This is a genomic window from Acidisoma sp. S159 (genome assembly GCF_009766125.1).
In the GTDB taxonomy this organism is placed as follows: Bacteria; Pseudomonadota; Alphaproteobacteria; order Acetobacterales; family Acetobacteraceae; genus Acidisoma.
Genome location: NZ_LMUG01000068.1, coordinates 14365 through 68796 on the forward strand (window position 1 = coordinate 14365; position 54432 = coordinate 68796).

Here is a 54432-nt window from a genome sequence, read left to right on the forward strand (position 1 = left end):
GTTGACGGGCCCGGCGATGCTGAGGGCCTTCTCGGCGCGGGTGTAGTAATCCCACATCTCGCGCCAATCGAGCGGCCAATCCGCGCCGTAGCCGAGCGCGCTGCGGGATTTGAACCATTCGGGCCGAAACCGCAGCGAGACCATGGCAAAATGGACCGTGCTGCCGCCGACGGCTTTGCCGCTGTTCTTGCCTCCCATGCGAATGGGATTGTCGCCATCGATGATGCGCTGGTCGAGCCAGTAAAGCTTCTGTTGCTCGGCCTCGTCCGAAGCGAAGTCTTCCAGCGGCCGAAAATAGGGGCCGGCGTCGAAGCCAATGACGGAGAAGCCTTGTTCAGCGAGCCGGGCGATGAGCGGCCCGCCACCGGCGCCGGTGCCGATGACGACGAAATCAACCACGTCGTCTTCCGCATAGCTCCGCATCTCCACCCAGCCGCCCGGCTTGAAAACGTCCGGCGCGCGGCCGCCGATGGCGCGAGGTGCGGCAAGAGGATCAGCGGACACGCGCATTCTCGTGGCGTGCGGTCTCTTCCTCGCCGGGCTTGGCCTCCACGGCTTCCCAGGGGTCGCGACGATCCAGCCCCATGCGGACATAGCCGCGAGGACTGGCCGGTCCGCCAAAGCCAATTTCACTCCAGGCCGTCGGATGCGCGTAATAGGCGGAGACAATATCGAGCAGGACACGGTGTGCGAAGAACATTTGGGCGGGCATATCGCCAAGGGCTCCGCCCGAGAGTTCCCCGCGTTCCATGCGCCGCAAAATGTCATCCTGCTGTTCGCCGCTGATTTGCGGGAAGCGCTTCTCGTAATGCGCCAGCGCCGCCTCATCGAGAGCCGCTAGTCCGCGCCGCCATGCTTCGCCTTGCTCGGGCATCTCGGCGTAGCGAAAGCCGTCCTGCATGTTCGTATAGAGTTTCGTGTCGACAAGGGCGGCGAGCGGCACTGGCGGGCGGTCACCAGGCTGCGGTACAATACGGGCGCAGACGGCGTCGAGAATATTGAAAAGCTCGGGCGACAAATATCGCGGCTCACGTGTGATCGCCAAACGATGATCGATGACCTGGCGTGTCTGCTCATTCCATGATGGCGTGCGACGCTTCGCCAGCACGTCGTAGCCGGGATATCGCTCAGTCATCTGGATGATCTTCCAGCAGTCCCAAAGCCGCGAGGCCAGCGAGCGCCAGGCCGGTGAAGCTCGGCGGCGCGGGAATGGGCGGACCGTCGATAAGGTTCTGACTCCAGTTGCGCCAGCCGCCCATGTTGCGGGACACACCGATGGCGTGAAAGCCGCTTCCGGCAAAGCCCAATAACGCCGTGAAGCGAAGCCACCAGCGGGTCATCGTCCGCCGCTTGCCTGTGGCGCCAACGGCGCTCGCACCTAAGAGCAGCGCGGCGACCGGCGGCATGGTGACGGGAAGATACATTGCGGGATTATGGTAGGCGCCGCGGAAATGCAGCAGCCCCACTTCTCCAATCGTGCCGATCAGGCCGAGACTTGTCATAGCGCCGATGACGCGGCCGGCGGCGAAGCCGAGGATGGTGGGTGTCGCGCCCGGCGGATTGTCGCGAAGCCGCTCGGACAGAAAGCCGAGCATCCCGGACAACGAGATAGCGGCCGGAGCGCCGAGAGGTGCCGAATAGAAAAGGTTCTGCCATCCGAACCCGCCGGGCTTTCTGCTGATATTGTAGAGATGAAATCCCGTCCCGATCACGCCGGTCAACGCGGCGCCCGCATAGATGATGTCCCGCACCACATGGGCGCCGTAGCGGCGATCGCCAGTACCGTGAAGGCTCGCCAGTAAGGACAGGGATGCCGTAACAAGCGGTGTCACCATCGCCTTGTTGTGGAAGGAACCGCGATAGTGCTCGATGGCGCTATCGACGACCACCGAAGCCGCGAGCGCGCCGGCGGCCCGGTTGAGGCGGCGCGCGGCGCGCAGCGTGGTCTCACGCGGGTCGGTCGGCGCCTTCGGCGAACGCAACGCCAAGGCGACGCCACCCAATAGCGTTGCCCCGCTCAGCAGAGCGATGGCCGTTGCCACATCGCCTGTCGGCCTCGTTGTATTCATACTTGGTATCTCTCGGCGTCAGAATGTTTGAAGGTCAGGCCGAGGCCAGGGCGCGAGAGGTCAGGACGGATGGCGCCATCTTTCGGAACCGGGGCGCCATCGAACAGCATGTGCTCGATCCGCACATGATCGTGGAACCATTCGAGATGGCGAAAACGCGGTGCGGCGCAGGCCGCATGGAGATGGAGAGCGGGGGCGCAATGCCCGGAGAGATCGATGTGGTGCGCCTCGCACTGTGCTGCGATGGCGAGGAAGCCCGTTATCCCTCCACAACGCGTGGCATCCGCCTGCTGCACATCAACCGCCCCGCTGCCTAGCATAAGCCGGGCATCGTCCTGGGTGTAGACATATTCGCCGGCGGCGATATCCACCCCGGCTGGCGCCGCCTCTCTAACGAGCCGTAGGCCCTCAAGATCATCTGAGGACACAGGTTCCTCAAACCAACGGCTCCCCGCGCTGTCAGCAAAGACATGCGCGAAGCGGAGAGCTTCCCGCACTCCGAAAGCCCCGTTTGCGTCGACAAACAGAGCCGCGTCTCCAATGGCCTTCTTGGCAATGGCGACGCGACGGGGATCCTGATCGGTATGCGTGCCGATCTTCATCTTGACGGCCCGGCAGCCATCCCTCTCCACCCAGCCTGCAAGCTGATCGCGTAGCTGCGCGTCATCGTAAGTGGTGAAGCCGCCACTGCCATAGATCGACACAGATTGGCGCACCTGTCCGAGCAGCGCCGTCACGGGAACGCCGAGCAATTTAGCCTTGAGGTCCCAGAGCGCGACATCGATCGCCGAGATAGCACAAGCCGCAAGGCCGGATCGTCCTAGATTCCGCACCGTGCGCTGCATGGTCATCCAGGCTGCCTGCACGTCCATTGCGTTGGCCCCCCCGATAACGGGGCCAAGTGTCTTCTCGATGAGGCGCACAAGGCAGGCATCGGCATAGGTGTAGCCGAGTCCCGTTTCGCCACCGGCCGCGACCTCGACAACGACAAGTGTCGTCCTGTCCCAGGCGAATGTGCCGTCCGCTTCCGGGGCATCAGTCGGCACCGTGTAGGCGCGCGCGGTCACCCGGCCAATCGCCGCATCAGGGCACATCGATCAACCCTTTCCGGGGAGGACGCTCGCGAGCATCTCCTTGGCGCTATTGACGATGACGCTGCCGCGCTCAGGTTCGTCAAGCAAAGACATCATGAAATTACGCGCATCCTTCAGCGTAATATGTGGCGGCAGCGGCGGAACATTGGGATCAGTGTAAGCCTCAAGTATCACGGGCCGATCAGCCGACAGGGCTTCATCCCAGGCAGCGCCGACCTTGTCGGGATGATCAACGAAGATCCCCTTCAGGCCGAGCAACTCGGCGTATTTGTGATACGGAAAATCCGGAATGCTCTGCGTGCTTTCAGTCTTCCCGGCGCCTAGCGTTACTCGCTCCTCCCAGGTGACCTGATTGAGGTCCCGGTTGTTGAGAACGAGCACGATCAGTCTTGGGTTCGACCACTGCCTCCAATATTTACTGATGGTGATCATCACGTTCAGGCCGTTCATCTGCATGGCGCCGTCTCCCATGCAAGCGATCACCGTGCGTTCGGGATAGGCCATCTTCGCGGCCATCGCATAGGGCGTGCCGGCACCCAGCGAGGCGAGACCACCGGATAGAGAAGCCTTCATACCCCGCCGCATCTTCAGGTCTCGGGCATACCAATTGGCTACGGATCCACTATCGGCGGTGATGATGGCGTTCTCGGGCAGCCTGGGCGACAGCTCCCAGAAGACGCGTTGCGGGTTGAGCGGTTCGGCGCTTTGCATCGCCCGCTCCTCCAGCTGCTTCCACCAGGATTGCAGACCCTTCTCGATCCCCCCGCGCCAGGACGTGTCCGTCTTTTGCTCCAACAGCGGCAGCAGCGCGCGCAGCGCCGTCGCGCTATCACCGACCATGCTCAACTCCATCGGGTAGCGGAGACTAAGGCTGGCGGCGTCGATGTCGATCTGCACGCCGCGAGCGCTGCCGGGCTTGGGCAAGAACTCGCTGTACGGGAAAGACGAGCCGACCATAAGGAAGGTGTCGCAGCCTTGCATCAGATCCCAGGATGGCTTGGTGCCGAGCAGGCCGAGGGAGCCCGTCACCCAAGGCAGGTCGTCCGGCAAAGCCGCCTTGCCGAGAAGTGCCTTCGCGCAGCCCGCCTGAAGCTTGTCCGCGACGGCGATGACTTCGTCGGTCGCACCCAAGGCGCCCGCACCGACCAGCATGGCGACCTTCTTGCCGCTGTTCAGAATAGAAGCTGCTTCCCGCAGCGTGCCCTCATCCGGCAGCTTCGCCGGCAAAGCGTAGCCAACCCCGGTATGGGTCGCGCCATGGGCCATTGGGGGGTCCTGATACGACATCAACTGCAGGTCATTGGGAAGGATCAAACAGGTGACAACGCGCCGGGCGCTGGCGATCCGGACGGCTCGGTCAATCATATGCCTGATCTGTGCGGGCACGCTCGCCTGCATCACGTAGTCGCTTGCGACGTCCTTAAAGAGGTTCTGGAGGTCAACCTCCTGTTGGTAGCTGGCCCCGAGACCGCTTCGGGCCTGCTGGCCTACGATGGCGACGACCGGCACATGGTCCATCTTCGCGTCATAGAGTCCGTTGAGGAGATGAATTGCCCCAGGGCCGGAGGTCGCGTAGCAAAGCCCGACCTGACCGGTGAATTTCGCATGTGCGGAAGCCATGAAGGCCGCCATCTCTTCGTGTCGGACTTGGATGTATTCCATGTCCTCCTTAGCCTTCTCCAGTGCGACATCGAGGCCACCCACACCGTCGCCGGGGTAGCCATAGACGCGTTTCAGGCCCCACTCGCCCAGGCGCTTCCATACGAATTCGCTTACATTGATGGCCATAGGGCCCTCCGAGTCACAAGGATGCCCCCGTAGCGCAAGGGCGCGAAACAGAGATCGCTGCAGACGGTCGTTTTTCTATTCACGAGGCCGCGCGGCCCCTCGCATCCGGTAGCACCCGGGGCGGGTCGACAAGCCGACAGGCGCTACCCGTAAGCATTCACCACATCGACGCTGTTTCGTATCATCCAGATCCTCGTCCGTCGTAGAACGAGCGCTTTGGATGTAAATGGGTGACCGCTGACTGTAACGGCATCCGTCGTTGAACTGCTACGAATCGTAACGCCACCGCTGACTTGTTAGCTCAGGCGCGAGTAACTCTGATGTACTTTGGGGATCATCGCGCTGCTGGTAGGAACAGTTGGCTGTCCTGTCTTCATCGTCTGGATGATCTCGGCAGTCGTCATCAAACGAACGACTTCCAGAACCACGTTCTTGCTGCCGAACAGAGGATCAAAATCGCGGAGTATTTGGAGGCTAGGTGGTAGAGTGCGCCTCCCGCAGGGTCCCGAATCAAAATTTTCTCGTGGTCTGCTCGCGCGGCTGCGAGTTGGTCCCCGATCGGCCGCGCTACCTCTCGAACGCGGCCTCTCAAGGTCACGCGATATGCTGCTGGAACGCTATCGCACCAAATATCGAGGATCGCGCCCCGCCAGCGCGGTTCCACGCTGTCCAGCATGCCGCCCATCCGCGTAAATCCTCTACCTTCCGATATCGGCTGCGCAACGTCACTCGGTGCACGACAACCTTCCATACTGGTGTGGTCGGCACCCGTTCCTCACTCCCTTGTCAAAAGCGCCTGGCGAGAGTCTGAATTACTTCGGGCTCGAAACGGCTAACGTGGACCATGTCCGTCGTGCTCATTGTTTATGCGGAGGCGTGCCTTTACATGTTGGCGAGGCTCTTCGCCACGTCACGCAGCACCGGCACGCCGGCGGGAACCTCGCCCAGGATGGCCTTGCTCGCCCATCCCAGCCAGGAGTCCTGCTTGCGCTGGTCGGAGCCGATCGATGAATCCAGCGCCGTCGTCACCCGCTTGTCGCGCAGGAGCTCGTCGGCGTTCATGATCGCCTCGCGATAGGCCAAGTCGTGCACGCTTTGGCCGAGCTTCCACGCGATGATGTCCGGGTTGAGCGATAACGGCTCCTTCATCTGGCTGACGCGGCTGATCGTATGGCTTTTCGCCGTTGTGGCCCTGATAGTCGGCTTCGAAGCTGCTCGCCACTCGCCCTAATACGATCACCGAGCACTGACAGGTTGGGATCATAGACGACGGGATAGTAGCCGCCCTTGAACTTGCCGAAGGCGGTCTCGACCTCGCGCGGCAATTACCCTGATTGCTGGTGAGAAGCTAGATCGTTCCGCTGGATCCGGCCCGAGCTGGTGGTCGAAGTCAGCTTCACCGCATGGTCTGGGGAGGGCAGGGTGCGCCATCCCGTTTATTACGGGTTCGCGCCAGGACAAGGCGCCGGCCGGGGTTGTACTCGACCAACCGGATTCTGCTGCCTTACGGGTTGGCGGTGAAGCCAAGGAAGCCTCTTGCATCCGACGCGCCTGTTGCGGGCCGTCGCGCTAGAAAGGCGCCGTGCCTCCGCGGGCTAGGGTGACGACATAGCCTTTTCGACCCTATCCGGCGTTTCAAGGGCGCGCCCCTGCCGCCGTTGACACATCTTCGTTCATCGGATGGCGCTTGGCCACCACGGCACCCAACTGCTGGGCATGAAGACTGCACCCAAAGTCGTTATTGTCGCCGAAGACGAAGAATTGATTCGGATGATGGCGGCCGAGGCGCTGACCGACGCCGGGTTTGTCGTCCTGGAGGCCGAGCATGCCGCGGACGCCATCTCGATACTGGAGGCGCAAGCCAGAGGCATCCATATCCTGTTTACGGATGTGCATATGCCTGGCGACATGAACGGACTTCAGCTCGCGCACCACGCCTACGGCAACTGGCCGTGGGTCGGTTTGATCGTCACCTCCGGACAGGCTGTCATCAGCATATCGGACCTGCCGAATGGCGGTCGGTTCCTCTCGAAACCCTACAAGCTTAACCACCTGTTAGATCACGTGCAGGACATGACGGGCCTCCTTTAGGGCTACGCACGGCAACGTGACGGGTCTCCGCTTTTCAGCTAAAGCTGGAGAATGACGCCGGCCGAGCCAGCCTCCGACCTTCAGGCAGACGTTGAGGCTGTTCGACGGCTATCGGTCGTGCCGACCATCCTCGATGTTGTATGCCAGATGACCGGCATGGGGTTTGCGGCCGTTGCCCGTGTCACTGATGAGCGCTGGATCGCGTGCAGCGTTCGCGACGATATTAGTTTCGGGCTCGAGCCGGGGATGGAGCTGGCGATCGAGACGACCATCTGCAACGAGATACGGGAACATCGCGGGCCAGTTGTCATCGATAGCGTGGCCGACGACGAATTGTACGCCAATCATCCGACGCCCGCGAGATACGGCTTTCAGAGCTATATCTCGATGCCGATCAGCATGCCCGACGGGACCTTCTTTGGAACCCTGTGCGCGATCGATCCAAAGCCCAGGAACGTCAAGACGCCCGAGGTGATGGGATCAATCAAGCTGTTCGCGGAGCTGATCGCCTTTCACCTTCATGCTGATCAGCGATTGAGCGCCGTCGAAGCGGAGCTGACGGACGAGAGAGCGGTTGCTCATTTGCGGGAGCAGTTTATTGCCGTTCTGGGCCACGATCTTCGAAACCCCCTGGCCTCGGTGAGGGCTGGAGTAGACTTGATTCGCCGCCGCCCTAAACGCGTACTTGAACTGGTGGAGCACATCGATCAGAGCGCGGCCCGTATGACGGCCTTGATCGACAACATCCTGGACTTCGCCCGCGGCAGGCTTGGAGGCGGGCTGATGTTGACGATCAACCGCGCTGATCCTGTCGAGCCGATGCTGTCGCAGGTCATCCAGGAATTACAGGTGGGTCACCCTGAGCGTGAAGTCAGCGTCGAGCTGAGCCTGAGTCAACCGGTCGAATGCGACCATGTACGCATTTCTCAGCTTTTATCGAACCTGCTTGCAAACGCCCTCACCCACGGCGCCGCCGATAAGCCGACCCGCGTACAGGCGATAGCGGGAGGCGGGGTTTTCGAATTGTCTGTAGCGAACGCTGGCCGGCCAATTCCACCAGAAGCCATCTCCTTGAGCTTAGCCCTCTTCAACGCGCACCGGGAGCATTTCGTCTTCGACGCCATTTATCTTCCCGATCGGCCTCGTGCGGTCACGCCGTTGTGAGCCGAGGAGCATCAGCTGAAAGAGAGCTGATCATGTCAGAAACAATCGCTGCCATCTACAAGACGCAGGCGCAGGCTGAGAGCGCGGTGCAGGAACTCCTGAGCGCTGGCGTATCTGCGTCCTCCATCGATCGTCATATGCAAGGCGGAAGCTACCTCGGGGAATCTTCATCCCTCGAAACCCGTCCCGCCGAGAGCAAGGGTTTCTGGGCGAGCCTGTTCGGTGGTGAGACGTATGATGACACACGCGTTTACGATGAGAACCTGACGTCCGGCGGGTCTGTGGTGACTGTCCGCGCGGTGTCAGATGCGGACTACGATCGGGTCGCAGCGATACTCGACCGCCACGATCCCGTCGATGTCGACGATCATTTGGTCCGCAAGAGCGTCGTTGAGACCACGACGGCCGATACCTATGGGACAGCACCGGCGGCCACTAAACCGACGGCGGCTGGATTAGCGGCTGATGACGCCACGCTCTCCTTGTCCGAGGAAAGCCTTACGGTCGGTAAGCGGATGGTTAACCGGGGCAACACTCGCATTCGCCGCTACGTTGTCGAGAAGGCCGTTGAAGAGAACGTCACACTGCGTGATGAGAAGGTCACGATTGAGCGGCGACCGGTGACGGCGGGTAGCGTCGTTTCTGACGCCGCCTTCACCGACAAGGTCATCGAGATGACCGAAACCGGTGAAGAAGCCGTCGTCGGCAAGACGGCACGGGTGGTCGAGGAGGTCGCGCTTCGCAAAGAAGCGGTCGACCACGTCGAGACGGTTCGCGACACTGTTCGTAAGGAAGAGGTCGAAATCGAGAACGTTCCAGGCGATGGGCTCTCAACCGACCGGCTGAACAAGCCGATTGCGAGAAGCTGATCATCAGCCAAATCAATGTTGGGGCGCTCAAGGGCGCCTCAACATCTGGAGGACGCCATGCCTGCTAGGAGCTATACGCCGCCCGGGGCGCACTTCCTCGGCGAGACGACGACAGTGGCGGGCAGTGGGTCCCACACTCACCGCCGGATCTCTTGGTCGGCAATATTCGGCGGCGTCATCTTGACGGTTACGGTTCAGCTCCTTTTGAGCTTCCTGGGCAGCGGTGTCGGCCTGAGCCAGGTTGACGTCAACGGCGGCACGACTCCGTCGGCTGGCAGCCTTGGTATGGGCGCCGGCATCTGGTGGATCGTCAGCAGCTGTATCGCCCTTGCATTCGGAGGTTACGTTGCCGCCTGGTTGGCAGGGATAGAACACCGCTTCGACGGCGTTCTCCACGGCCTCATCGCTTGGGGCATCTCAATGCTGTTGGTGCTCTACCTCTTGAGTTCGGCGATCGGCGGTATGCATGGAGGCGGTTTTTCAGCGCTTGGCAGCCTGACGAAGGCCGCAGGCTCTGGAACTAGCGACGCCGCGAAGCCGATGGCTGAGGCCGCCGGCATTTCGCCTGATATGCTTCAGCAGCAGGCACAGGTATATCTGCAGCCAGCCAGTCCTGATCCCACGACGATGAGTGCGCAGGATGCTCAGAAAGACGTGGCCGCCAACCTGGTAACCGTTACCAAGGGCGGTAGCGACGCCTCGGCGGCGAAGGAGCGGATCATCACTGTAATGGCCGCGCAGATGCACGTCAGCCACGACCAAGCCGCTAAAAAGTTCGATGACGCTCAGGCCAAGTTGCAAAAGGCGCGTGATCAGGCCGTTCAAGATGCCAAAAACGCAGCGGATGCTAGCGCCGCAGCGGCTTCCAAGGGGGCCTTCGCTGCCTTCGGCATGCTGCTCCTCGGCGCAATCTGCGCTGCAATCGGAGGTGCGATCGCCGTGCAGCGCCGCGTACATGTGACGACCCGTAGCCTTCGATAAGCCGTGACGACCTCATGCCCGCCATCAATGGCGGCATGAGGCGTAGTGAAATCGATAATCAGAAAGAATCTTCGTCATGGGACTTCTCGATACAGTCATCGGCAACCTGATGGGCGGCGCCGGTGGCGGCGCATCGCCCATGGCGGGTGTGCTGACCAGCCTGTTGGGCGGCGGTATGGGCCAAAATCAAGGCCAGGGCATGGGGCAGGGCATGAGTGGTGGCCTCAGCGGCATCGTATCGAGCTTTGAGCAGGCCGGCCTTGGGCATATTGCCCAGTCCTGGGTCGGCAATGGCCCCAACCAGCCGGTCTCGCCACAGCAGCTTCAAAACGTCATGGGTGACGATCAGGTACAGAGCATGGCGAGCCAAGCCGGCATGCAGCCGAATGACTTTCTGTCGCAGCTCAGCCAGCACTTGCCCAACGCGGTGCATGCCATGACGCCCGAGGGTCAGCTGCCCGAGGGCACGATCTCCGTCTGACACGTTTCGAACGCAGAAAGTGACCATGGCAGAAGCCATGCCGGCGGCCAGCGCGCGCGGAGCTCGGGGGTGAGGCGTCGCTTACGGCTGGGATCTAGCCTTGGCATGGGTTTAACGACCGCACTTGCTGCACTTGCTGGCTGCGCCGTCTTGACGCAGAGCCCGCCGCAAGTGGCCGTGGCAAACGTGGCGCTTACAGGTATTGGGCTCTTCAACCAAAGCCTCTCAGTCACCCTCTGCGTTACGAATCTGAACCGGGCCCCGATTGCTTTCGACCGGGTCACGTTCAGGATCGCCGTCGCCGACGCCCCCTTGGCTGACGGTGTCACAGATTCCGCCGTCGCCATCCCGGCCTTAACGTCGGTCCCAGTGCCCATCGCTGTAGAAACAACCATCCGCAACTTGGCGGCTCAGCTCGGGTCGACCTTGGAGACTGGATCCATCGTTTATCGCTTGAGCGGCGTTGTGCAGTTAACGAACCTGCCCTTTGGGGTGCCGTTCAGCCGCGAGGGCCGTCTCACCTTGCTTCAGGCCGGAGAACAATATGCGGACATGACTGCTGTATCGGGCGAGACGCGCTGCCAAGTCTCCCCGCCCACCATGGAACCTGTCCAATGACGAATGTAAGGCGTCGACAGTTTCTCCTGCCGCATCTCAACGGGCGACGGTGGCTGAGAGCACACCCGGGTCGGCTGAGACGGCATCCGAAAACCTTCTGCTCGCCTGCGCTGCCGAGTGCGTAGGAAACCTCCTCCTGGTGCTCGTTGGAACCGCCGTCGCGACGGCCGCAATCTTATCGAAGGCGACCGCGGGACCCGCCTATGATTCCTTGGCGGTCGCGCTCTCATTCGGTCTGATCCTGATCCCTATAGCAGGATCACTTGGTCAAATCAGTGGGGCCCATGTGAATCCTGCCGTGACCTAGGGCTTGCTGTGGCCGGCAAGTTTTCCTGGAAGAATGTCATTCCTTATTGGGGGGCCCAGATGGTCGGTGCCGTTGGGGCTTCCCTGCTCGTCTGGGCCGCCTATGGCCATGGCGCCTATGCCCATGCCCATCTTGGACTTCCCTCTCCAGCCAATGGTGCGAGCCGGCTGCAGGTGCTCCTGGTTGAGGCCTTGATCGCCTTCATCCTGGTCTTCACCGTCATCTCGACGACGACGGACAAGCGCGTTCCGCCCGGCATCGCCGCCATCTGCATTGGCTTCGCGCTATCGGCTGGCGTGCTGCTCGGGGGCCCAGTGAGCGGTGGCGCAGGCAATCCAGCGCGCGCCTTGGGCCCAATGTTGGTCACTGGAATTTTCCCCGTCTGGCTTTTCTATACCGTTGGGCCACTTCTCGGAGGCGTCGTCGCGGCGCTCGTCTTTCGGCTGATCAGCCGCGCAAGCGCGAAGAAAGCTACAGCAGAATGAGCCAGCACAAGAAGGTATCCTCATGAGAAAAATTATTGCGCGCGGCCTTCGCTGCGTATCAGCCTCTCTTGTTGCCGGAAGCCTGTGTCTTCCAGCCCTTGCCGACAATCAAATGGGCTATCGTCTTCTGTCGCAGCAAGACGCGCAAGACCTGCCTCACAGTCATGGTGGCCTCGGAATGGATATTGAAGCCGCCCAGCGAATTACCGACGGTGGCATGACCTTCGATCTCATTCGAGTAAAGCAGGTTCGTTCAGGCTCCCCTGGGGAACAGGCAGGTTTTCATGGGGGCGACGAGATCATCGCGGTCAATGGCGACGTCTTCTCAAGTCTCGCGACCTTCGCGGAGTATATCGGTTCGGTCCAGCCGGGAAACCAGATCAATGTAGACTACATCCCAGCGGGCGGTGGCCCGCAGCAGGCCCAGCGAATTGCTGTCACCGTTGGAACGGCGGGGCAAGTGGCTCAACCAGCGCCGCAGGCAGAGCTTTCTGGCCAGCCGCACACGGGCTTGTCGACAGGGTCGAAGGTCGCAATCGGCGTTGGGGCCGTGGCTCTTTTTGGATGTTACGAGCTTGGTTGTTTCTCCGACACCATCGCGCCGCCACAACACCACCTGGGCAGCCACAAGTTCAGGCGCCTCCACGAACCGGCACGCCGCAAAATTGACTGATATGCGTACGCCGAGCGATCGCAAAAAACGAGGGACTAATTTTAGCTTCCAACAGACGTAACCAACAATCATCCCCGCGTCCCAATCGGAGACAACGCTCTTCAAGCCTTGAAGCCCATCAAAGGCCTTTAGGCCGCTAGGGAGGCGGCAATGTACACTCCAAGCGCGATCACGGCGGTATTGAACAGATAGGTGACCATTGAGTGAGCAAAGACGAGTTTGCGCATGCCGCCGGATTTCGTCGACACGTCGCTCACCTGTTTCGCTACAGCGGTACTAAAGGAGAAATAGGGAAACTCGGAGTAATTCGGCTCGCCCTCCCCGGGGAACGTGAACCCACTCTTTGCCCGCCAAAATTCGTGCGCGTAATGAGTTGCAAAACTCGTGTGGATGAAGAACCAAGACAGCAGGACGGTGCCACCAGCAAGCTCCTCGATCCATCCGCTATGGGCGCGACCATGCGCCTGCGCGAGCTCGGCCACGATAGCGCCGAAGAAATCAAGTGACGCAATGATCGTTACTACTAAAAATCTCGGGCGCTGCCTGTATGATGTTCACCATCATGGAGTTTGATCCCCCGAATAGGTCTTGGGGAAGCGCTGAGGCTCACCCGCGGAAAGTCTCAAGCGGATTCGGTCTCTCTACGATGAAGCGCCTGTGCCTCAGAAATTGCGGTTTTTATACACCCGCAGAGGGGCTTTGATACCCGGTAACTAGAGGGTGATCTTCTTCGTGCAACCCGCGCGTTGTAGGAACCTGAAAGATTATTACTTGTCACGCAGATAAAATCTTCAGGAATCGGTCAATGAAATCCACTGCAGTCATTAAGAATCTCGCATCCGCTGCCATCCTCCTCGGCCTTGCGGCATGCGACATGGGAACAAACGCCAGAGAGCCCAATGTCACGACGCCGACGCCAGGCATCTCTCCAGCGTCATCTACGGCGGTGAACCCCGTAACCGGCACGCTGCCTAGCACCAACTCAAGCGGAGCGTCCCCGGTTGCGCCAGGCGGCGGTAATGGCGCAGGGGGCTCAGGTGCTGGCGGTTCCGGTGCGGGTGGCGCAGGCTCAGGCGCAGGTGGCGGCGCGTAGTGGAGACACGTTCCCGCTAGGCGTGCCATTCACGCCCTCGTGCCACCGTTATCCACCGCACGATGTTAGACGTCATCAGCCTTGGACGAGTTGATTCCTCCCCAAGGTTAGGCCGGACGTGGTCGCCCACGACCGGCCGCTGTCGGTGCCGCCGAAGGCTACTCATGTCACCGCAGTTGCCGGGCGTGGTGACTTCGCGCGAGTGCACTATCATTTCAAATGGACGAGGCAATGAGTAGCGGACAAAGGTGCAAAATGTCGAACCTCAGAAAACACCTCAAACCCCTCGCGGCAGTTCTAGTTCTAGTGGGCCTGGGCGCGTCGCTCTCGGGATGCATTGTTGTGATGCCGGAACATCCCGGCTACTGCTACTACCATCCATACAATTTCGGATGTTAGTGGGCGAGGAGGCGGGTTTCCTGTATCGTCGAGCGCAAGCGTAGCAGAGACACCCCTTCCGCGCTTGAACCAGTACGTTCACCCGCCTGAAACCTGCCTTCCACACCACCTCTCAGATTGGCCCTAGTGCTTCATCGAGCTTCGTTGCCCGACCTTCCGGCAAAACTCGGTAGCGCCAACCAAGCTCCCCATGCACCGCCATGGCAGCCAGAAGGCCGCTGCGCCGCGATCAGATCCAGTAGCGTGTCAACATAACGCCCGGCAATGTGCTCGCCGCCGTAGTGCGCCGATACGCCGCGGGTTTCCTGTTGCATTCCCTAGTGACCGCCCGATAGGCTCCTGCGATCGATCTCCCGGCCGTCGCGTATAGCGTCCCACCCCGATCGGAGCGGCCGGAGCTGAACCGGTCCTTGCTGGAGCCCCAAAAATGCTCGATCCAGATCACACCGCTGAACAGGCCATTCGCGAGACCGCCTATTTCATGTGGGAGCGCGAGGGGCGGCCGGACGGCCGAGCTGAGAGCCATTGGCAACGCGCCGCGGCCCACTTTGCCAGTCCGCTCACGCGGAATGATGAGCCCCTTGATGACCAAGAGAAAATCCTCGCCGGCCAGGCTGACGTGAACATGACGGCGCTCCTGACCAAGGATGTGTTTGGTGGATGATGCCGGAAAACTCGGTCGCAAATGGAAGTTCCTGATCCGACCGATCAACGGCGAGTATTGACGCTTGTTCAAGCGTTTAGCGAACGGCCTGCGGCTGCATCCCGTTGGGATATTTGCGGTTCCTCCACAACGCAAAAGAGCGAGCCTGGGATAAGCAACATGGTCGGGCCTCGGTCTGGAGACATGGATGACGCAACTTGAGCAACGAATCTCGTCTGGACGACCTGCGCCTATTATTCCACGTCTACGACGGTGAAGTGGTTCGGATCGCGTTCAACGTCGCGCCTGTCTGCGGTCTTGACTGTGGGCTTCTGGCGACCGGGATGTCATCGCTGCATTCACAACTTGCCTCACAAGGGCTGAATCGCAACGAAAGATGAGGCATCTTTGGGCGTATCAGGAGCCGTTCCTTCGAACTGGAAAGTATCCTAAAGATGGCACTAGATGACCTCACCCGCCATCGTCATCGTAGCCGTCGTCTCTATGCTGGAGAAGCCGCACGCCAGATCTCGCGGCGCTCTGCATCGGTTCGCGCTCCACGGCGTCCACATCAAGTGAATGTTAGGAACGTGATAATCCCTTGCACTTGGTGCGGGACACTGTGCGATTTCCCACGATCGTAGGGCGAAACCACTTCGCGGAATGTCATTCTGACGTTAGGCGAGACTCGCCGCCAGTCGCGTCGGGTCTCGCTCTTTCACTTTTCGATCACAATTCGAGCTGTGCGAGCGTTCTCCCATTGGACTAGATGATGCGAAAGCCATGTGCCGGCAGCGTGGGGCTGCCAAGCGGCTGCCGATGAGGTAAACATTGGAGGGGAATATGACCAGCCTCGACAACCCGGCCGACACTCATGGACAAATGATCGCTGCTAGCAAAGTAAATGGCACGGCTGTCTACAACACCGCGGGCGAGAACCTCGGAAGCATCTACGACGTGATGCTCGACAAAGCATCGGGCAAGGTTGATTACGCAATCCTCAGCTTCGGGGGGTTTCTCGGTATCGGCGAGCGCTACCATCCGCTTCCCTGGAACCAGTTGACCTATGATCCCCAGGCAAATGGCTATGTGGTCAACCTGGACCGCCGTAGACTGGAAGGAGCGCCAACCTACGAGGCTGACGATCTGAGCCTGTGGGATGAGCGGCGTAGTGCCGACATCGACACCTACTATGGCACCGGTCCGGGATTTGGTCCTGCTCCAGGTCTGGGAGACGCTGGGCCGGGGATACCGGGAGCTGTTCGTTAGGTCGTTCACCGGCCGGCGCACCGGTAGATAGGAGCTTGAGCAACCAGCTGCTTACGCTTGCCTATCCTACCAGCGCATCGATGGCTGCTCGTAAGTGAGGTTTAAGATGACGACACCCGAAGACGGCTCCGGACGTATCCCGATGCGGGCTGTCAACGAGATGAGCAAGGCGGAATTCATCGCCAGACTCAGTGGCCCTTGCGGCTGCAGCTGGGCTGCTCAGCGGCTCGCCGCGGAGCGACCGCTGGGCTCGCTCCGTTCTATGTTGAGCACATTGATGAAGGCCTTCCACAACGCGCCGGAAGAGGATCAAAAGGAACTCCTGCGGTCATTTCCGGAGCACGGCGACCAGCCTGAGGGTGAGCAGTTCGATCGTCAGCGGGCGGCTTACCAGGAGCGCTTCGGCTACCCATTCATCATCGCGGTCAAGGGGCGGTGCGAAAAATCCTCGGTTGAAGCGGCCCTATTACATCGACTTCAGTCCTATGAGGATGCGGAGCTTGAGACGGCGTCGGGCGAGGTGGCCAAGCTTATCGGCCGAAGGCTCGCTCGGGTGATTGGCGATGGGCCGGGCGGAGAAAATGCCGAGTGATCCGGCCGTAGAGCCCAGAGCATTTGGTCCGCCGCCCGCTTTGCGTTCTGTTCGAGCACCAAGATGCCGCTGGTTCTGCTTCTTACACCCTGACAACGGAGCTGACACCATGGCAGCCGAGACGCCGATACTTCCAGCGCATATCGAAGATACGATCCGCGCTATCGCCAAGCTCCACGCAGATCACCGTGAGGAGGCAGGCACACTGCAGCGCGTCGTTGAACGCCTGACGGCGTGGATCGGCAGGCCAAGATTTATTGCGGCAATGACGACAATCATCGCGCTCTGGATCGGCTGCAATCTCATTGCTTTATCTTCCGGCTCAAAACCGTGGGACGCGCCGCCATTCAACTGGCTCCAGGGCGGTCTCGGATTGCTTGCACTTTACGTTACGGTGTTGATACTGACAACGCAGCGGCGCGATGATCAGCTCGCAAGCCATCGCGAGCAGCTGACCCTCGAGCTGGCTATCTTGGGCGAGCAGAAGTCGGCGAAGATCATCTCGTTGCTGGAGGAGTTGCGCCGAGACCACCCCCATCTCACAAACCGCGTTGACGACGAGGCGGCTGCAATGGCAGTGGCAGCTGATCCGCAGGCGGTGCTTGACGCGATAAAAGAAAGTGCCGCGACGCCCTTGGCCGGCGGCGAAATCGATCTGGTGGTAGCATGAGCCGGGCATCAGGTCTCAACGATCCTGGTCAATCTCTGCTCGCCATCTGCGGCGCCCCTGATCCATGTAAGCACTTTGCGAGCGTGACCATTGTCCCGGAGATCCGCCGCTCGAATTGCTAAACTGCCTCCAGATCGCCAAACTCACTTCGAGATAGGAACTTCATTCTCGTGAAGAGCTCGATCGATATCGGTGCGTCAATTCTACTCTATCCGGCGGCTGGGATTGCCGCGAGCCCGGCAATTCTGCCGCAGAACAAAGTCTTCGTGCAGCAGGGATGAACTACGACCTGGAAGGCGGCTCGTCGAGCAAGGCGAAAACGGAGCGCAGCGGGATTCCGACCCACTCTGGCCGATTGGCGAGTTCGTAGAGCACTTCGTAAAGGGCCTTCTCCAAAGTGAAGAACGTTACGAGCCGTAAGGCGTCCGCCCTATCGGCAGGACATCCGGCGCTTCCTTTCGCGGTCGAAAGGTACTGCTCCAGGTAGACATTGGCCGCTTCAGTTGTCCGTTTTCAAGACGCAATCTATCCAAGTCAGAAGCGTTACCAACCCTGCCTAGAGCTGTGGAAGCGGCGTAGTCCAGAGATCGCAGCATCCCCGCGACGTCGCGGAGGGGCGAGTGTTTAGCGCGCCGCTCCGCGAGTTGCCGAAGAGGCTCGCCCTCAAAATCGACGATGACGGCGTCCTCGTTCTGAACAAGGACCTGCCCGAGATGATAGTCGCCGTGGTGGCGCGTTTTGTCGGCTATAACGTCCGACGGCAGTAGGTGTTCGATGCGGAGCATGAGGTCGCCCTGTCGATCCAATAGAGCCCGCGCCGCTCGTCTTGTCGGTGCATCGACGCGCGAACTAAGGTTCTCCAGGCCACTAAGCACGCGATCCGCGAGGGCCTGGACACTCGTGCGCCAGCCGATGATGTCTTCTTTCGTGACGCGCTCGGCCCGGAAAGCCTCGTCATTCGTCGGGGAAGCCAACGCCCGGTGCAGGCCAGCGGTCCGCTCGGCCAACCTCCTTATCCACGCCAATGTCGCCGCAGCGTCAGCGGGGGAGGCGCTACGGAGGCGCTCACATATCCACGCAAAGCCGTCGCCTTCGTTCTCGGTGAAGGCCTGCAGAACGGAAAGTGTCGTGCCGTCAAGCTCGATCCAGCCAAGAAGGGCAGGGGTAGCTTCAAAGGGTGCCGCTTCGGTCAGGAAGCGGCCCATCTCCACCTCGGGATGAACGCCGCTTTGTAACTTGCGAATTGCCTTAAGTATAGCCGCGTCGCCTATACGTATCGATGTATTAGATTGCTCGACTTCACTGCGCCGAATTGTCCATGTCTTGTCTTCTATCAGCGCCCCCTCTCTTCCCTGGACTGTGGAACCTGCAAATAGATGGCGCGGAGTGTCAGCACGGCCCAAGATTGCGCGGACCCACGCCTGCACGAAGGCGTCTTCTTGGAAGCCGTCGACAATGACTTGGCCTGATGGCAAGCGACCGATACTTGAGCCCTTGTCAGGCTGAGACGCCAGAACGGCGATTGGAAGGAACAAACGCACCTTTTCCTGCCCCGGGGGTTCCGCTGTCCAGATGGCGATGCACGCATCGAGCCGATCAAGCGGGAAGGGCACCAGGCGCTCGAGTGACACAACGGGCCGCCCGGCATCCTTTGCCGGGTACCAGCGTTGCTCGACGAGGTAGGATGGCAGGCAGTCGCACACAAAATCGATAATGTCCTGGTCCCAGTAGACTTGAGCCTGAAGGTCTTCCGGCTCAAGAGGTGCTTCTAGCAGGCCGCTGAAGAATGCCCGTGACGGCGGACTTTCCCCTGTCGTAGTGCCGGTTTTGAATGTCTACGGCGGATTTCATCGTTTTTGCCGGAGCCCCAAAACCTCTGAGTCGGCCGTGAGGCATAGTGCGCACAGACTCATCCCATTGGCAGCAGCTTTGGTAGCCGGACCAAATTGTAAGCCAGTGCCTTCAATGTGAACATCCAACCCACCCGGGCCAGCCCGCGGTGCTTGGTTTGCGCCAAGCCCGCCACCTCCTTGATCCAGCCATTCGCCTCCTCGATCTGTTTGCGGATGGTTTGGCTTAGGCGATAGCCATCATGCCGCGTGGTGCGTCCGTCGATAGTCGACCCGCGATGCGCCGTGATGTTCTGCGCCACGTGCGGTGTCACTCTGAGATCGCGCGCCGCGCTCACGAACCTTGCCGTGTCGTAGGCCTTATCTGCGCCCACGGTCGCGCGCGCGGCGGCTGGCAAATCGCCCAGCATGTCAAGCGCCGCCTCACATTCCGCTGTGCCGGTGGAGTGCGTCAGCCGCGCATCGACCAGCAGGCCGTTTCGGTTCTCCATCAGCAAATGACCGGTAAAGGCTAGTTTCGCCTCGCTGCCCTTGGACTTCTTGGCCAGCCGCGCATCTGGATCAGTGGTTGAGGCATGCGTCTCGTTGGAGAGTCTGTCGTTGTGAAAATCCCGCTCGCCGTTGCGTCCGGGTCCGGCGTCCTGGTCGTTGCCATCCTTACGACGGAAGCTCTTCATGGAGGCCCATGCCTGGATCAGTGTGCCATCCACTGAGAAATGTTCCGCCGACAGAAGCCCCCGCACCTCGGGCAGGTTCAGTACAGCGTCGAGAAACTCAGCGGCAACGTCGCCGGCGAGCAGCCGATCGCGGTTATGGCTGAACACCGTGGGCACCCATACCGGCTCGTCTACAGACAGCCCAACGAACCAGCGGAAGAGCAGATTGTAGTTCAACTGCTCCATCAACTGCCGCTCCGAACGTATGGTGTAGAAGGCTTGCAGCAGCAGGGCGCGCAGCAGCTTCTCGGGCGGGATCGAAGGCCGCCCAATGGCGGAATAGAGTGACGCGAACTTGGGGGACAGCGCAGTCAGCGCGGTGTCCGTCACGCGGCGGATGGTCCGCAGCGGATGATCAGCCGGCACCCGGCTGTCCGGGCGGACGTAGCTAAAAAGCTTGTCGTTCTGGTAATCCGTTCCACGCATCTTGACCCACGTCTTGCCCGCTGAAGTACGCCAGAGAATCCGATACGCTCGCCTCGCCGCAAGGGTTTTTCAGCAGCCTGCTAGATTTGCTGCCACCTTGCCGCGTTCTTCTACGAACGAGTTTGCAACTTCCTTCAGCCGCGGATGGACAGCGAGCTTTTCGAGGCTGAGCGACAGACGTCGGCGCCAGTTTGGATGTTCGTCCGACGTGGTCGGCACGTTTACGGGGTCTGCTTCGTCGGTGAGGTCGTCGATCTGCGCCATGGCGATAAGCGCCTGCGTTCGGGCGAGGAAGGTGTGAGCCTTGCGGATGAGGCTCTCGACGTCGATTTCCTCGCCCTCCGCCAGGAGGCCTTCCCGCTGCAGCGCGACGGCCATTTGCTTATGGTCGCTTTCGCGCTCCTCCCGGATTCGCGAGGCGTCCTCAGGCGTCGGAAACAGGTTCAGCCGTGCCTTCAGAGCGAGGTCCCTCGCTTCCCACCACCCGTGGAGCGTTGGAAGATCGTGGTTTCCCGCAACCGCCAGCGAGAGCGCCGGATAGCTCGCTGGCGGAATGAAACCTTCGTCGTCCTTCTCAAACATGAGAACGCGGTAAGAAAGGATATTCGCCGCCGCCATGCGTTCCCGAAAACCCTCTGGAACCGTGCCCAGATCTTCGCCGACGACGAGGCACTGGTTGCGCTGGCTCTCGAGCGCCAGGATTCCAACGAGGTCCTCGAGCGGATAGCGAAGATAGGCACCTTCTGCAGGCGACCGTCCCTTCGGGACGCAGTAGGCGTGTTGAAGGGCCATCACGTGGTCAATGCGAAGGCCGCCAGCATGCCGCATGTTCGCACGTACGAGGTCGATGAAGCTGCGGTAAGCCTCTTCGCGCAACGCTGCCGGATTGAACGGCGGCAGCCCCCAATCCTGACCACTGGGGTTATAGATGTCTGGGGGAGCGCCAATCTGCGCATCGGCGATAATTGCTTTCTGGCTGGCCCAGGTCTCCGCGCCGGTCGGGTCGGCGCCGACAGCGAGGTCGCGGTAGAGCCCAACGGCCATGTGGCTACCCCCCGCGGCCGCCGCCCCGAGCTGCTCGTCGGCTAACCACTGCAGCCAGACCCGAAAGTTCACCAGGTCCTGCTCGTCCATCGCGAAACGGGCGACGGCCTCCGATGCAGGGTCCTGGTACTCGACGGGCCAGCTGTGCCAGTCCGCTCGGCTGTGCCCCTGGTCCGAAAAATGTTGGCGTAAGGCTTGGAACAGGCAGCTACGCTCCAGCACGTCACCGGAAGCGCAGCGGAACGCTTCGAACGAATGCTGCCGCCCGGCGTCATATCCCGCCTGGAAGGTCCTGAAGAGCAACCGTAGGACTTGTTGCTTGAGGTCGGCAACGGTCGTGTAGTCGACGAGCACTGCGGAACGGCACGCTTGAAGCTTTTGCTGGAAATCCTCGGATCCGACGAGCTGTTGCGCCTTATCGCTGTAGCGCAATTCGGGGAGGCTCGCGACGTCGATGTTGAGGTCATTGAGAAGCAGGCGGCTCGCTGGTGAATAAGGGCTGGCGTGCTCCGGATCGTCGAGGAACATGGCGTGAAGGGGGTTGAGGCCGATCACGTCCGCGCCTCTCTCGCCCATCATTTGCACCAGGCGCCGCAGATCGCCATAGTCGCCGATGCCCCAATTGCCGGCCGAGCGAAGCAGATAGAGTTGCGCCGTGACGCCCCAGATCCGTTGTCCGCCGGCCAACTCTGGCGGGAGCCAGCACCGACCGGGACTTACAATTAGAGTGGTCGCAGCGCCACTCGGCTGAACCTCGAGACTGTGATAACCCGTGGGTAAACGCTCCCCCAGGACGAACTCACGCCGCTCGAAGGACTGTGTGCCAATCTCCTTCCGCTCGAGAAGCTTCAACTTGGAGAAGACTGCGCAACCTTTTATTTCGCCGCCTTCTTCAAGCGTTACGCGCCAGTCGAGCTGACCTTGTTCCTGAGGCAGCGTTAGCTCGACTTTGACCGGTCCATTATTGGCGTGAGAAACAACGACAGGCTCAAGCGCGCGTCGCCAAGCGTCGTGGTCGAGGCTTTGGAGCAGGGCAGTAGCCTCGGCGTCGTCCTCCGCTTTCAAACCGATTGCTTTTAGGAGAGCATGTTGAGCCTCTCGCGTCGCCCTTTGCGTCTCGCCGCGAGCGTCAACGAAGTCGAGCTCAATGCCTGCCCGCTCGGCAAGCGCTTCTAGAGGTTTCATTTTTCGCCTCGCGATCTTGAACGGTCCCCTGGATAGGCGAGTCGTCGATGCTACAACTGGTGGCGCTTGCCGACGACGAAAAGGCTTGCAACCAAGATGTTTATGCAGAGCGCTCGCAACCTAGGCGTGTCGCTCGGAGACAAAAGTCTCGATGTCTCGGATCATGTCTTGAACGTCGGCGGGTTCAAACTAATCGTAGTGCCCGTGCGCGGCGTTGTTGCGGACGTCCGCCCACTTGCACTTTCTTCTGAACCAACTTGTTGTATACCCCCGCCTTCGCAAGGTCTTCGTTCATCTTGCCCAGCTTGCCCAAAGGTATCCCGTTTTCTCCACACAGCCCCTTGATAGTGGTTTCCAACACCCCACCAGCCACTACCGCGGCGGGGCTTGCATAACCGGAAGCGAGCAATTCGCGAGCTTGATCAAGCTGGGTGTCAAAAGCTTCTGATCGGACGAGATGACTCAGGCTGTTGAAGAGACCGCCGAGATACAGCCTCGGCAGCCGCAAAAACAGCCGCAATACGCTTCAAAATCTTTAGGTTTTTATCGACGTTCAGTGGTTTTTCGTTCTTTTCGAACTCGAGAAATTGCTGCGATTCTCTTCCACACGATGTGACGAGCAAGTGTTTTGCAGTGACTTTCCAAGCGATGAACTTCTCGTGGTCAACATATTCCCCAGCGCCGCGTATAGCGTTTGGGTCAGTATGCTTCGTCGCCAACACCTGGGCTAGCTGATCTTTCAATTCCACAGCGGTTCGCCAAGGTTTCAGATCTCACACACTCTCCATTACGACGCCGAAATACGCATATCGTAGCGGGCGCGGCGAAGGTGCCGAGGCGTCGCTCCGTCGGAGCGGCGCCCCAGACCCGCCGCCATTCCGCTCGCGAATCGACGCGCCGGTACGGCATTGAAGGCGCGTCTGTGGGCTAAGCGCGAGGTGGAGAAGGACGCCGCGGACTGATGCCTGGGCTTCGCGCCCGCAAGAGCCCATCAGCCACTTTGCCCGCCCCACCGACGCCGCGGCACGCGCACCGCGTTTCCCGTGCGCCGAACCTGAACCTCGACCAGGCCCCGGTCCGCCATCTCCTGCACGATCGTGTGGATTCGCCAGATGCCTGTGACATCCCGAAGGTCGTCGATCCGGACCCACTCGCCGCCCGAGATGGCGGATAGGAGCTTGGACTCGTCTTGAGAAAGGTCAGTCATGGGTGTCGTCCTGAGCCGCGGGACCATCCCGCCCAACGCGATCTGCTGAGGATCTAGTGCGCGCCCTTTCGCCGAGACCCGCGACTTCCGCAGAACACCAATCCTCCGGCACAGGATGAGATCGTCACTGGACGTGCAGCATCTCAGCTATTCCGCAGCGGAACCGTGATAGGCAGGCGCCGAGATCACGTCTCCGTAGCCGGCCGTCAGCCACCTGAAATCAGCGAATTCCGAGCCTATTTTCCGGGAGTTCCGCGCAAGCTGAGATGGCGCCGAAGCATCGAAACGGAGGGGGCTATAGCCAGCGTTGAAAACCCGAGTAACACCGGCGGAAGGCTGATCGCTGCCAGTAAGGTTAATGGGACGTCGGTCTACAACGCGGCCGGCGAAAGCCGCGGCAGCGTCCACGACGTGATGCTCGACAAGGCTTCGGGCAAAGCCGACTACGCGATCCTCAGCTTCGGAGGATTTCTGGGGATCGGCGAGCGCTACCATCCACTGCCCCGTAACCAGTTGACCTATGATCCGCAGGCCGGCGGGTTCGTGGTCAATCTGGATCGCAGCCACTGGAAGGAGCGCGAACTTACGCGGCTGACGATCTCAGGCTGTGGGATGAGCGACGTGGCGCTGACATCGACACCTACTATGGCACCAGTCCGGGGATCGGTCCCGCGCCAGGCCTGGGTGACGCTGGATTGGGAGTGGGTGGGGCTGTCCGCTAAAACGGCCCGAGTGGCGGTGGCATTCGGCAGCGACCTCGGGCGCCACTGCATCGACCCATCACCGTAATAGACGCTGCCCATGAGCCGCCGCCCACTCGTTTGGAAGCCATGGCACACCGCCCCGACCCCAGCCGACAATGCCGTCGTCCGAACGCCTGAAGAACTCGCGGAGATCGCGGCCGCGCGTGCGGAGCGTGACAAGGTAACGCAGAAACGAGGCAACGCCGCCTTCAAGGCGCGACGCAGCGCCATGCGCAAGGCGAAAGATGACCTAGACGAATGATGCGGCGACTGCCGTCCAACCTCGCTCCAGCGGCCCCGATAGTCGGCCCACCTGCCTGCTGCACCGGAGGCGCATCTGGCACCGTTTGTATGCCGATCGTGATTCAGTCCGCGTTTGCCTTCTAGCAGCAGCTCCCGAAGCAGCCTCGCTGCAACAACCTCTGCAGACCGGTTTCCCACTGGGCCACTCTTGCTCTTGTTCTCGATCCAGACAGTAACCACCCCCTCGCACTCAGACGCGGAGGCGGTGAGGGCCTCCCCATCTCTCTCAATACGCTCGGTGAATCCACGCACCCGCAACATCGCTTCCCCGACTCTAGATGCCCTAGCCTGAGTTCCGTCAGCGTGATCAACCGCGCGAAGCCTAAGATGTGATCGGGAAGCTCCCTGGTTCCAATTGCTACACCGACTGTTGCACTTCAACTCAACCGGTCGGGACGGCGGCATTCAACCGCGAAAAGTGAAGAACCGCACCAGCCAGCCAACCCCATAGGTCGCCGCTGCAACCAGCGCCCATCCGCCGAAGATGGTCCAGGTCTGAGTGATCTGACCACCTATGGTCGCGAAGGTCATGATGCCAACGATCACCAGCACGACGGCCGCGACCAGGCAAAGCCAGTAGATGACGTTGCCGAGCCGCTCAAGCATGTCGCTCAAGTTCAAAGGCTAGCGAGAAGAACGGGGTCAATCGGTGTAGGTCAGCAGTCCAACCAGTCGTGGCTCGTTGCCATTGGCCGAGCTGCCATCGAAGTCGACTACGGTGAGGGCGCTGCTCTTCAGCTGGTAGTCGCGCTCAGTGCTGGAGGGCGAGACGATACGGAACGTTCTGCCATGATCCAGCGTCCCCAGCATCTCGCTGTTTTCCTGGAGAGTTATGATGAACCTCTCGCCAGGAGCCGGCCTCTCCCCGACAGCAACATCAATCTGCGCAGCGTTTTGCATGTGTGAGCCTCCAGGGTGGCAACAGCGCGTCTGGATTTAGCTATCCCGCGCCGAGCAGCAAGTCATCTCCGCGCCCCATCACCGAACTCGTCTCAAACTGTGATGAGGCTGCGGGACTATCGTCCCCAATTGTCCGATGCGGACGATTATCAACGGCGATGAAAGTTTCGGGGGACATCTTGATGGTTGAACGTGAGGGTTCTGGGTCCGACACCGATGCGGCTTTGAAAATTCGGTCTGCCGGCAGACAGGCCCGAGACGAGGGTAAGCCTATGACGGCTTGTCCCCACCCTGCTGACACTCAGGCTAGATACCAGTGGGTCAGCGGTTGGATGCAGCCTTCGGCTACTGCCCCGGAGGACGCCAGCTGAAGGTTGTCTGCAGTGAGCACGACTAGATGGACCCGGTCGGTTGTCGCTGGGTAATCATCGTGGCGGCGCTCGCCGCTCTCCTCGTCATCGCCCTCTTTATCGTCTTGCAATAGCTGCATCGTCGGAGTGATCGAGGCCCGACATGCGCGAAGGTTCCGGCGTCTGGGGAGAGAATGCCGAGCCCCAGACGCCTTCGGCAAAGGATGAGCGCTCGGTCATCGCCTCGTAGCCGCCCACAATAACAAACTACGGACATCCCCGCCCCAGCAGGACCCACTCCTACTGGCCTGACGTTCAGGTATGCCAGGACGCTTCCAATTCCGCGCTCATCTAATGGGGCATTGAGGCAGCCAAAAGGTGGACTCACGACCCCGGCCGTCATCGGACATGGCGCCCGGCCAGATCCGCTGACGTCGAGACTCAGTGCAAGCGCCCGAGCATCAGGGCCGCCCCCTCGGCTCGGGCGCCACATCGATCGCCCAATCCGGATCGGGGCTGCCGTGCGGTGCACCAACAGCCGCGTGGGCGTCGCCGTGGATCGCTGTTCACGACCTCGGAAAGCCGCCATCAGTGCACGATGGACTTCGAGAAGACATTGACCACGATCACGCCCGCCAAGATGAGGCCAAGGCCGATCAGAGCGGCAGCGTCGAGGCTTTGCTTGTAAAAGATGAAGCCGACGAACGAGATCAGCACGATGCCGAGTCCACTCCAGATCGCATAAGCGATACAGATCGGCATCGTCTTGATCGGGATCGTGAAGAAATAGCAGGCCGCAAAATAGCTGATTGCTGTCAAGAATGTCGGCAGTAACTTCGTGAACTGCTGCGTCTGTTTAGAAACGAAGTTCCTAGGACCTCGAAGAAGATTGCGAATCTCAGCGCGCCGTAGATTAGGAGATTGCGGTTCATAAAGCCATTGTGAGGGAGAGAGGGGCGCCTTCATAGACCCTCTTCCGCGAACGATGGAGGCGCTAGCGGATACCCACACAAGCTCCTCGCGAACGAGTCGCATCCGGCGAAGGAGTGAGGGATTGGGAACCGCTTAGTGGCAGAGCGCCGCCCGCCATCTGGACAAGTTCCTCGCCGGCGCCCAATGCATCGACACGCGGCTCACGTTCAGCGGGCCTTCTGGCGGTCGCGTGGATCGCCGATCGCGGCATCGCGAACCCCCGAGTAGCGTCCACATGAGGCAAGTTGTCAGCGAACTCCACCCAAGGCAGCCGCAGTCCCCAATAAGCATGGGCCGCCGGACGAAATCCTTCAGGGTTATCGAAGAAAATCAGGTAGTGCCGGATCGCAGTAGCCGAGGCGAAAGAATACCCCCACGAGCGTTCCGAGGGAAAAGCGGCCCGGACAAGTCTCGCGCCTTGTCCGTGCCTAACCCCGCGCACGGGCGGCCCGTGCGCGAGGCTGTTCATCAGGATACACCGTTGCGCGACGCGTGGCCCATCGCCCGCTGCGAGAAATGGCGCGAAATCGATGTCGAGGATGACCGCCTCTACAAGCTGGCCGGTGATGGCATCCCCGGTTCGCCAGAGTGCGCCGCATATGGCCGCTTCATCGAGCGAGTTCGCGATCGGCGGCACGAGCTCGAGGCCACCATCTTCCTCACCCGCGCCCTGATCCTCGAGGGGCTCCGCGCCAAGGCCGCTGTCATCTTCAAACGGACCATGCGCGACGTCGCTGGCGTGCCAGTATCGGAGGATAGGACGTCGGCCTCGTTGTCCCAAGACATCCTGCAGGGAGTGGCAGCTTGAGCGCGGTGCAGACGGCTGACGCTCGACTGGTAGCGCTCAGCCGGGAGTTCCAGGAAAATGATGACCAGTTCAAGGCGTGGGACGATGAGGGGGACAACCTTCCGCACAACCATCCACGCGTGAAGGAAATCGCAAAGCTCGAGCGCGCCGCCGTCGAGCGCGGGTGGAAGATACGCGGGGAAGTCTTCGCGCTGGAGGCTCACACCGCCGAGGGCATGCAGGCGAAGGCGAGGATGGTGCTGCGTGACTTTGAGGAAGAGGCCGGCTACGGCAGCCAGTCCTGTAACCGCACCCTGCTCGCGGCGGTCTCGCTCGCGACATCCTCGGGGAGGGCCTGAGCCATGGCGAAGACCGCACAATCGCCCACGACTTCTGTCGCCGACCAGATCAGCAATCTTGCGATCGCCACTGATCTTGCTGAGCTGACCGCCCGGCGATATCGGGCGACAGGAAACATGGCGGCGGCCGCTCAGTGCTTACGCGACGCGGACGACTGCCTAAAGCGAATGCATGCGCCTGGGGGCTTGCAGGCCAAGGCCAGAGTCGGGGAGGAGCTGGACGGTGTGCTGATATGCAATTGCGAGCAGGCAGTCGTTGCCTATCGAGAGGCGTCTGCGTTGATGAATGCGGGAACCGACTTACCGCCGGGCGCCGAGTTCGACAGCATCGCCCTCCTTGCGCAGAGGCGATCTGGAAGAGAGAAGCCGCCTCGCGAAGCGCATTGCCAAGATGCCGGCCCTAACGCTCGCCGGCGTGCGAGCCCGTGCGTCAGTCGTGCAGCCGCCATGCCCGTCGACCATGTAATCACAGCGACTGCATTACGATCGACTGGCACAAAGGCGTGCTGGACGCTCTGCTGCGCGATCTGTCGGGGAGGGAGGCGTAATGGCCACTCCGAAACCTCGCCGGAGCAGGGCCACCACGGAACGGGAGGCGGCTCTAATTCCGCCGCCACCGACGGAAAGGGAACTGGCCAAAGACAGGGAATTAGCCGCCGCTATCGCGGGTCTTGCTGCTCAGCTCAAGGAGCTCAAGCAGCACGATCTAGATACGGCCGTTCTTCTGGCCCAACAGGCAGCTCGCGGCCGTGGTCCGCTGGTAGACCACTTTGCCGAGCTCGGCCGGCGCTTCAGGCCGTCGCTGCAGGGTAACGAGAAGCCCACCTTGCGCGTCATTGACGGTGGCCAGACATGAGCGACGAGGGCCGCTCACGGGCGGCCCGTTTTTCTGAGCTCACCGCGCTCGAGGCGGGGCTGGTGACGTGCGAGAAGGAGCAGCAGAGGGAGGCTACGTCGCCCTAACGACCGGAGGCAAAATTGGTCAAGGTCTATAACTTCACCAAAGGTGATCCGCTGGCAGGGGAGAGTGTCCGAGTCCTCGCCAAATACACGGCTGATGCAATTGAGCGCGTCAACGGAGAGGCCGTACTGGATACCGAGGAAGAGGTCGACGAGCGTTATGTCGACGGCGTCGGGAAATATAGCCCGCCCCTAGTTAGGCCTCCTGAAAGCTGAGGCGGGCCATTGCACGACGACCAGCTCTCGCAAGCGAAGGCGCTAGTCGACCTTGCGAGGAAAGAGTGGGAGCTGCGCCAGTTCACAGCGGGGCAGCTGACGATGCTGGAGGAAGACTCGCCCGTCACGCCTCAGATTGTGCTGCAATGGTGAGATGACCTGCTGTCGGTTTGGTGGACAGGCACCTTGAGCTGACGCTGCGTTCCTCTGAGATCGCGGAGCTAAGGAGGCTCATTCAGGCGCCCTAACTACGAAGCCCGGGCCTCATCAGGCAGGGCGCACTCGCCTCGCCCAATTTTCAGACGAGCGTTTTTCAGACGAGCGCCGAGATCAGTCTTCCGTGACCATCCTTAGCGGCGCTTGAAAGCGGCCGACTCGCGTGCCAGCTCGAATCTGGGTGCAAAACCCGGAAAACAGGAAACTCCAATGACCCGTCTAAATCGTTCCGTGGCTCGCGGCCTTTATCTGGCAGCGGCTGTCTCTTTGGTCGCGACCGTGCCAGCGTTGGCTCAGAACAACTCGGCTGCTAGCGGCAACGCCCCTTCAGGTACGTCAAAGCCCGGCACAATGGCGCTCGGGGACAAGGCGCCGAATGGCTCTCTGACGAAAACCCATGATGATTGGCGCTCGAGCGAACTCGTGGGAGCAACCGTTTACAATGACCAGGGGAACAGCATCGGGACGGTTAATGACCTTCTTGTGACGTCCGATGGGACAGTGTCGAACGCTATTCTCTCAGTTGGAGGCTTCCTCGGCATCGGAACCAAGCTTGTCCAAGTGCCATTCAAGAACTTGAAGCTGGTGCCGAGTCAGTCAAATCCCGCTAGCGGCTCCAAGATGGCAACCCAAAATGCAGCGACACCCGTTGCGCTTCCCGGGACCGCGCCAATCAACGCCGCGGGCACCAGCGGCAGCACGGGTGCGCCCGCAATGGCGCCCGGAGCAACAGCCTCAAATACGGCAACGTCCGGCAATGCCCCCGCGGTCGGGCAACCTGTGTCCGCCATGGCTATGCAGAATCATGAATACAGCCTCGTCCTACCTGGAGCGACTAAGGATTCTTTAACTTCTGATCCAGGCTTCAAGTTCGAAGACTGATACCATATCCCAACCATCCTGGTTGCCATTAACCCGGCAGCCAGGCACGAAATGCAGGAGGAAATCATGGATAGCGTGCAGGACACCAGCGACACCGGCGGCCGACTGATCGCTGCCGGCAAGGTGAACGGAACAGCCGTGTATGATGCCAGCGGTGAGAAGATAGGCAATGTCTACGACATCATGATCGACAAGGCCTCAGGGAAGGCGGATTACGCCATTCTAAACTTCGGAAGCTTCCTCGGGATGGGCGGCCGTTATCATCCGCTTCCGTGGAATCAGCTCACCTACGACCAGGGCGCCGGTGGCTTCGTCGTCAATCTCGACAAGAGCCGGCTAGAGGGCGCGCCCTCGTATGCCGACGACGATGTCAGCCTTTGGGACGACCGGCGCAGCACAGACATTGACACCTACTATGGTGATGATCGGGATGTGAGGGTGGCGCCTGGTGTCGGCCCTGGCCTGGGCGGAATGGGCACTCGATAGAACGACAACCTAAAAAGGGACACGCCAGTGGCCCTCTGCGCAGCCGGCGATCCTGCTTCGGTTGCTTCAAGCCTTCGCGTAAAGCGCAAGGAGATTGCGAAGCGGAGGCTTGTTGCCGCGCAGCTGCGGCGATCTATCGGAGAACACGGCGAAGATTATGAGCAGGTCCCTTTGTCCGTGCGGCCTCGCCGCGTCTTATGTAGTCGATCACGAGGAAGCACGTAACGAGGGCGACGACGAAGAGCACTAGCGGGATATACAAGGACACAGCCCTCCTGAGCGGCAAACGCCACTGGGCTCAGCGTAGCCTTCCCTTAATTTGCTCGACGGGGCGGGATGACTCTCACGATCGCTTGCTCTCTTCCACGTCTAACCTGGCGCTCCCAAAGCCGACGATGGCCCTCCTAAGAAGATAGCTTTCTGATCTCGTGAAAAAATGTCAGCGGCGGGACGAAACTGACCCGGCCGTGGAGTGAACCCCTGCGGCTGGACGCCCTGGGTCAGAACTAAGCGACGACATGCGGGACCAGGTGGCGTTCAAACTCGTCGGGTGGGCGGTAGCCAAGCGCCGAGTGCAAGCGCTTGGCGTTGTAAACGTCTTCGATGAACCGCGGCAAACGCTGCGCGACATCTTGGAACGTCTCATAGCCACCGATGTAGATGTCCTCGACCTTCAGCGTCTTCATGAAACTCTCTGCCTGGGCATTGTGGTATGGGTTACCGACAGAACTCATCGAGCCGAGCAGACTTGCCTCGGTTAGGGCTCGACGGTGGGCCTCACTCGCATACTGCCCTCCACGGTCGGTATGGAAGATGCATCCAGCGGGAGGATGGCGGGTCGCCAATGCCGATTTCAGGGCAGCCAGTGCCAGATTGGTATCGATCGTGCGCGAGATGGCATAGTCGACCACCTTGCGGCTGCACGCGTCTAGGATAGCAGCCAAGTAGCAGAACCCCGAGGCGATCCGGATGTAGGTGAAGTCGCCCACCCACACGCGGTTTGGCTGTGCAGGCACGACGTTGCGATACAGGTTGGGGAAAATCGGGCTGTCGTGCTTGCTATCGGTGGTGCGGACATGGCGCCGCTTCGGCTTGATGCCCATGCCCTTGGCCCGCATTACACGGGCAACACGCTTATGGTTGATCACGTGGCCTCGGCGCCTGAGCTCGTGCGTCACTCTGCGGTAGCCGTAACCGGGCAGCTCGTCTTGCACAGTGCCGATGAGCTCCTCCAGCTCGCTATCCGTCAGCGTGACAGAGCCCTCCTGAGCTCGGTAATAGTAGGTGCTGCGCGGCAACCCGATCACTTGGCACACCCTTCGGATGGAACAGGCTTGGGGCCGGTGATGATCGATGAGCTCTCGTTGTCGCTCACGAGGCGCAGGCGCGGTGTTTTTTTCGCCAAGTCCAGCTCCATGGTGAGCTGGCCGCCCTTGCGCTCCAGCGCCGCGATCCTGGCCTCGTAATTCGCAACGATGGATGCCTCCGCCTCCTCCGTGCTGAGCTCACCGCGATCATACTGGGTCAGCCAGAGCTGAAGCAGATTGGTCGACAGATTGTGGTGCCTGGCCGCATCGCGGCGCCCGATGGCGCCGCTGCAGATGTCCTGGCACAGCTGTAGCCTAAACTGCGGCGAATGGCGCCGGTACGGGCCTCGTGATGACATGACCTTCTCCTGATCGAAGGTCCAACAAGTGTATCAGTTCCGAAGCCCCAGGGTGTCCAGCCGCAGGGGTTCACTCCAAGAAGCCCTGGCGATTCAAGCCGGGCAAGTCAGGCAATCCGACTGGCAGGCCTCCAGGCCAGCGCAATCGTTCCACCATGGCGATCGAGGCCCTACTCGAAGGCGAGGCTTTGGCCCTGGGTCGCAAAACAATTGAAACGGCGCTCGCCGGCGACGGCTTGGCGCTGAAGTTGTGCCTCGAGCGAGTTGCGCCCGTGCGCCGCGGCCGGCCTGTCCAGTTTGAACTCCAGCCAATCAGCACAGCCGAAGATATCGCACTCGCCCTCGGCTCGGTGCTGGGGGCCGTCGCGTCGGGAGATATCACGCCCGACGAGGGTTCTACTGTGGCGGGGATCATGGAAGCCAAGCGGCGCTCGATCGAGGTCGTCGACTTGGAGAAGCGCCTGGCTGCCTTGGAAGTAGCCGCAACTCAGAGAGGGATGCGATAGATGTCCACGTCAATGTTCCGCCGCCTAGCCCAGCTGGAGCGGTCGTCGAGCCTGACGGGCGTTAATCTTGCCGAGCAACTCGAGATCGGTCGCGCTGCGGAGCTTCACCGGATGCAGACGATGACGGCGGAAGAATACGCGGCGGATCGGGCAGAGCGAATGGCTGAGCACATCACCGGCCTTCGAGCGATGCAGGACGCGGGCCGACTTCCTCCACTCGATCGCCTGATGTTGACCGGCCTGGAGCGAATTACGGCGGCAGAGTCGGCGTGAAGGGCTCTAGTCGCATCAGCGCTGCTCACCGCGCCGCTATGAAGGCGTGATGAAAGTCGGCTGCGAAAGTTGCGGCCTATGACAGGCGTCACGCTCCCCGCATCCGATTTAATGCGACCAACGCGGCAGCCTCACGCTTAACCTTGTAACTATCGTTCTCAGCACGCACGAGCTTCGTGATCCGCTCCTGCCCGCGCATGTCCTTTATCCCTTGGATTGCGTCGTGGGTCGCCCACCAACTGGAGAGCGCATTTCGTGATCCCAACATTATCGGCCGCGAAACTGGCAGAAGGTGGCCTGGGACACTTGGCCTGCCCTTCTTCGCAAGCCTCATGAAGGCGTCGGCGGCATCACCCCGCACCGCTCCAGAGGGGGTAAGCAATCCAAAGATTTGACCGTCCAGTGCGTAGAGGCTTCCGTTTCGGAGATTGGCAATCTTCTTCCCGGTCGCGGCAGCATAAACCGCTCCTCCTGTAGCGTAGGCAATCTCTGCTCCTTCATCGTCCCGAATTTGGATCTTGGTCGACGTGTAGTCGTTTCTCATGGGCGGTCCTCCTTACCCCGGACTCTCCGCATGATCCTGGGGGTGCCGCTGGGAAAAGGCGGTGCCTTTCTTACAGCTGAGCTCTCTCCAGGCTTCCGGACGGTTCAGTCCAAGCACGAACACTTGAAACAACGGATTGTGAATGTGCTCGGGATTCGAGCCTGACTAAGGTTGCGAGGGAGGCCAGCAGAGCCGGCTCCTTTCACTGCTGGGGTGGGGTGCCCGTAGTCCGGTTGATTGTGCGCCGGATCACGAGGCGGTGTCGGGCCGCTCACCCGCGTAAAGCCTTCGGCGTCCGGGTAAGCGCCTCTCTTCCAAAATGAACTCTCTGACGACCCCCGGACGCCGGACCTCAATCATCCTTTGCCTTCGTGCACTAGGGCGCAGAGCAATTGTTCAGCCAGAACCTCGGCCGTCGTGTCGTCGCCGAGCTCGATCGTTTTCCGACCGGTCGCGGTCCATACAGTCACCGTGCCATCCTCAACGGAACATCGGCCGATATGGGCCTTCCCGTCCTTTTCGATCTGCACCTGAAGGCTCATAGGTTGTTTGCAGCCGGCCATCGGTGAACGGATCGCACCTAGCAGAGCGAAAGCTGCTGAGTCACTTTGGCTCAATTTCCATCAATTCGACTGACACTTGGTCGGCATCGACGAAAAGGCGCCCGACAGAGATGGGTAGCGAGAAGCGGCGCGGCCCAGCGCTCCCCGGATTTACATACAGAACGCCGTTCTTCCACCGATGCCCCGGTTTGTGAGAGTGGCCGGAGATAACGGCCTGAAATCCGGCGGCGACGGGATCGAGGTCGAGGTGCTCGATGTTGTGGAGCACATAGAAGGAGGCGACCTCGCCGACCCGAAGCACCTCCGTTTCTGGGAGCGATTGAGCCCAGGCTCCCGTGTCAATGTTGCCGCGTACCGCGGCAACCGGCGCTAGGTCAGCAAGTGCCGCAGAATATGCGGGTTCCCAATGTCTTCTGCATGCACGATGAAATCGCTCCCTCTGAGAAGGTCAACCGCCTCGGGACGGAGAAGCCCATGGGTATCTGAGATGAGGCCGACCACATGTCTACGGGACATTCAAGAGGGTTGCTCGTCGATAGCGCGGCACGTGAGACTGGCGCCCTTGGCGCATGAGCCTGGTACTAGCCGATGCCGCAAAGACGCCACGCTACTTCCTCTTAATGAGCTTAGGGCTGATCCACGGTGGTAGGATCGTCAATGTTTACTCGGTCCGGTCAAAACCCGGCACCTGGAGCCAAAAGCGATGTGCGCTCTCAGGTACCCGGGTGCAATCCGAGTATGGCAGAGACGAATAGTAAGCGGACGGACGATTCACACTTCGAGGTCAATCAAGGCGTCGTTTCTTCTCTCGCCAAAGCTGCCAGCGGCGGCGTAACTCGCCTTGGCGCAAGCCGTTGTTCTCGGAGAGCACCTCGGCCTCGATGATCCTGTGCGTGCGGAAATGTCGGAAGCTCTGACGCAGCTCGCACCATGCAATTAGCAAGCGGCTCGTCTCGGCATAGCCAAGGATTACCGGCCACACCGTTCGGTCTGTCTCCTCGCCAGCCTCGGATGAGTAACGCAGCTGTAGTTTCATCCCGTTCCGGATCGCTGACCGGAGGATCGACGTATCGACAGCTTCCTCCCGCTCTTGGATCGTTGATCTCGTGCCCACGTTTGGCTCGAGGATGAAGGGGTGGAGGTGTTCGGGGACGACAGCGGCAATCTTCGCGACCACATCGCGAGCCGCATTGGAGAGGGCCTTGTCGGATCGGCCTGCTACCCACTGAGCTCCAAGCACGACAGCCTCGATCTCATCGGATGTCAGCATGAGGGGCGGCATGTCATAGTCGGAGGCGAGCAAGTAACCCAAGCCTGCCTCACCCTCGATCGGAACCCGCTGGCCCATCAGGTCGGCGACGTCGCGGTATACCGTGCGCTTCGATACCTCGAGCTCCTCCGCCAACGCGGCTGCCGTTACCGGGTGGTTTGACCGCCGTAGGATTTGGATGATCTGGAACAATCGGTCGGCCCGACGCATGGCATGCTGACTCCTGCTGACAGGATGGTGTCAGCAGGCCTGTGCGACAACCGCTTTCGCAAGGCCGCGGCTTCTCCGCTGCCAGATCCAAGGGTTAAAGCCATGAAATTCGCCTCCACACGACTGATCGCCGCCGACATCAAGGCTTTGGTCACCTTTTACGAGAGGGTGACCGGCCAGACGGCAGAATGGCTAGCGCCGGTGTTTGCCGAAATCGTAGCTCCGGCAGCAACGCTTGCCATCGGAAGCGCCGAGACGGTGGCGCTATTCAAGAAGGGAAGCGCTGAGCCCGCCGCTAATCGTACTGCTGTTATCGAGTTCCAAGTCAGTGACGTGGATGCCGAGTTCGCAAGGCTAAAAGGTGAATTGGAAGTTGTGCACGAGCCGAAGATGATGCCATGGGGAAATCGCGCAACTCAGTTTCGCGACCCCGAAGGAACGCTTGTGGGTCTGTATACGCCTGTCACAGACGCCGCTAAGCAGCGGTTCGGGTCGCGGTAGGCCGCAGCGAATGAGAGTGAGCACGTTGTGGTGGAAGGCACAGTCTTTGTCACCGCGCCTTCGGCAACGTCGGCTCACAGGTTCAACCTGCACGTGCCGCGGACGGCCGTTCAGGTTGAACGACATTCGGCTGTTCCTTTTGCGATCTCCCTCGTGTTCGAGTCTGATAGCTGAGATTGGGTGCACGGCAGGGAGCGTGCATCAATACGCGATAACAGGACTTCTCGCGTATTAATTTGCCAGCTCGATGTTAGCAATCCTGATGCGAATCTCGTTTCGTACGAAGAAGTCTTTTAAGGCTCCGGAGCGTGCTGTCGGGGAGGTTCTCTGTGTTCCGGGCGTTGAAACGACCGATCTGCTCGACGAGGTGAAGGCCGAGCTTGCGGCCGCCCCGGTGCAGGCTTCGCAACTCGCCGAGCAGCCATATCCGAGACCGGCATTCTCGCTGCTCCTACTACGTCTCTCCTTTGGATTCTAGGCCGGGATCTGGCCGACCGCCTTCGACCCAGCTGGTCGCGGCGTGATCCTCCCGAGACCGGACGCTCCCTAGCGTGCCCCTGAGCCGTTTTCGTCCATATGGACCGATCCGCTTCCCTCGGGCATTCGGGAGCGGGCTGTTTCATTTGTTCGCCTCGGCCTTCCCATCCTATCTCGACTCCTGACGCATCGTGTCAGTAGTTAATCGTAGAAGGACGTCGAAGGTCCAGATGATCCATGTCCCGTTCCACCCGCCTCCTCCGCCTGCTTCAGGCTATGCGTGGCCGCCGCCAGCCGGTCACGGCCGCGCAGCTGGCCGAAGCACTGGAGGTTTCTGAACGGACGATCTATCGTGACATCGCCGATCTGGCGGCGCAGGGCGCACCAATCGACGGCGAGGCTGGGGTCGGGTACATCCTGCGGCCTGGTCTCTTCCTACCGCCGCTCATGCTGTCGGAAGACGAGGTCGAGGCAATTATGCTGGGCCTACGTTATGTCGACCAGCGCGGCGACGACTTGTTGCAGGCCGCGGCGTCCGTCGCTTTGACGAAAATCAGCGCGGTCGTATCACCTCAGGCCCAGGCGCGAATGATCAGTCCGCTGTCTTTGCCCGGTCCTCCCCGGACCTTTCCGCAGAATGCGATGCCGCTTGAGGAACTGCGTAAGGCAATCCGTGACCGGGTCCGGCTCGACATCCTCTACGGGGACGAACAGGAGAGACGCACCGAACGCATCGTCTGGCCGGTTCAGCTTTGTTTCCTGGATCAGGCCCGTGTACTGTGCGCGTGGTGCGAGCTGCGGCAGGATTTTCGCACCTTTCGAACAGACCGTATCGTCAAGACGACGCGGCTGGACCGTTACCCGGCCCAGCGTGCGGACCTCGTCCGCCGCCTCCGCCCTCATCTCGACAAGCTAGGGGACTGGCGAACCTCTCCTGACGGAAACTGACAGGAGCCGGTGCTAAATGCCTTCGTACCGTAAGGACGAAGGAGATCGCCGCCGTGACAACTGACATCACCCATAATCTGCCCAAGGTGGTCGCCGATCACATCGCCGCCTGCAACGCCCATGATGCCGAAGCCTGGATGGCGACGTTCGCTCCAGACGCCATGCTCAATGATATCCAGCGTGAGTTCATCGGGACCGACGCGATCCGCGATTTCGGCGACAAGGAGATTTTCGGGGACAACGTGACGATGGCGGTCCAACGCGCCTGGGATCGCCATGGCGACGTGACCGTCCATGCCAAGCTCGACGGGACCTACGCCAAGACCGGGCTGCCCGATCCGTTGATCCTGAGTTTCTACTTCAGCTTGCGGGGGGATCAGATCACGCAGCTCATCATCGTTCACAACAAGACCAAGGTTAGATCCTGAGTTTTCAGAGAGTGATTGCATGATGACATACGCGCTCACCGTACAGTTCTGGGGCGATTTGATTTGTCCCGTCTGCCCTGTTCGGCATGCGATGCTGAAGGCCGGGGTCGCGCAATTCCCGCACAGGGAGAGCATCGAAATCGTCTATCGTTCTTCTCGGCTGCGACCGGGCATTCCGCCGCATAGGGTCAATTCCTATCTAAAACAAAAGTGCGGCGCAGAAGCCGATATCGCGTCGATCCTCGGACAGGTCGAGCAGGGCGCCGAAGCAGGTCTTACCTACAAGATGGCGAACACGTTAGCCGGCGATACAATGGACGCGCACCGGGTCGTGCATTTTGCAAAATCCCGCGGCCTTCAAATGTAGACGGTCGAGCGCCTTCACAGGGGTCATTTTGTCGAAGAGGCTAGCATCCTTCGACACGGGTACGCTCGTTCGTCTCGCAGAAGGGTTTGGGCTCGACCGCAGCGAGGTCGGCTTGATGGTGGCAGGGGACACGTTCAAGAAGGATGTCGAAGCGGAAGAGGCAGCCGCTCGGGAAGTGAACGCGTTGAAGCGGGCCGGATGATCACCGCCGTTCTGCGTCCGGCCAGGAGGCCTTCTGGCAAGCAGATCGTGTGCTGGCTGCATCGTCTGGTCACCACGATCCGAGGCAACTGGCCGCGAGTAGATGACGAGCGAGCGCACTAGCCTATCTGCCCTTCACGATCTTTGGCTTCCATTTGCAGTGCGGAGACTTGCCGCAGAGGTTCGGCTCAAATCCGCATACGCAACTCCCGCCGTCGTCACGGGCCGAAGTCGCGCCTCCGGAACCACTACCCGGTCCGTCAGACGGGCTTTCTGCTTGCACGACCATCGAAAGCGTCCAGAGAATTGCGTAGAAGGTTTTCTCCCAAAATGGCGGCACAGGTTCACCGCGCAGATAGCGGCCGAGTTTCGTCGATGACCACCAACCCCGAGGGCCGGCGGTGTCTTTGCCGGGATCTGGATAACTGGACATAGCTTGATGGTAAGCGGAAATCGAGCGATGGCAACCGATTGTCAAGCGGATTCCGTGGCATCCGAATTCGCTCAGACGACGCCTGACTGCTAACGGGGCCGACTAATCAACGCGCTATAATCGTCCTTCTCGCGTGTTGACTGTGTCGAGTTAAGGCTCCTGGCTAATCGTTATAACGAGTCTACTTCGTTTTAACGCTAGACTCCCAGCGGCGATAAGGCTCTTATGTTGCAGTGCAGCATGAAGGGAGCTTTCCGTGCCCATATTTGACGCGATTAACGCTGATTTGACGACTTTTACGCACCTGGCGGCAAAGTATCGTCAAGCCTGGGAAGATCGCCGCGCAAATCGTCGGGAGCATTTGCGGATTGCAAATGAACTCTCGATGTATACTGACCGTGAGCTTGGCGAGCTTGGATTTGGCCGTGCAGATATTCACGCCATTGCGGCAGGCACCTATCGTCGATGAAGACAGAATGATGGCGCGGTCGCTTCTTGGTTGACCATGGAGGCCTGAGTTCGACCCTATCGCTCTAAGGGCAGAGAATGCTTTTGCGTCCGACAAAAATGTGACGTGCCGGTCCTAGCCCTCGTGGGTTGATACTCAAGCGCGCGGTCTCGTGCTACGGCCGCGCACCAGTCACACAACCCGCCGAGGACCGTTCTCCACGAGCGCTATCGTCGCTGAATCATCGGGCCGATCCGGCGTGCCCTCGAACAGTGGTAAAGGCAGCTCAGCATGCGGTCTGCTGGCCTTGCCAGCAAGATTGATCAGCTCCATCGTACCATCCTGCTTCTCACCCCTGAGCACTACGCGCAGGGATCCGTTTGGCAGCGGTCTCTGCAGCCCGCATGCCTCGCCCCACGCCGCGCGCAGCCACACCTCGCGCTCCTCTTCCGTCGTCAGAATAACCGGCATGGCTTGGGGATGCACAACGCCAACCTCGGCGTTGGCTTCAGTGGTCAGGAATCCGAAAAGGTCTGCGGTTACCTGGCCTTCCTTAAGCTTCCGAACCGACGTCCAGGGCGTCCAGATGCCGGCGAAGAACGCAAGCGGCCGATCCTCACTTAAAGCGAACCAGATGGGCTGACGGGACCCGCCCGGCGTCAGTTCGTTTTCACTGAAGCTGGTGAACGGGACCAGGCACCGGCTTTCCGGGTTCAGCCACCGTCGCCAATGGGGCGATTTGACGTTGCGAATGTTGGTCACGCCACTATCGGTCTTCTTGCCCTTTAGCGCGAAGATTGGCGAGGGCATGCCCCAGCGCGCCAAAGCCAGCTCCCTGCCATCGGGAGCTTCCCGCACGATCGGTGCTCCGTAGTCGGGGAAGATACCTGGCAGCGGCGGCATATTGCCGCTCCGATCGGTCATTGCCTTGGCTAGATCCCGAATCGCGGCCTGACCTTTTGTGACGCTATAGAGATTACAGATATCGATGCTCTCCAGTTGGCAGTTGGCAGTTGGCGCTATTGCTCCCCTAATAGCTTAACATCAGGTGTCCGGCGCTTCGCTTAGTGTACAAGGGTCCGCGTGGCCGCGCGATTGACGAGGAGCCATCGCGCGACACGGCCGCGGCAGCTATTTTAGTTGGCTATCGAGGGCCCGAGACGGTCATCGCCGGCACCGTCCCCATCGCCTCCAGCTCTGGCGGAAGCTCACCATCGTCATCGACATCAATGGCCAGATCGGCTGTTGGCTCGACCAACTCCGACGCGGTGAACTCTATCAGCGCGACAACATGCGCCGCATTCACGGTGGCCAAGGTCGCACCGGGGATTGGAACGCCCAGGTAGTGTTTGGACTGCCAAGCCAGATCGACGCCCTGGGGCACGCCTGCGCTGTCGAGCAGCACGTCGATGAGTTGCGTGCCCTCCGACGATTGGGCGACGGCCGTGATAGAGGTGACCCGCATGACGTCACCCGTTGTCAGGAGCAACCCAAACGAGCCGCGCTCGCCGATCATGCGGCCGGAGAACCACGCGGGTATAAGCTCGGCCGCGTGATTGGGATCGGTGATGCGTGTCCAGGGCAACGGGATCGTCCTTCTTTTGCGTCGATTCAAGCCTTCGCAGATAATCGTGGTCGGCGACCATAATTTGTAAAGGGGAGAAAGGACGCCAAGTCGCAGCTTGCAGCCCTTTGTGGAATGCAATCTCCTCTATTGCCCGACGGGTTTGAGCGATTTCGAGCGGGCCAAAAGGCAAAGTCTGATATTGCAGCCTTTCCCTCTCAGTCTCACACAAGCTGAGCCGATGGAAAACCGTTTCGCGCGTCTCTTTTGATGCTGAACCATCGTCAGCTCCTCGGTTCCGAATGCTCGCTTTTTTCCCGGTGGCAGATCATCCGCCCTCGAGGAGTGCTCGAGGCCACACAATGACGAAGCGCTCGAAGACCGTTTCCACCTCGTCATGCATAGCGAAGCCGCACTGATGTGACTGACGCGCAAAAAATCGCTGATGTTCAGCAATCCAGCTGGAGCGAGTCCGATCTCCTTCGCCTTCATCGAAAGCGAAAGCGTCGTCGACCGAGAGTAAGGTCCCGAGTCTGAGCTCCGTTGTCCTCCAGATGCATTTCGGGTGACCCTCCCCATCCGTAAGCACAACGAAACCACCGATTTCAGGTATCGGCTCACCGTTAGTCAGGTAGACTTCGAGCAGTCCGGCCGTCGCGCGTTTTCGGCCAATGACGACCAGTTCAGAAAGTTCCGTCGCCATTGAGGGTGTATCGCCCAGCGCGACGACCTCATAGCGAGTATTGCCGCGCTTGGTAGCTCGACAGAAGGAATTCCAGAAAGACTCAGTCTCATCGGTTTTCATTTACGAATTCCAGTCGTCTGACGGCACGCCTTGCCCGTTACTGGCGCGACTGATGCGTGTCGGCTTCCACAACAGCCATACATCAACGCGTGAGAGATGTATTATCACGTATTGACCTCACGGTTTCGTATAGTGCGATCAGCGAGTTAGCTTAGACTGGGCGATTCCAGGCCGAGCTGCCATTCGGATTGCAAATGCTCAGTGCGCAATCCAATGATATCGATGCGTTAGCACTGCGGGCCAATTTAATTAATCCGACGTCAAAATGGACTGCACTGTTTCGGCATTGACTTGCATCATCGACCTTCTGCCTCGCTCGCCGCCGCAAGCAGCGCCGCCGCAAGCAAGCGGGCCTGTCCCACAGTCATGCCCACATCGTCGAAGCTGACCGGGGTCGCCAGCACGATCTCCCGTCCGATAGTCTCGATCTCGATCTTGCCGACATCTACTTCTACGGTGCGCGCTGTCATCGCCGTGCTCCCATAGTTCTCGGAGACTGTCGCAGGTGAATGCGGCTTGGGAATGGCGCAATTGGCCTCCGCTGAGGTAGCTGGACCACGATGGTTAATCACAAACTCGTGGCACAGCATCACTCTCGCGGTGCCCGAAAACCCAAAGATTCACGCGTTGCGAGCGGCTTGTAGAATAGTGCTGATGCGGCGAGAGCGCGTCGTCCTGTAAGCTGGTTATGGCAACCTATCTGCCTGACGCAATCTGTGAATTATGGCCAGAACTGCCGCCGACCGTCCGCCGCCTCGTGACCGTGCTCCCGCGCCAGGAGCAGTTTTGGGACGCTTCCCGCTTACCCAGGTGCCGCAACTCGCTGCCGCAGCCTCGGCCGTTCCAGAAGGTCCTGGGTGGCTTTCTGAGTTGAAGCTGGATGGCTATCGACTGCTCGTCTGGGTCGACCACGGCCGCGTGCGTCTCGTCACCCGCAGTGGCCATGACTGGACTGAGCGCATGCCGGCCCTCGCCAAGCGCTTCCAGGCCTTACAAGTGAAAACCACATTGATTGACGGAGAGCTCGTCGCGCTTCGAACAAATGGCGCACCAAGCTTCCACGATCTGCAGAACTCCCTGACGCATGGTCGGGACCGGACCCTCCACTTCTACTCATTCGACATCCTGCATCTGAACGGCTGGGACCTGCGGGATTGCAAGCTCATCGATCGGAAGCGCGTCCTCGAGGGCGCACACAAGTGGGGCGGCTACCTGCGCTTCACCGAGCATGTCGATGGTGATCCCGCCGCTCTTCTCGCCGAGGCGCGTCGCCTGAACCTAGAAGGCATCATCGCCAAACGCGCCGACGCTGCATATCGACCTGGCCGGCGGCCGAGCTGGTTGAAGATCAAAGCCATTGGCCGGGAGGACTTCGTCGTTCTCGGGTGGATGCCTCCAGGCGGCTCACGTCAAGGTATCGGGTCGCTCGTTCTCGGCTTATGATCCGCTCGGTCGCTTGCACTATGCTGGGTCAGTCGGAACGGGCTTCTCCGATCGTGAGCTGCTCGACTACTCCCTCTTATGCGAAGCGCTATCCTCAACGCCTCCTGCATCGCTCGTCGTCGCTGGTGATCAGCTTGACCGCTCGATCCGCTGGATTCGTTCCGAACTAGTTGTCGAAGTCAGCTTCACCGCATGGTCAGGCGAAGGTCGTGTCCGCCATCCCATCTACCTGGGACTACGAGAGGACAAGGTCGCAACTGAGGTCGTCATGGAAGTTCCGGATCCGACGGCTGAACGGCGAGCAGTGACACCTGTCGCTTCCACTAGCGAAAGGTCTGTGGGTCCGTCGCGTTGGAAAGGTGCAGTTCCTCCACAACGCAAACGAGCAATCCTGGGAGAAGCAACATGATCGGGCCTCCGTCCGGAGATATGGACAGCGCGACTGGAAGCAATGCCTTTGCGGAGGGGCTCGAAGAACGCGCACGTGGCGGCCCGCGCAGCAGCTGTCCTTATCCAGAGGGATCCGGCGAATGGAAAGATTGGATGGACGGGTGGGATGGCGAATTGTTTGCGCCAGGCTCCTGACGGCTCCGTTTGATTGCCGCCGTAGAATTGGATGGAGGCCGCTATGACGCGGACCGACTGCATTAGACGGATCGAGCTGCAGATTGAAGCCCTCGTTGGTCATAATGCAGATCCGAAACGGGCTGAGCTTCTCCAAGCCGACGATCGGCCTGGGGATTTGCTTGGGCGTCTTTCGCACAAGCTTGATGCAAAGAGGGGCAGCCTCGGGCGATGCAGCAGAGGGAGGCGCTCTCCATCGAAGTCTCCCGCATATTTGTAAGGACAAGAGCGCCAGCAGCAGGGCTAATCCTGGAACCGCGTGAAGGACGTGCAGACAATGAGTCGGTTCATTGTCTGAGCAAGGTCTTCCGCCTGTTGCATCGTCGTCCCAGGCGTTAGCTCGAGCCCCACGAAACCGCTTCCTCGCGGCTCTTCTCCTGTAAGCACTTCCGACACAAGCCAAGGTTCGCCCGAGGCGTTCTCCTTAACCCTGAACCGGTGTTCCGCCCGAGTTGTTCTGGCCATGTTGCTCTGTTTCACGAGGTCAGGAAGCATCGGCCACTCGGCGCAGCTCGTCAATTTCCTCCCGCCATTCCTGGAACTATTCTGGGGCAATGGCTGTATCGGCCTCCAGTTTGGTCAGCCGTCCCAGCTCGTAAAGATGAAGCTCCCACTCTCGCACCGCCAATTTCGCGCGCATTGCATCGGGAGACCGCGTTTCATCAGTCAATGGCCTCTCCTCAGAGGACGCCCATCCCGGGAGTTCGGAGATGCCCAGCCTGGTCGACGGAGTAGACGAAAGAGTTGCAGCCGCAGGGGTGCCGGAGGCGGAAGCCACAGTAGTGCTTGTGGCGCTCGCGCTGTGTTTCGCGGCCGCGGCGTTGAGGGCATGAGCCGTGTCTGAGTCACCCGCCCTCACAAATCCGTAGTATGGAACGCATCGAAGGCCGTAACGGACATCATGTGACGGTTTCTGGAGATAACAGCGGCGAAGATCGGTTCCATTTGGCGAAGGGGTTGCAGCCATCACGCCTACGGACGCGCTCGTCGCCATCAGCGCCGCAAACAGCGCGATACATCCTGTCTTGGAATTTATCACTTTTCTGTGTCCTACTGCATCTGGAAGATTCGCATTCCAATTCGGAATTGCGTCACGACACAGTTTAGGACTTGTTTAACGGGCTACATGCCCGCACTTCAGGCGACCCCGCTCGATCATTACCTAAAGGTAGAATTGGCTACTTGTTCAGGTCGTTGCTTCATAACAAAATCGTGATCTTGCGTTATCCTGTTTCACAAGTCGCGAAGCCGCAGCGCCGATGTGACCGCTGATTTGCCCCGCGGTCATGAAGACGCTGAGCCGGTGCCGCATGCATCGGTGTCGGCTTAATTGGGCTGCCGCCCTTCAGGCGTACGTGTTTCCGCGCAAGTCATCGGCCGTATTTTCTCTAGAGCCACGGTAAGCCGCGAGTTGATGATCGACGGTGTTGAGCGGCATCGTCAACCGTCATGTGCTGCGATGGCGAGACGCGCGCAGGTGCGCCAATGCTGTTGAAACCCTTCTCGTTTGCAGCGCTCTCGACGCTCATCGTTCACCTTGCGGGAGACCGCGGCTCTCGCAGGTGAGCCGCTCACGAGCCCACTACTTCATCAGCGGTGGATCACTTCTAAAATCTTTTGGGTCGAGAAGGCTTGCTGAAGAACAGGGCGAGCGGGTCCAAAGCCGCGAGCGCACCTGGAATTAATTGGGAAACAAGGGCTCACACGGCTGTGAGCGCAAGGTGGACGAGCGGCCCAGTGAATTCCCGCCCGCGTCTCAGTCAAGTCGACGAGACCGGCAACTTTATCTACTAATTTTTTTGGCCGCTTTCGCATGAGGTGGCGCCATCAGGGCGATTGCTGCAGAGCGTCTTCTAGCACAACAAAGTTGTTGATGGTGGATGTGACAGAGGCGTTAATCTCGCCCCGGGCAGCCGCAAAAAAGAAAGGGTTGCTGTCGTCGCTGAAGCTGGTGACCACACCGCCGTCCTCGTAAACGGCGTATATTTCGAAATACACGTTTTGATCGGCGGCTATGCCCTTCTTCGACCAGCCCCATTGCTCTGATAGCACCTGCTGCACTTCGGCCGACACACAGGGGTGCCCTCTGGTGAGCGTTGAGGGTTTCTCGGTCATGAAGGCCAGGTAACCACTTTCCCACAATGCTTGATCGCTCCTGACCACTGAATTGCGTCGCTGTACTTCGGCAAGGGATACCTGCCAACCTCCTCCCGGAAGGCTGTGACCCTGATCGTTGGGATCCATGAGCGAGCCAAATATGTGACCTCGGAATTGGAAAACGATGTGTTCCGGGACAACGATCGGTCCCTTGCTGAAGAGCTCATGCCAATCCGCCGGGTCCAGCCTAGAGGCGCAAATCTCGACTGCGCCAGCGCGGGCGGAAACTGTTCCACCCAAAATCAGCAATAGTGCGGTGGGGAAGAAGATATTGCGCGTCCTCAGAATGATTCGCTTCATGACGGCCTTCGCGGTGTATCGAGGCTAGGCGGGGGTGTTTACTCGCCGTGGCGTGCTGCCGGCAATGTCTATGCCAGGACGCAGCTTGGCATATCGCAGGCAAGTAGTCAGACGTCGATAATGGCGGTCGCCATTCCCGCCGAGCAGCGGCGGTTCGTGATAAGAACGTTGATTACTTTGACGGATTGAGTTCCTTTTGAAGACCTGCCGAGCGACCGACGGCGTATCCTTGACCTTCGGTTCTGAGGTATCCAGCATTCCTTGAACAGCTGCAGTCTCAGGCTACTACACTGTGCGGGCAACGCACTTCCCAACACGGCCAACAAGCAATAGCAATCACTGTCAGGATCTCGAGTAGGCGAGCGAACTTGGCTCATGACCTTTGCTGATGATATGGCATCACTCAGCAGCTGGGGCGGCAATTTTCGGTCCGAGGCCCGATAGCTGCTCGATGATCATGTAGACCACGGCAGAGTCCATCTCACCCTTGCCTTGCGCCCGTGCCGCCCGCAAGATTTCCAGTGCGGCCGCCGCCACCGGGGCCGCCGCGCCAACCGCGTCAGCGAGCTTGAGGGCGGTAGAAAGGTCCTTGTGCATATTATCCGCCGAGAAATGCGGGGAAAAGTCGTGGGCAATCATGCGCGGCCCGCGTGTTTCCATAGCGCCTGTTCGCGCGCCCCCAACACTGGTGATCTGCCGCACACAGTCGGCGTCAATCCCTGCCTTACGGGCGAGGACAAGCGCCTCGGCCACGGCCTGGATCGCCACACCCAGGATCAGGTTGTTGACGAGCTTAAGCGTGGAACCCGCGCCCGACGGGCCAGCATGCACGATGACTGCCGATAGCTTTTCCAGAAGCGGCCGTACACGGGCCAAAACATCCGCCTCGCCCCCCACCATGATGCCGAGCTTAGCGGCTTCAGCAACCTTCGGATTGCCCGTCACCGGTGCATCCAGCATTGCCACGCCCCGATCTTTCGCGTGCGCCGCGATCATGCGGGAGACCTCTGGCGCTATCGAGCCCATGTCGATCAAGATCGTGCCAGGAGCAGCGTGAGCCAGAATGCCATCAGCGCCGCTGATCACGACCTCAGATGCGGCCGCATCGGTCACCATGGTCAGAATTACGTCGGACTGACGGCTAAGCTCCCCAATGCTAGCGGCCCAAATGGCGCCCGCCGACACGACAGGATCAGCCTTCGCCTTGGTGCGGTTCCAGACCGTCAGTGTGAAACCGGCGCGCAGAATGTTGAGGGCGATGGGCGTTCCCATCAGGCCGAGTCCAATAAAGCCGACGCGCATAGCGATCATCCCTTCTTTGAGGATTTGGTTAGCTCCGCCCAGCGGGAGCCAATAAGTACCAATTCGTCCGCCCAGCGCAAGCCGCTCATGATCGGTGGGGCGCGCTCTATTCCCCGAACATATACTTGCGAACGTACAGGATATGCTCGCGAAGCTGCGTCCGTGCAGCATCACGGTCCCGGTCGATGAGACTGGCTACGATGTTAGCGTGCTGCGCGTGAAGCGCACGGCGGTGTTCCACCGTCATACTGCGGGCCTTGAGCTGACCCCATTCGCCCCTGGTCCGCACGACAGCAAGCGCCTGCGCCATAGCGACGATGGTTTGGTTGTGCGTCGCCTGCGCAATAGCTTCGTGCAGCGCGCCGTCCCAACGTTCGAAATCCTCAACCGTCGTTGCGGTCTCACCGCCGCGAAGGCACTGCGCCAAGCGGTCCAGATCGACCTGCGTCGCGCGCGCAACCGCCAAATGTGCAAGCTCGGGCTCAAAGATCAACCTGCACTCGACGACGCCAGCGGGGCTCAGCGAGTCAGCGCTCGGCAGGAATGCAGAGGTCACAGAGGAGGCATCGCCGGCCTTGAAGGTGCCACGTCCAACATGGCGGATGATAAGCTTTTCCTGCTCCAGAACCTGCAGGGCACGGCGCACAGTATTGCGGGCGACGCCATAAGTCTCCCCCAACTCGCGCTCGGTCGGCAGCTTGTCACCGATGCGCCAGCGGGACGAGCCGATCTCCTGCCCGAGCAGCTTGCGCAGCGACTCGGCGTCGCCTCGCGGGGGGCCATCCACGGGACCCGAAGGCTCGCGATCACGTGCTTCAGAACTCATGGCATAGACTTGACACTGCTAGGCCAATCACTGCAACTTGGTTTTCGATTGGGAGCCTAAGCGTCGAGATTGGTCTAGATTGGATCACCAATGAAACTCGCAACAATCCTTCATGAAGGGCGACCGACGGTCTGCGTCGTCGATGTCGAAGATGGGCTGTACTGGTCGTTGGACGAGGCGATCCCCGGCCTACCGGATCGCATAAGCGGCGATATGGTGTCGACAATCGCACATCTGACCCACGTCTCTGGGATCGCCGCGCCCACCGGCGGTGGACGTGCACTAGAGGATGCCCGGCTGCTCGCGCCCATACTGGCGCCCCCGCATAACATCATGTGCGTCGGCAAGAACTATCATGCGCACGCGCAGGAGTTTTCCCGAAGCGGGTTTGATGCGGGGTCAACCGCTGCCGACGCGGTCCCGGAATATCCCATCATTTTCACCAAGCCTTCCGGCGCGATTTCGGCGCACGGCGATGATATTCCGCTGTGGCCCGGCATCGATGCTGCCGTCGACTACGAGGCGGAGCTCGCGGTTGTCATTGGCCGCGGCGGCCGCGGCATCAGCCGCGCAAATGCGTTGGCACATGTCTTCGGCTACACCATTATTAACGACGTCACGGCACGTGATCTGCAGCGTCAGCACAAGCAGTGGTTTCTCGGCAAGGGGATCGACGGGTTTGGGCCTATGGGCCCATGGATCGTCACCGCCGATGAGATCGACGGTAGTGATCTTCGTGTTACGTGCCGGGTCAATGGTGAAACGCGCCAGAACGCGACCACCGCGGACCTCATCTTCGATGTGCCCACCCTCATCGAGACGATTTCTCGATGCGTCACACTTTGCCCCGGAGACGTCATCGCTACCGGCACGCCCGAGGGCGTCGGCATTGGCTTCAACCCACCGCGCTTCCTGGGCGACGGCGACGTGATCGAAGTGGAAATCGCTGGGATCGGAGTTTTGCGCAATACGGTGCGGCGGATGCCTGGCGCCACGCCAAAACCTTCGCATGCCGTGTTGGAAGCGAAGTAAGGAAGCGACGATGATCGAACAACGCAATGATGGCCGCTTCGTCGAAGAACTGGGCGCCATCCCCGGTGCGGAACTTCGCGTGCTGGACGGCTGCGGCCATTGGGCGACGATCGAGCGCGCCAAACAGGTCAACTACGCGATGACCCTCTTCTATTCGCGACAGCGATCATCTCAGGCGGCCTAGTCGGGTCATGGGCCGTATCTTCATCTGCACGACCTGCAACCGCTACGCAGCGCCGCCTATGGGAGAGATGACACCCGGGGAGCGGCTGGCACGCGCGGTGAAGGTGGCGGCCGGCGGTTCGATCGCGGTGCGCATGGTCGAGTGCCTGAACACCTGCCCTAATCCCTGCGCCGCCGCATTGCGCGAACCCGGGAAGACTGTAATCCGATTTGGCGGTTTGGTGCCCGAGGATACGCAGGCTCTGATCGAGGCTGCCGAAATCTACGCCCAAAGCCCCGATGGTGATTTGTCGCCAACAGCATTGCCTGGACGGCTACACGCAAAAGTCGCGGGCCGCGTTACCTTGGGCGTCTCTGAAATGGCGAGAGGCTGATAAGACAGACTGGCGGCCAGAATCGGGGGAAATGAAAATGGCGAAAACGCTGTTCACGAACACGATGATTTTCGAAGGCACAACCAAGGAACTGTTGCCCGGCGAGGTGCTGGTTCAGGGCAATCGCATTTGCGCTGTGGCAGCGCCAGGCGAGAGCCTGCCGCGCGAGGGCGCGCAGGTGATCGATGCCGGCGGGGCCACCCTGATGCCCGGCATGGTCAACACCCATGCCCATCCGACCTACAACAATGGCACCACCGTCGCTGAGCTCACCGCTCTTCCGGTCGAGGAGCATGTCCTTCTCAGCATGCATAATGCGAAGCTCGCGCTAGATATGGGCTTCACCTCCATTATCGGCGCTGCCTCCGCCAAGCCACGGCTCGACATCGTGATCCGCAACGAAATCAACAAGGGCCGCATTCCCGGTCCTCGGATGCTGGCGGGCTCGCCCGAATTGACCGTAACCGGGGGCCTCGCGGACGACAATCAACTTGAGGCCAAACATCCTTCTGTCTCCATCATCTGCGACGGCCCGGAGGAATTCCGCAAGACGGTTCGCATGCTGATCCGCGAAGGCGTCGACCTCATCAAGTTCAACAACTCCGGCGACAGCTTCTGCTATCCCCGTATGGCGGCCTATGACAATCCGATGACCGACGAAGAGGTCGCGGCGATCTGCGACACAGCCAACAACATTGGCAAACGGATTGCGGCCCACGCGCATGCCGACAGCTCCGTGCGGCAGTGCATCAAGCACAATGTCGAGTTCATCTTCCACGCATCTTTCGCTACAGACGAAACGATCGAGATGCTGGAGCGTGTCAAGCACAAGCATTACATCTCGCCTGCCATCGCGGCGCGCTATAACACGACATACGAGGCTAAAGACTGGGGCATCACCACCGATGTTGCCGAGATGATCGGCAACAAACGGGAGCTTGAAGAAGGCATCAAGGTGATGATCAAGATGCATAAGGCCGGGATCAAAGTCGTGCCTTTCGGGGATTATGGCTTTGCCTGGCTGCCCCACGGCACCGAGGCTCGCGACCTTGAGCACTTTGTCAACCTCTTCGGCTTCGCGCCGTGGGAGGCGCTGCGCGCAGCGACGGCCTACGGCGGTGAGGCGTGGGCCGGCAAGTCGGGCGAAAAAATGGGCCGGATCGCGGCGGGTTATCTCGCCGACATCCTGCTGGTCGACGGTAATCCCTTGCTCGACCTCAGCCTGATGCAGGACCGGCACTCTCTGCTCGCCATCATGAAGGATGGTCAGTTTCACAAGCGTTTCGAGGGTCGTGTCTCCGCCGACCGGCAAATGGCCGCGGACTAACCCCCGCGCAACACCAGTAGAAATGGCTGAAAAGGCGGAATCGGACGATGCAAAGAAGAGATCTGATGATGGGCGCGGCGGCAGCAGGCGCCGCCGCCATGGGCCTGCGCGTAAAACCTGCCGCCGCTTCAGACGTCGTGATCGGCCTCTCGAACGGCTACTTCGGTTCGGAATGGCGCAACCAGATGGTGGCCGGCGCGCAGGCGCAATTCGCCGGATATCAGGCCAAGGGCCAGGCGTCCAAGCTCGTGGTCCAGCAGGCCGGCGCCGACGTCAACCAACAGATCCAGGACATCCACAATATGATCCTGCAGGGCGTGTCCGTGATCACCATGGATGCGAACTCTGGCACTGCTCTCGGCAGTGTCATCAACGAGGCGAAGCGCGCCGGCATTCCTGTGATCGCCTTCGATCAGGCGGTGAAGAACAAATACGCGCTGAGCGTCACGGTCGATCACTACGCCTGGGCGACCCGCTATGCGGAATGGATCGCTCATACGTTGAACGGCAAAGGCAAAGTCGTCGTCATGGACGGCATTCCCGGCAATCCGGCCGCCGAAACCCGACGCCGCGCCGCGCACGACGTCTTCGGCAAATATCCCGGCATCGACATCGTCTGGTCCGGTTACGGCATGTGGGATCACGCCAAGGCGCAGAGCGTGATGGCGACGGTCATCGCCGCGCAGCCGCAGATTGACGGCGCCTTCGTGGAAGACTCGATGGGGCTCGGGGTTCTGCGCGCCTTTCAAAATGCGCGACGGCCGATCCCGGTAATGACGGGCGAAGCGCAGAAGGCCTTCTTGATTGCCTGGAAGAAGGAACTAGACAACGGCACCAACATGCGCGCTTTCGCGCAGCCTAACCCGCCGGATATCAGCCGCAATGCCATCGGTATCGCGGTGCGACTGGCGGCGGGCCGCAAGCTCAAACCCGTGCCGGACAGCGTCATCTACTATCCAATCCACCTTCAGGTGACCCGCGACAACCTGGATGCGACCCTCGCCTCGATGAAGGATCAACCTGACAGCTACTTTCTGGCAGAATGGTTCTCGGAACCACAGCTTGATGCTTTCTTCACCTGAGGGTCTGCCGGCAGCGCCGCCGACCGACGGGGAAATCGCACCCCCGCTCCTGATTGCGCGCGGGATCACCAAACACTTTGGTGGTGTCGTAGCGCTCGCCGGCGTTGATCTGACATTGCGGCAAGGCCGCGTCCTCGGCTTGCTAGGAGCGAACGGGTCGGGAAAGAGCACGCTGTCCCGCATCATCGCGGGTGAGTTGTCGTCGGGCGGCGGGGAGATGCATCTGGCGGGCGCGCCGCTGCGCCATGCCTCGCCGCAGGATGCCGCGCGCCTGGGCATTGTCATCGCGCATCAGCATCCAAGCCTGGCGCCCGACATGCCGGTCTGGGAAAACGTCTTTCTGGGCGCTGAACTCAGCTACGCTGGTGGTTTCATTGACCGCGCGAAAGCCCGACGCCGGACGACCGACGTGCTGTCGGAACTTGGCAGCCGGCTGGATATCGCGGCACCGGCAGGCACGCTGACTGCCGCCGGCCAGCAGCTGGTCGAGATTGCCCGCGCGCTCGCTCGCAGACCGCGAGTACTAATCCTCGACGAACCGACGGCGGCTCTTGCCGCCGCGGAAGTCGGGCACCTGTTCGCCGCGATCCGGCGACTGACAGCAGAGGGCGTCAGCGTCATCTTCATCTCGCACCGCCTCGCGGAGATCGACACGATCTGCGACGACATCCTGGTGATGCGCAACGGCCGGACGGCTGGTGCCTGGACGACCTCGGGGCGGCTGGACGAAGGGCGCATCCTCTCCCTCATGACCGGCGATCCGGATGCCGTGCTGCGCGAGGTGGGCGAGCGAAGGATCGGCGAGCCTGTTCTGCGGCTGGAAGGCCTGCGCGCCGGTCCGGCCGTTCGCGGTGTTGATCTCGAACTTCGCCGCAGCGAAATCGTCGGCCTCGCCGGGCTGCAAGGTCAAGGGCAGGTGGAACTACTGGAGGCGATCGCCGGAGATCGGCGGATCGACGGCGGCACGCTTTGGCACAAGGACCGAGCTGTATCGCCCAGGCGGCCGAGGGACATGATCAATCGCGGCATCTGCTTGGTGCCGGACGATCGGCGGCGCCAGGGACTCTTTTCCGGGGAGACGGTTGGCGAGAACATCGGCTACGTCCTCCTGGCCCTCGCCCCACGTCCCTGGCGCCTGCCCGCGGAGAAGCTCGCGGCCCTCGCCACGCGCGCGATCCGACGTCTGCTCATCAAGACCGACGGGCCGGACCAAACGGTCTCCGCCTTGAGCGGCGGCAATCAGCAGAAGGTCGTGATCGGAAAGTGGTTGGCAACTGATGTCGAGGTCATGCTGCTGAGTGACCCGACAAAGGGCGTCGACGTCCATGCCCGCTCCGAGATCTATGCTATCATTGGCGAGTTGGCCCAAGCCGGTACCGCGGCGCTCGTCTTCGCCTCAGATGTCCAGGAGCTGTTGCTGCATTGCGACCGCATCCTGGTCATGTACGAAGGCCGCATCGTCGAGGAACTGAGCGGCGACGCCATGACCGAGCCGCGCGTCATGACGGCGGCATTCGGGAAAGCCGCCGCATGAGGGCGCTCCGCTACACCGGCATCCTGCCGAGCTTACTGATGCTCGTCGTCGTCATCGCTCTCAATGCACGACTGCAGCCGCATTTCTTCGGCCTGCCCTCGCTCGAAGACAATATCGCCACCCTTACGCCGACCATCCTTGTCTGTCTGGCACAAG

At 60.5% G+C, this 54432-nt stretch carries 65 protein-coding genes and 3 pseudogenes (1 of these 68 only partly in view); 40 read left to right on the forward strand and 28 right to left on the reverse strand.

All coding sequences use genetic code 11. The features are described 5' to 3' along the window. The 6 genes and pseudogenes from GSQ92_RS31170 to GSQ92_RS25195 form a co-directional block, all read right to left on the reverse strand. Positions 1-504, reverse strand: a pseudogene (locus GSQ92_RS31170) (GMC family oxidoreductase); the annotation flags it as partial. Next, the gene (locus GSQ92_RS25175) at positions 494-1135 is read right to left on the reverse strand and encodes a gluconate 2-dehydrogenase subunit 3 family protein (protein WP_159014240.1); all 642 of its coding nucleotides are present in this window, start codon (positions 1133-1135) and stop codon (positions 494-496) included. The pseudogene GSQ92_RS31170 and the gene GSQ92_RS25175, both read right to left, overlap by 11 nt. Further along, positions 1128-2069 (reverse strand): hypothetical protein, encoded by a 942-nt coding sequence (locus GSQ92_RS25180; RefSeq protein WP_159014242.1) that lies wholly within the window; start codon positions 2067-2069, stop codon positions 1128-1130. Before GSQ92_RS25180 ends, GSQ92_RS25175 begins: the two co-directional genes overlap by 8 nt. Beyond that, on the reverse strand, positions 2066-3163 hold the full coding sequence (locus GSQ92_RS25185) for an enolase C-terminal domain-like protein (RefSeq protein ID WP_159014243.1): 1098 nt from the start codon (positions 3161-3163) through the stop codon (positions 2066-2068). Before GSQ92_RS25185 ends, GSQ92_RS25180 begins: the two co-directional genes overlap by 4 nt. A gap of 3 nt (positions 3164-3166) precedes the next feature. Further along, positions 3167-4951 carry a thiamine pyrophosphate-requiring protein gene (locus GSQ92_RS25190; protein WP_216856939.1) on the reverse strand — a complete coding sequence of 595 codons (1785 nt, stop codon included), beginning with the start codon at positions 4949-4951 and terminating at the stop codon, positions 3167-3169. Between the two features lie 882 nt (positions 4952-5833). Beyond that, positions 5834-6100 carry a hypothetical protein gene (locus tag GSQ92_RS25195; protein WP_159014245.1) on the reverse strand — a complete coding sequence of 89 codons (267 nt, stop codon included), beginning with the start codon at positions 6098-6100 and terminating at the stop codon, positions 5834-5836. A gap of 216 nt (positions 6101-6316) precedes the next feature. Here GSQ92_RS25195 and GSQ92_RS31885 point away from each other — a divergent pair, with 216 nt between their 5' ends. The 9 genes and pseudogenes from GSQ92_RS31885 (at position 6317) to GSQ92_RS25240 (ending at position 12620) form a co-directional block, all read left to right on the forward strand. Further along, the gene (locus GSQ92_RS31885; RefSeq protein ID WP_371418593.1) at positions 6317-6472 is read left to right on the forward strand and encodes a hypothetical protein; all 156 of its coding nucleotides are present in this window, start codon (positions 6317-6319) and stop codon (positions 6470-6472) included. Positions 6473-6631: 159 nt separating this feature from the next. Then, a complete protein-coding gene (locus GSQ92_RS25205; protein ID WP_216856940.1) occupies positions 6632-7042 on the forward strand; it encodes a response regulator in 411 nt (136 codons plus the stop codon). Between the two features lie 117 nt (positions 7043-7159). Beyond that, positions 7160-8206, forward strand: coding sequence for a GAF domain-containing sensor histidine kinase (locus tag GSQ92_RS25210; protein WP_159014249.1), 1047 nt, complete (start codon positions 7160-7162; stop codon positions 8204-8206). Between the two features lie 32 nt (positions 8207-8238). Continuing rightward, on the forward strand, positions 8239-9075 hold the full coding sequence (locus GSQ92_RS25215; protein ID WP_159014251.1) for a YsnF/AvaK domain-containing protein: 837 nt from the start codon (positions 8239-8241) through the stop codon (positions 9073-9075). Positions 9076-9360: 285 nt separating this feature from the next. After that, positions 9361-10056 (forward strand): hypothetical protein, encoded by a 696-nt coding sequence (locus GSQ92_RS25220; protein ID WP_159014253.1) that lies wholly within the window; start codon positions 9361-9363, stop codon positions 10054-10056. A 76-nt stretch (positions 10057-10132) separates the two neighbouring features. Next, positions 10133-10537, forward strand: coding sequence for a YidB family protein (locus GSQ92_RS25225; RefSeq protein ID WP_159014255.1), 405 nt, complete (start codon positions 10133-10135; stop codon positions 10535-10537). A 150-nt stretch (positions 10538-10687) separates the two neighbouring features. Next, entirely contained in the window at positions 10688-11155 is a 468-nt protein-coding gene (locus GSQ92_RS25230) for an LEA type 2 family protein (protein ID WP_216856941.1), read from the forward strand. 139 nt (positions 11156-11294) lie between these two features. Continuing rightward, a pseudogene (locus GSQ92_RS25235) lies at positions 11295-11947 on the forward strand (MIP/aquaporin family protein). A gap of 112 nt (positions 11948-12059) precedes the next feature. Next, the gene (locus tag GSQ92_RS25240) at positions 12060-12620 is read left to right on the forward strand and encodes a PDZ domain-containing protein (RefSeq protein ID WP_256367129.1); all 561 of its coding nucleotides are present in this window, start codon (positions 12060-12062) and stop codon (positions 12618-12620) included. A gap of 128 nt (positions 12621-12748) precedes the next feature. On the opposite strand, the pseudogene GSQ92_RS25245 reads toward GSQ92_RS25240, so the two are convergent. Next, positions 12749-13144: pseudogene (locus GSQ92_RS25245) on the reverse strand (DUF1345 domain-containing protein); the annotation flags it as partial. A 1395-nt stretch (positions 13145-14539) separates the two neighbouring features. Between GSQ92_RS25245 and GSQ92_RS25250 the strand changes: the two are divergent. The 5 genes from GSQ92_RS25250 to GSQ92_RS25270 all read left to right on the forward strand — a co-directional run bounded on the left by GSQ92_RS25250 (position 14540) and on the right by GSQ92_RS25270 (position 17286). Continuing rightward, positions 14540-14776 (forward strand): DUF2934 domain-containing protein, encoded by a 237-nt coding sequence (locus GSQ92_RS25250; RefSeq protein ID WP_159014261.1) that lies wholly within the window; start codon positions 14540-14542, stop codon positions 14774-14776. A 197-nt stretch (positions 14777-14973) separates the two neighbouring features. Beyond that, positions 14974-15156 (forward strand): hypothetical protein, encoded by a 183-nt coding sequence (locus tag GSQ92_RS25255; protein WP_159014263.1) that lies wholly within the window; start codon positions 14974-14976, stop codon positions 15154-15156. A gap of 442 nt (positions 15157-15598) precedes the next feature. After that, positions 15599-16024 carry a PRC-barrel domain-containing protein gene (locus tag GSQ92_RS25260; RefSeq protein WP_159014265.1) on the forward strand — a complete coding sequence of 142 codons (426 nt, stop codon included), beginning with the start codon at positions 15599-15601 and terminating at the stop codon, positions 16022-16024. A gap of 106 nt (positions 16025-16130) precedes the next feature. Then, positions 16131-16616 (forward strand): 2-oxo-4-hydroxy-4-carboxy-5-ureidoimidazoline decarboxylase, encoded by a 486-nt coding sequence (locus GSQ92_RS25265; protein WP_159014267.1) that lies wholly within the window; start codon positions 16131-16133, stop codon positions 16614-16616. A 109-nt stretch (positions 16617-16725) separates the two neighbouring features. Further along, positions 16726-17286, forward strand: a complete 561-nt coding sequence (locus GSQ92_RS25270) for a DUF1003 domain-containing protein (protein ID WP_159014269.1) — start codon at positions 16726-16728, stop codon at positions 17284-17286. Positions 17287-17693: 407 nt separating this feature from the next. On the opposite strand, the gene GSQ92_RS25275 is transcribed toward GSQ92_RS25270, so the two are convergent. The 5 genes from GSQ92_RS25275 to GSQ92_RS25295 all read right to left on the reverse strand — a co-directional run bounded on the left by GSQ92_RS25275 (position 17694) and on the right by GSQ92_RS25295 (position 23714). Next, complete coding sequence (locus tag GSQ92_RS25275; RefSeq protein ID WP_159014271.1) at positions 17694-18917, reverse strand: phosphotransferase; 1224 nt, start codon at positions 18915-18917, stop codon at positions 17694-17696. A gap of 278 nt (positions 18918-19195) precedes the next feature. Next, positions 19196-20278 carry an IS5 family transposase gene (locus GSQ92_RS25280; RefSeq protein ID WP_159014273.1) on the reverse strand — a complete coding sequence of 361 codons (1083 nt, stop codon included), beginning with the start codon at positions 20276-20278 and terminating at the stop codon, positions 19196-19198. A 69-nt stretch (positions 20279-20347) separates the two neighbouring features. Further along, positions 20348-22507, reverse strand: coding sequence for a 4-alpha-glucanotransferase (gene malQ / locus GSQ92_RS25285; RefSeq protein ID WP_159014275.1), 2160 nt, complete (start codon positions 22505-22507; stop codon positions 20348-20350). Between the two features lie 184 nt (positions 22508-22691). Further along, positions 22692-23027 carry a hypothetical protein gene (locus GSQ92_RS25290; protein WP_159014277.1) on the reverse strand — a complete coding sequence of 112 codons (336 nt, stop codon included), beginning with the start codon at positions 23025-23027 and terminating at the stop codon, positions 22692-22694. A 471-nt stretch (positions 23028-23498) separates the two neighbouring features. Beyond that, positions 23499-23714: a hypothetical protein gene (locus tag GSQ92_RS25295; RefSeq protein ID WP_159014279.1), complete on the reverse strand. Its 216-nt coding sequence runs from the start codon at positions 23712-23714 to the stop codon at positions 23499-23501. A 165-nt stretch (positions 23715-23879) separates the two neighbouring features. Between GSQ92_RS25295 and GSQ92_RS25300 the strand changes: the two genes are divergently transcribed. Together GSQ92_RS25300 and GSQ92_RS25305 are read left to right on the forward strand one after the other, a co-directional pair. Further along, a complete protein-coding gene (locus GSQ92_RS25300) occupies positions 23880-24503 on the forward strand; it encodes a PRC-barrel domain-containing protein (protein ID WP_254066688.1) in 624 nt (207 codons plus the stop codon). 12 nt (positions 24504-24515) lie between these two features. Beyond that, positions 24516-24719, forward strand: a complete 204-nt coding sequence (locus GSQ92_RS25305; RefSeq protein WP_159014281.1) for a hypothetical protein — start codon at positions 24516-24518, stop codon at positions 24717-24719. Between the two features lie 446 nt (positions 24720-25165). Here GSQ92_RS25305 and GSQ92_RS25310 read toward each other — a convergent pair whose 3' ends face one another. Continuing rightward, complete coding sequence (locus GSQ92_RS25310; protein ID WP_159014283.1) at positions 25166-25375, reverse strand: hypothetical protein; 210 nt, start codon at positions 25373-25375, stop codon at positions 25166-25168. 27 nt (positions 25376-25402) lie between these two features. Then, positions 25403-25660 (reverse strand): hypothetical protein, encoded by a 258-nt coding sequence (locus GSQ92_RS25315; protein WP_159014285.1) that lies wholly within the window; start codon positions 25658-25660, stop codon positions 25403-25405. 182 nt (positions 25661-25842) lie between these two features. Between GSQ92_RS25315 and GSQ92_RS31890 the strand changes: the two genes are divergently transcribed. Continuing rightward, a complete protein-coding gene (locus GSQ92_RS31890; RefSeq protein WP_371418589.1) occupies positions 25843-26031 on the forward strand; it encodes an Rmf/CrpP family protein in 189 nt (62 codons plus the stop codon). Between the two features lie 567 nt (positions 26032-26598). On the opposite strand, the gene GSQ92_RS25320 is transcribed toward GSQ92_RS31890, so the two are convergent. Beyond that, positions 26599-26976: a multidrug efflux SMR transporter gene (locus tag GSQ92_RS25320; protein ID WP_254066689.1), complete on the reverse strand. Its 378-nt coding sequence runs from the start codon at positions 26974-26976 to the stop codon at positions 26599-26601. A gap of 487 nt (positions 26977-27463) precedes the next feature. Here GSQ92_RS25320 and GSQ92_RS25325 point away from each other — a divergent pair, with 487 nt between their 5' ends. From GSQ92_RS25325 to GSQ92_RS25350, 6 genes are all read left to right on the forward strand, one after another. Continuing rightward, complete coding sequence (locus GSQ92_RS25325) at positions 27464-27790, forward strand: hypothetical protein (protein WP_159014287.1); 327 nt, start codon at positions 27464-27466, stop codon at positions 27788-27790. Continuing rightward, the gene (locus GSQ92_RS25330; RefSeq protein ID WP_159014289.1) at positions 27787-28128 is read left to right on the forward strand and encodes a hypothetical protein; all 342 of its coding nucleotides are present in this window, start codon (positions 27787-27789) and stop codon (positions 28126-28128) included. Before GSQ92_RS25325 ends, GSQ92_RS25330 begins: the two co-directional genes overlap by 4 nt. A gap of 547 nt (positions 28129-28675) precedes the next feature. Beyond that, positions 28676-28984, forward strand: coding sequence for a hypothetical protein (locus GSQ92_RS25335; protein WP_159014291.1), 309 nt, complete (start codon positions 28676-28678; stop codon positions 28982-28984). A gap of 122 nt (positions 28985-29106) precedes the next feature. Continuing rightward, complete coding sequence (locus tag GSQ92_RS25340; protein WP_159014293.1) at positions 29107-29304, forward strand: hypothetical protein; 198 nt, start codon at positions 29107-29109, stop codon at positions 29302-29304. Positions 29305-29730: 426 nt separating this feature from the next. Beyond that, positions 29731-30402, forward strand: coding sequence for a PRC-barrel domain-containing protein (locus GSQ92_RS25345; protein ID WP_159014295.1), 672 nt, complete (start codon positions 29731-29733; stop codon positions 30400-30402). Positions 30403-30468: 66 nt separating this feature from the next. After that, a complete protein-coding gene (locus GSQ92_RS25350; protein ID WP_216856944.1) occupies positions 30469-30888 on the forward strand; it encodes a PRC-barrel domain-containing protein in 420 nt (139 codons plus the stop codon). A 506-nt stretch (positions 30889-31394) separates the two neighbouring features. Here the strand turns inward: GSQ92_RS25350 and GSQ92_RS25355 are convergent. After that, a complete protein-coding gene (locus GSQ92_RS25355) occupies positions 31395-32243 on the reverse strand; it encodes an IS3 family transposase (protein WP_371418594.1) in 849 nt (282 codons plus the stop codon). After that, positions 32192-32554 (reverse strand): transposase, encoded by a 363-nt coding sequence (locus tag GSQ92_RS25360; RefSeq protein ID WP_159014304.1) that lies wholly within the window; start codon positions 32552-32554, stop codon positions 32192-32194. Before GSQ92_RS25360 ends, GSQ92_RS25355 begins: the two co-directional genes overlap by 52 nt. Positions 32555-32586: 32 nt before the next feature. Between GSQ92_RS25360 and GSQ92_RS25365 the strand changes: the two genes are divergently transcribed. Both GSQ92_RS25365 and GSQ92_RS25370 read left to right on the forward strand, forming a co-directional pair. Continuing rightward, entirely contained in the window at positions 32587-33060 is a 474-nt protein-coding gene (locus tag GSQ92_RS25365; protein ID WP_159014378.1) for a DUF5681 domain-containing protein, read from the forward strand. Then, complete coding sequence (locus tag GSQ92_RS25370) at positions 33061-33333, forward strand: hypothetical protein (protein ID WP_159014306.1); 273 nt, start codon at positions 33061-33063, stop codon at positions 33331-33333. 88 nt (positions 33334-33421) lie between these two features. Here the strand turns inward: GSQ92_RS25370 and GSQ92_RS25375 are convergent, their stop codons facing one another. The 4 genes from GSQ92_RS25375 to GSQ92_RS25390 form a co-directional block, all read right to left on the reverse strand. Beyond that, on the reverse strand, positions 33422-33877 hold the full coding sequence (locus GSQ92_RS25375) for a hypothetical protein (RefSeq protein ID WP_159014308.1): 456 nt from the start codon (positions 33875-33877) through the stop codon (positions 33422-33424). A 356-nt stretch (positions 33878-34233) separates the two neighbouring features. Next, entirely contained in the window at positions 34234-34407 is a 174-nt protein-coding gene (locus GSQ92_RS25380) for a hypothetical protein (protein ID WP_159014310.1), read from the reverse strand. Between the two features lie 73 nt (positions 34408-34480). Further along, positions 34481-34783 carry a metallophosphoesterase family protein gene (locus tag GSQ92_RS25385; RefSeq protein ID WP_254066694.1) on the reverse strand — a complete coding sequence of 101 codons (303 nt, stop codon included), beginning with the start codon at positions 34781-34783 and terminating at the stop codon, positions 34481-34483. A 441-nt stretch (positions 34784-35224) separates the two neighbouring features. Then, positions 35225-35920: a YafY family protein gene (locus GSQ92_RS25390; protein ID WP_159014312.1), complete on the reverse strand. Its 696-nt coding sequence runs from the start codon at positions 35918-35920 to the stop codon at positions 35225-35227. On the opposite strand from GSQ92_RS25390, the gene GSQ92_RS25395 reads away from it, so the two are divergent. The 5 genes from GSQ92_RS25395 (at position 35885) to GSQ92_RS25415 (ending at position 39744) form a co-directional block, all read left to right on the forward strand. Further along, the gene (locus GSQ92_RS25395; RefSeq protein ID WP_254066690.1) at positions 35885-36421 is read left to right on the forward strand and encodes a VOC family protein; all 537 of its coding nucleotides are present in this window, start codon (positions 35885-35887) and stop codon (positions 36419-36421) included. The two genes, GSQ92_RS25390 and GSQ92_RS25395, sit on opposite strands and share 36 nt — an antisense overlap. 714 nt (positions 36422-37135) lie before the next feature. Beyond that, positions 37136-37846, forward strand: a complete 711-nt coding sequence (locus tag GSQ92_RS25400) for a YafY family protein (protein ID WP_159014314.1) — start codon at positions 37136-37138, stop codon at positions 37844-37846. A 53-nt stretch (positions 37847-37899) separates the two neighbouring features. After that, entirely contained in the window at positions 37900-38274 is a 375-nt protein-coding gene (locus tag GSQ92_RS25405) for a nuclear transport factor 2 family protein (RefSeq protein ID WP_159014316.1), read from the forward strand. A 19-nt stretch (positions 38275-38293) separates the two neighbouring features. Further along, entirely contained in the window at positions 38294-38641 is a 348-nt protein-coding gene (locus tag GSQ92_RS25410; protein ID WP_159014318.1) for a DsbA family protein, read from the forward strand. 890 nt (positions 38642-39531) lie between these two features. Next, positions 39532-39744, forward strand: a complete 213-nt coding sequence (locus GSQ92_RS25415) for a hypothetical protein (RefSeq protein ID WP_159014320.1) — start codon at positions 39532-39534, stop codon at positions 39742-39744. Positions 39745-39915: 171 nt separating this feature from the next. On the opposite strand, the gene GSQ92_RS25420 is transcribed toward GSQ92_RS25415, so the two are convergent. The 4 genes from GSQ92_RS25420 to GSQ92_RS25435 form a co-directional block, all read right to left on the reverse strand. Then, positions 39916-40707: an SOS response-associated peptidase gene (locus tag GSQ92_RS25420; protein WP_159014382.1), complete on the reverse strand. Its 792-nt coding sequence runs from the start codon at positions 40705-40707 to the stop codon at positions 39916-39918. 160 nt (positions 40708-40867) lie between these two features. Then, the gene (locus GSQ92_RS25425; RefSeq protein WP_159014322.1) at positions 40868-41308 is read right to left on the reverse strand and encodes a hypothetical protein; all 441 of its coding nucleotides are present in this window, start codon (positions 41306-41308) and stop codon (positions 40868-40870) included. 307 nt (positions 41309-41615) lie between these two features. Next, positions 41616-42092 carry an ASCH domain-containing protein gene (locus GSQ92_RS25430; RefSeq protein ID WP_159014324.1) on the reverse strand — a complete coding sequence of 159 codons (477 nt, stop codon included), beginning with the start codon at positions 42090-42092 and terminating at the stop codon, positions 41616-41618. Positions 42093-42388: 296 nt separating this feature from the next. Next, positions 42389-42562: a hypothetical protein gene (locus GSQ92_RS25435; RefSeq protein ID WP_158803260.1), complete on the reverse strand. Its 174-nt coding sequence runs from the start codon at positions 42560-42562 to the stop codon at positions 42389-42391. Between the two features lie 253 nt (positions 42563-42815). Here GSQ92_RS25435 and GSQ92_RS25440 point away from each other — a divergent pair, with 253 nt between their 5' ends. From GSQ92_RS25440 to GSQ92_RS31475, 3 genes are all read left to right on the forward strand, one after another. Beyond that, positions 42816-43535, forward strand: a complete 720-nt coding sequence (locus tag GSQ92_RS25440; protein ID WP_256367130.1) for an RNA ligase family protein — start codon at positions 42816-42818, stop codon at positions 43533-43535. 13 nt (positions 43536-43548) lie between these two features. Further along, positions 43549-43944: a hypothetical protein gene (locus tag GSQ92_RS31895; RefSeq protein WP_159014328.1), complete on the forward strand. Its 396-nt coding sequence runs from the start codon at positions 43549-43551 to the stop codon at positions 43942-43944. A gap of 925 nt (positions 43945-44869) precedes the next feature. After that, positions 44870-44992, forward strand: coding sequence for a hypothetical protein (locus GSQ92_RS31475; protein ID WP_256367131.1), 123 nt, complete (start codon positions 44870-44872; stop codon positions 44990-44992). 994 nt (positions 44993-45986) lie between these two features. Here GSQ92_RS31475 and GSQ92_RS25450 read toward each other — a convergent pair. The 3 genes from GSQ92_RS25450 to GSQ92_RS25460 form a co-directional block, all read right to left on the reverse strand. After that, positions 45987-46616: a hypothetical protein gene (locus GSQ92_RS25450; protein WP_159014330.1), complete on the reverse strand. Its 630-nt coding sequence runs from the start codon at positions 46614-46616 to the stop codon at positions 45987-45989. Positions 46617-47015: 399 nt separating this feature from the next. Next, complete coding sequence (locus tag GSQ92_RS25455) at positions 47016-47918, reverse strand: NAD(P)-dependent oxidoreductase (RefSeq protein ID WP_159014332.1); 903 nt, start codon at positions 47916-47918, stop codon at positions 47016-47018. 106 nt (positions 47919-48024) lie between these two features. Then, a complete protein-coding gene (locus GSQ92_RS25460) occupies positions 48025-48744 on the reverse strand; it encodes a FadR/GntR family transcriptional regulator (RefSeq protein ID WP_159014334.1) in 720 nt (239 codons plus the stop codon). A 168-nt stretch (positions 48745-48912) separates the two neighbouring features. On the opposite strand from GSQ92_RS25460, the gene GSQ92_RS25465 reads away from it, so the two are divergent. The 7 genes from GSQ92_RS25465 to GSQ92_RS25495 form a co-directional block, all read left to right on the forward strand. Then, on the forward strand, positions 48913-49776 hold the full coding sequence (locus GSQ92_RS25465; RefSeq protein ID WP_254066691.1) for a fumarylacetoacetate hydrolase family protein: 864 nt from the start codon (positions 48913-48915) through the stop codon (positions 49774-49776). Between the two features lie 10 nt (positions 49777-49786). Next, the gene (locus tag GSQ92_RS25470; protein WP_159014338.1) at positions 49787-49960 is read left to right on the forward strand and encodes an alpha/beta fold hydrolase; all 174 of its coding nucleotides are present in this window, start codon (positions 49787-49789) and stop codon (positions 49958-49960) included. A gap of 7 nt (positions 49961-49967) precedes the next feature. Beyond that, a complete protein-coding gene (locus GSQ92_RS25475; protein WP_159014340.1) occupies positions 49968-50333 on the forward strand; it encodes a DUF1636 family protein in 366 nt (121 codons plus the stop codon). 178 nt (positions 50334-50511) lie between these two features. Beyond that, on the forward strand, positions 50512-51660 hold the full coding sequence (locus GSQ92_RS25480; RefSeq protein WP_216856945.1) for an amidohydrolase family protein: 1149 nt from the start codon (positions 50512-50514) through the stop codon (positions 51658-51660). A 47-nt stretch (positions 51661-51707) separates the two neighbouring features. Beyond that, positions 51708-52742, forward strand: a complete 1035-nt coding sequence (locus GSQ92_RS25485) for a substrate-binding domain-containing protein (RefSeq protein ID WP_159014344.1) — start codon at positions 51708-51710, stop codon at positions 52740-52742. Next, the gene (locus tag GSQ92_RS25490) at positions 52726-54276 is read left to right on the forward strand and encodes a sugar ABC transporter ATP-binding protein (protein WP_254066695.1); all 1551 of its coding nucleotides are present in this window, start codon (positions 52726-52728) and stop codon (positions 54274-54276) included. Before GSQ92_RS25485 ends, GSQ92_RS25490 begins: the two co-directional genes overlap by 17 nt. Continuing rightward, positions 54273-54432, forward strand: partial view of an ABC transporter permease gene (locus GSQ92_RS25495; protein ID WP_159014348.1) — the 5' end (the start) only. It continues 779 nt past the right edge of the window; only the first 160 of its 939 coding nucleotides appear in the window; it begins with the start codon at positions 54273-54275; its stop codon lies off the right edge, out of view. The genes GSQ92_RS25490 and GSQ92_RS25495 overlap by 4 nt, the downstream gene beginning before the upstream one ends.

Excerpts from the sequence above, each read along its gene's own strand:
- GSQ92_RS25335 (WP_159014291.1), top strand. The coding sequence starts at position 28,676 with ATGGCCACTCCGAAACCTCGCCGGAGCAGGGCCACCACGGAACGGGAG.
- GSQ92_RS25435 (WP_158803260.1), bottom strand. The coding sequence starts at position 42,562 with ATGACAGCGCGCACCGTAGAAGTAGATGTCGGCAAGATCGAGATCGAG.
- GSQ92_RS25430 (WP_159014324.1), bottom strand. The coding sequence starts at position 42,092 with ATGAAAACCGATGAGACTGAGTCTTTCTGGAATTCCTTCTGTCGAGCT.
- malQ (WP_159014275.1), bottom strand. The coding sequence starts at position 22,507 with ATGAAACCTCTAGAAGCGCTTGCCGAGCGGGCAGGCATTGAGCTCGAC.
- GSQ92_RS25485 (WP_159014344.1), top strand. The coding sequence starts at position 51,708 with ATGCAAAGAAGAGATCTGATGATGGGCGCGGCGGCAGCAGGCGCCGCC.
- GSQ92_RS25440 (WP_256367130.1), top strand. The coding sequence starts at position 42,816 with ATGGCCAGAACTGCCGCCGACCGTCCGCCGCCTCGTGACCGTGCTCCC.
- GSQ92_RS25220 (WP_159014253.1), top strand. The coding sequence starts at position 9,361 with ATGGGCGCCGGCATCTGGTGGATCGTCAGCAGCTGTATCGCCCTTGCA.
- GSQ92_RS25400 (WP_159014314.1), top strand. The coding sequence starts at position 37,136 with ATGTCCCGTTCCACCCGCCTCCTCCGCCTGCTTCAGGCTATGCGTGGC.
- GSQ92_RS25460 (WP_159014334.1), bottom strand. The coding sequence starts at position 48,744 with ATGAGTTCTGAAGCACGTGATCGCGAGCCTTCGGGTCCCGTGGATGGC.
- GSQ92_RS25280 (WP_159014273.1), bottom strand. The coding sequence starts at position 20,278 with ATGCGTGGAACGGATTACCAGAACGACAAGCTTTTTAGCTACGTCCGC.
- GSQ92_RS25315 (WP_159014285.1), bottom strand. The coding sequence starts at position 25,660 with ATGCAAAACGCTGCGCAGATTGATGTTGCTGTCGGGGAGAGGCCGGCT.
- GSQ92_RS25205 (WP_216856940.1), top strand. The coding sequence starts at position 6,632 with ATGGCGCTTGGCCACCACGGCACCCAACTGCTGGGCATGAAGACTGCA.
- GSQ92_RS25190 (WP_216856939.1), bottom strand. The coding sequence starts at position 4,951 with ATGGCCATCAATGTAAGCGAATTCGTATGGAAGCGCCTGGGCGAGTGG.
- GSQ92_RS31890 (WP_371418589.1), top strand. The coding sequence starts at position 25,843 with ATGGTTGAACGTGAGGGTTCTGGGTCCGACACCGATGCGGCTTTGAAA.
- GSQ92_RS25450 (WP_159014330.1), bottom strand. The coding sequence starts at position 46,616 with ATGAAGCGAATCATTCTGAGGACGCGCAATATCTTCTTCCCCACCGCA.
- GSQ92_RS25345 (WP_159014295.1), top strand. The coding sequence starts at position 29,731 with ATGACCCGTCTAAATCGTTCCGTGGCTCGCGGCCTTTATCTGGCAGCG.
- GSQ92_RS25470 (WP_159014338.1), top strand. The coding sequence starts at position 49,787 with ATGATCGAACAACGCAATGATGGCCGCTTCGTCGAAGAACTGGGCGCC.
- GSQ92_RS25175 (WP_159014240.1), bottom strand. The coding sequence starts at position 1,135 with ATGACTGAGCGATATCCCGGCTACGACGTGCTGGCGAAGCGTCGCACG.
- GSQ92_RS25390 (WP_159014312.1), bottom strand. The coding sequence starts at position 35,920 with ATGCGTCGGGCCGACCGATTGTTCCAGATCATCCAAATCCTACGGCGG.
- GSQ92_RS25265 (WP_159014267.1), top strand. The coding sequence starts at position 16,131 with ATGACGACACCCGAAGACGGCTCCGGACGTATCCCGATGCGGGCTGTC.
- GSQ92_RS25455 (WP_159014332.1), bottom strand. The coding sequence starts at position 47,918 with ATGCGCGTCGGCTTTATTGGACTCGGCCTGATGGGAACGCCCATCGCC.
- GSQ92_RS25185 (WP_159014243.1), bottom strand. The coding sequence starts at position 3,163 with ATGTGCCCTGATGCGGCGATTGGCCGGGTGACCGCGCGCGCCTACACG.
- GSQ92_RS25195 (WP_159014245.1), bottom strand. The coding sequence starts at position 6,100 with ATGAAGGAGCCGTTATCGCTCAACCCGGACATCATCGCGTGGAAGCTC.
- GSQ92_RS25180 (WP_159014242.1), bottom strand. The coding sequence starts at position 2,069 with ATGAATACAACGAGGCCGACAGGCGATGTGGCAACGGCCATCGCTCTG.
- GSQ92_RS25225 (WP_159014255.1), top strand. The coding sequence starts at position 10,133 with ATGGGACTTCTCGATACAGTCATCGGCAACCTGATGGGCGGCGCCGGT.
- GSQ92_RS25410 (WP_159014318.1), top strand. The coding sequence starts at position 38,294 with ATGATGACATACGCGCTCACCGTACAGTTCTGGGGCGATTTGATTTGT.
- GSQ92_RS25475 (WP_159014340.1), top strand. The coding sequence starts at position 49,968 with ATGGGCCGTATCTTCATCTGCACGACCTGCAACCGCTACGCAGCGCCG.
- GSQ92_RS25240 (WP_256367129.1), top strand. The coding sequence starts at position 12,060 with ATGGGCTATCGTCTTCTGTCGCAGCAAGACGCGCAAGACCTGCCTCAC.
- GSQ92_RS25370 (WP_159014306.1), top strand. The coding sequence starts at position 33,061 with ATGTCCACGTCAATGTTCCGCCGCCTAGCCCAGCTGGAGCGGTCGTCG.
- GSQ92_RS25260 (WP_159014265.1), top strand. The coding sequence starts at position 15,599 with ATGACCAGCCTCGACAACCCGGCCGACACTCATGGACAAATGATCGCT.
- GSQ92_RS25305 (WP_159014281.1), top strand. The coding sequence starts at position 24,516 with ATGAGCCGCCGCCCACTCGTTTGGAAGCCATGGCACACCGCCCCGACC.
- GSQ92_RS25375 (WP_159014308.1), bottom strand. The coding sequence starts at position 33,877 with ATGAGAAACGACTACACGTCGACCAAGATCCAAATTCGGGACGATGAA.
- GSQ92_RS31475 (WP_256367131.1), top strand. The coding sequence starts at position 44,870 with ATGCCCAGCCTGGTCGACGGAGTAGACGAAAGAGTTGCAGCCGCAGGG.
- GSQ92_RS25350 (WP_216856944.1), top strand. The coding sequence starts at position 30,469 with ATGGATAGCGTGCAGGACACCAGCGACACCGGCGGCCGACTGATCGCT.
- GSQ92_RS25360 (WP_159014304.1), bottom strand. The coding sequence starts at position 32,554 with ATGTCATCACGAGGCCCGTACCGGCGCCATTCGCCGCAGTTTAGGCTA.
- GSQ92_RS25215 (WP_159014251.1), top strand. The coding sequence starts at position 8,239 with ATGTCAGAAACAATCGCTGCCATCTACAAGACGCAGGCGCAGGCTGAG.
- GSQ92_RS25270 (WP_159014269.1), top strand. The coding sequence starts at position 16,726 with ATGGCAGCCGAGACGCCGATACTTCCAGCGCATATCGAAGATACGATC.
- GSQ92_RS25490 (WP_254066695.1), top strand. The coding sequence starts at position 52,726 with ATGCTTTCTTCACCTGAGGGTCTGCCGGCAGCGCCGCCGACCGACGGG.
- GSQ92_RS25320 (WP_254066689.1), bottom strand. The coding sequence starts at position 26,976 with ATGAAGGCGCCCCTCTCTCCCTCACAATGGCTTTATGAACCGCAATCT.
- GSQ92_RS25250 (WP_159014261.1), top strand. The coding sequence starts at position 14,540 with ATGCTCGATCCAGATCACACCGCTGAACAGGCCATTCGCGAGACCGCC.
- GSQ92_RS25295 (WP_159014279.1), bottom strand. The coding sequence starts at position 23,714 with ATGACTGACCTTTCTCAAGACGAGTCCAAGCTCCTATCCGCCATCTCG.